Raw genomic sequence first — 56,832 nt, forward strand, 5'->3', positions numbered from 1 at the left:
GACATGACGAAACAAGGACATCCCGATAATGGCCCATAGCACCCGCTCCATGGGCATGCGCCGTCGGCGCAAGGAGACGGAGCCCGTCTCGGCCAAGCAAGCCTGCACCAGTTCAGGTGACAGCAGGTCAGACAGGGACTCAAACTTTCCGGGAGGACAGGCGTGAATGAAGTCGAGAGCTTGGTCGATACGCATAAAAAAATCCGAAACCCAACAAGGAGTTTCGGATTCTTACACAGCCTGAGGATCGGTCAATGGATCCTTAACTGATCGGCATTAAGCCGATGGCTCCCCTTTTTTGTCTTGCCGACGCCCGCATCAATCAGACTGGCGGGCCGCCTTTGGCCACTGCAACCTCGCCCTGAGCAGGGTTTCCTGCCACAGGGGCCAGGCCAGCAAGGCCTGCTGATAGGCGCCAGCCTGACCGGGCAGCGAAATGCCATAGCTTGCCAGTCGATAGGCCATCACCGCATAGAAGGCATCCAGAATGCTCGCCTCGTCGAAATAGAAGGGCCCCCGCGCCTGGGACCAGAGGGTCTGCAACCGGGCCAGCTCGTCAATGACCTCCACCGGCGGTTCACTCTGGGTGGGCGCCCCCAGGAAGAAGGGCAGCAGGGTGCGGATCTGGCGAAAACCGGCGTGCAGCTCGGCGCACAGGCTGCGGGCCAGGGCCCGTTCGGCCTTGTCCACCGGATAAAGGTGACGCTCCGGGCAGCACTCGTGGAGATATTCGGCGATGGCCAGAGAGTCGTGAATACGCAGCTCACCGTCGTCGAGCCAGGGCACCAGGCCGGCGGGGGCCGTGCGCTTGAGCCGTTGCAGCTCCTTGGCATCTTCCAGATCGAAGACCTGCTCCTGCCACTTGAGCCCGCTCATGGCCAGCACCAGCGCCGTTCTCATTGCCCAGGTGGAGCCCGTGCCCACCGTCAAAACCAGGGATCCCATCGATTGCCTCCTGCATGGGTTGTTTACTGGCCATCCCGCCGGCCCCGTGGCACGACATCCGATGACCACCTCACATTTGCGTACTGGCGGGTTTGACCCACTTGGGTAGCAGTGCTAGTTTGATTTTTCAAAACAATCAGTTAGCAACAATGTGAGCTATGGACAGCCAATTTACCATCGTCATCGCAGATGACCACCCCCTGTTTCGGGGCGCCCTCTATCAAGCGGTGCACATGGCCATCGACGACGCCAGATTGCTGGAGGCTGACTCCATCGACAGCCTGAGCCACCTGCTCGATGAACATCCCGACGTCGACCTGCTGCTGCTGGATCTCAAGATGCCGGGGGCCAACGGCTTCGAGGGGTTGGCCTATCTGCGCGGACATCACCCGGATCTCCCCATCGTCGTGGTCTCGGCCTCCGAGGATCCCGCCATCATCCAGCAGGTGCTGCGCCTGGGCGCGCTCGGCTTCATTCCCAAGTCCGTCCCCATGAAAGAGCTGGTCAGCGCCCTCAATACGGTGATCGGGGGGGACAACTGGGTGCCCGAGGGGATCTCCCTCCATCCCGAGCCCAGCGAAGGGCCCGATTTCGCCACCAAGCTGGCCAGCCTCACCCCCCAGCAATACAAGGTGCTCATCATGTTGCGGGATGGCAGCCTCAACAAACAGATCGCATGGGAGCTCAACGTCTCCGAGGCGACCATCAAGGCCCATATCACCGCGATTTTCCGCAAACTAGGGGTCAAGAACCGCACCCAGGCAGTCATCGCCCTCCAGCAGATGGATATCAAGGACAGTTGAGCCCCTTGCCATCATCAGAGCCCATATCACTCCGCCTTCCGCAAACTTGGGGTCAAAAACCCCACCCAGGCGGTCATCGCCCTCCAGCAGATGGATATCAAGGACAGTTGAGCCCCTTGCCACCATCAGAGCCCATATCACTCCGCCTTCCGCAAACTCGGGGTCAAGAACCGCACCCAGGCGGTCATCGCCCTGCAGCAAATGGGCATCAAGGACGACTGAGCTCGTCCCCGGCTGGCTCGTAACAAGCCAGCCACACCCGCCTCCCAGAAGACTCTCTTGCCCCCCGCGGCAGCCGGAAACGGCCTCCCTGCACCATTTGCGGCTCGACAATTAGCACGGTCGTACTTTATGCTGCCAGCCCAGAGAGAGGAGAGCCGGATGAGCAAGGGACGTCTGACCCGCGACACCATTTTGCAGACTGCATTCGAGCAGGCGAGCCAGCAGGGGCTGGAGAGCCTCACCATAGGCTCCCTCGCAACGGCCTGCGAGATGTCAAAAAGCGGTCTGTTCGCCCACTTCCAGTCCCGTGACAACCTGCAGATCGCCGTGCTCACCCATTCCGCCGAGGTATTTCGGGAGCGGGTGATCCAGCCGGTGCGCCAACAGGGGTACGCCACCCAGCAGGAGAAACTGCTCGCCCTGTTGCAGGCCTGGCTGGCCTGGAACCAGAGTTTTGCCGGCCGCTGCATGTTCCTCGATGCCTGGACCTCCGCCCAGGAGGGTGAGGTCCAGCAGGCGGCACGCGAGCTGGTCCGTTTCTGGCTCGACTACTTGGCACGCCAGGTAGTGCAGGGGCAGGCCAGAGGGGAGTGGCGCAGCGATCTCGATCCCTGGCGCGCCGTCTATCGCCTCTATGGCCTCTATCTCGGGGATCAGGTGTTCCATGCCCTGGCGCTCAGCGAGGATCCGGCCCGCCACTTCTGGCCCGAGGTGGAACAATTGCTGACCAGCTGGCGCTGACCCGACGGGCTCTTCCTTTTAAAAACTCGCAAAAAAGCACGACCGTTCGCACACAAAAGACACAGGATGACCATGAGCAGCAAGATCTACTTCAACACACGCCGCTTCAGCCCGAGCAAGTTGCTGCTGGGCCTCGGCACCCGCCTGCATCACGTGTTGGCGCCCACCCACGCCAAGCGCACCGCCAGCAAGCTGCTGCTCACCCCGCAGCGGGCGACCCGGGGCGTCGCAGCCCCGACTGGCCTGGTCGAGCAGGCCATCCACACCAGTGAAGGGACCCTGATGAGCTACCGGCTCGGGCAGGGGCCGGTCTGGCTGCTGATGCACGGCTGGTCAGGCAGTGCCAGCCAGTTCTATCCGCTGATGAGCCACATCGCCGCCCAGGGCTATACGGCGCTCGCCTACGATCACCCCGCCCACGGCCGGAGCGAAGGGAACAGGGGTCACCTGCCCCGCTTCGTGCGCGCTTTCGACGAGATCCTCGAGCGGGTCGGCCCCGTCCAGGGCGTCATCACCCACAGCATGGGGGGTGCTGTCACCCTCAGCAGCCGTCACCCGGCAATCGATGCGCTGCCGCTGCTGCTCATCTCCCCGGTACTCGACTACGTGCCCCAGCTCTACGGCATGGTGGCGCGCTCCGGCTACTCCATCCGGCTGTTCGATGCGGTGGTCAAGGAGATAGAACACGAATACCAGCACCCGCTCAGCACGGTTGACCCCCTTGGCCGGCTCGCCCGGCGCAGCGGCGCCGCCCTCATCGTTCACGATGAGGAAGACCGCTTCGCCCCCCACCGGGACTCCCTGCGCGCGGCCCAGGATGGCCGCACCCGGCTGGTGAGCACCCGGGGGCTCGGCCATGGCCGTATTCTGGCAAGCCCTCCAGCCTTCGCCGCCTTCGATCAACTGAGCCAGACGCCCTTGGCAAACTGAAAATGAAACGGGCCGCAAAAATTGAGCGTGCGGCCCATTTTTATCCGGTATACAACGTCTTATAGTTGAATTGCGCGGTGGCAACCCGCCCTGGCGATCACGATAAGGCACACCCTCATGGCCAGACCCAATACTGCTCTTCTGCTGACTGGTGGTGGTGCCCGCGCCGCCTATCAGGTCGGCGCACTCAAGGCGGTGGCCGAACTCTACCCCCGCAACATCGGCATCCCCTTCCCCATTTTGTGCGGCACCTCGGCGGGGGCTCTCAACATCACGGCGCTGGCGTGCTACGCCTCCTGTTTCCATCTGGGGGTGCGCAAGCTGGAGTGGGTCTGGCGACGATTCGAGACCCACCACATCTTCGACTTCCACCCTTGCCAACTGCTGTGGCGCACCCTCTATCAGGGCTCGGCCGGCCTCATCACCCCCCAGAGCAACCGAGCCTTTCACCTGTTTGACAACGCCCCCCTGCGCCGTCTGCTGGATCAGCTCATCGACTATCACCGCATCGATGACAACATCCTCTACGGCAGCCTGGAGGCCATCGCCATCACGGCCTCCGACTACGATGACGGCCTCTCCACCACCTTCTTCCAGGGGCGGGCCGAACATCAGCCCTGGGAGCGCGCCAGACGACGTGGCCTGCGTACCCTGCTCACCTCGGATCATCTGCTGGCCTCGTCGGCGCTGCCCTTTGTCTTTCCCGCCACCCCCATCGGCGATCGCGTCTACGGGGATGGCTCCATCCATCAGCTGAGCCCGCTCAGCCCCGCCATCCACCTGGGGGCGGAGCGGATCCTGCTGGTGACCCTGGACTCCCCTCACAGGGAGAACCCGACTCCCCGCCAGGGGCACCTGACCAGCTCCAACATCGCGAGCCATCTGCTCAACACCGTCTTCTCCGACACCCTCAATTCGGATCTGGAGCGGCTCGGGCGCATCAACCAGACCCTTTCCCTTATTCCGGCACGGGAGCGCAGTCGACTGAAACTGCGCCAGGTGGAGACCTGCGTGATCCGCCCCAGCCAGGATCTCGACCTCATCGCCCTCGAATACCTCCCACGGTTGCCGACCCAGCTGCGCCGTCTGCTGCGAGTGCTCGGGGTCAACGGCGAAGAGAGCAGCAGCCTGGCCAGCTTCCTGATGTTTGACCCCGGCTATTGCCAGCGGCTCATCAAGCTGGGATACCAGGACGCGCTGGATCACCGCCAGCGCATCGAGGCCTTCCTCGACCTGCCGGGCAGCGGGAGGCAACAGCAGTTTCGCGAAGAGGCCTGAGGGGCCTTATCCCATGGCAAGGAGATCCTAGCGTCCCTCCAGCAGGCGCTGCTCGGCCTGTTCCATGGCCACGGCCGTGCCGAAAAGCACCAGGGTATCTCCCGCCGCCAGCACCAGCTCGCGCCTGGGATCCAGGCTGCGCTCCCCGCGATGAATCGCCTTGATGCGCACCTCTCCCAGGGCGAGATCCCGTACCCTGTGTCCCACCGCCCAGGCCTGGTCGTGCAGCAGCACGGGATGCAGCCGCTCGAGCTGTTGATCCGTCTCCAAATTGCCCGCACTCTTGCCGCCCCAGTAGAAACCGTGCAGAAAGCGATACTGGCTGCTGCGCTCGTGCTCCATGCGCCGGATCACCCGGCCGATGGGAATGTCGCAGTTGAGCAGCAGGTGGGAGACCAGCATCAGGGCTCCCTCCTGGGATTCGGGGATCACCTCGAAGGCGCCGGCCTGCTTGTAGTGTTCAAGGAAACTGTCATCCCGGGTACGCACCAGCACCTTGATCTCCCCCGCCAGCTCCCGGATCAGCGTCAGCATGGCATCGACCCGCTTTTGATCGTCGAAGGTGATGATCACCAGCCGCGCCCGCAACAGACCGGCCGCCAGCAGGATGTCGCGCCGGCTGGCATCGCCGAACGCCACCTGCTCCCCCGCGAGCTTCGCCTCGCTCACACGCTCGGGATCGAGATCCAGGGCCAGGAAGGGGATCTCTTCGAGCTTGAGAAAGCGGGCACAGGTTTGGCCGGTGCGTCCGAACCCGGCGATGATGACGTGCTGGTGTTTGCTCAGGCCCGACTGGGCCACCTCGGCGCGAGAGAGCAGGGCACTGTCGGTGAGGGAGTGGGCAAGCCCCAGCGCCCGCAACACCAGCCAGGGGGTGAGGGCGATGGAGATGACACCGATGCCGATGAGCAGAGAGACCAGCTGGTGATCCAGCAAGCCGTGATGACTCGCCAGCGCCAGCAGCACAAAACCGAACTCCCCGACCTGGCTCAACATGATGCCAGCGGCCATGGCGTCGCGCTTGCGCTCCCCCATCAGACGGCCCGCCAGCAATATGAGCAGCGACTTGCACAGGATGAGCCCCGTCACACAGGCCAGCACCTGCCACCAGGCGTCCGCCACCAGCGCCCAGTCCATGGTCATGCCGATGGTAATGAAGAAGAGCCCCATCAACACGTCGCGAAACGGCTTGATGTCCACTTCGAGCTGATGACGATAGTGGGACTCCCCCAGCATCATGCCCGCCAGGAAGGCACCGAGCGCCATGGAGAGCCCCATCCACTGGGTCAGGGAGGCCGCCAGCAATGCCACCAGCAGGGCACTCAGTACGAAGAGTTCGTCTGAACGTGCGCGCGCCACCTCGAAAAACAGCATGGGCAGCAGCCACTTCCCCACCGCCAGCAGCACGGAGAGCGCAAACAACCCCTTGAGGGAGGCCCAGGCGACCTCCGCCAGCAGGGCGCTACCCTGCACCTCGGGCTGGGCCAGGATGGGGATCATCACCAGCAGGGGCACCACGGCCAGATCCTGGAACAGCAGCACGCTCACCCCGAGCTGGGCTCGCCGGGTATGGAGCTGCTTGAGCTCGCCGAGCTGCTTGATCACCACGGCGGTGGAGGAGAGCGCCAGGGTGCCTGACACCACCAGCGCCTGGGCCAGGCTCAGCCCCCACCACCAGCCGAGCCCGAAAAACAGCAGTGAGGTGAGCAGCACCTGCAGGCTGCCGACCCCCAGCACCAGCTTGCGCATGGCGAGCAGACGCGGCAGGGAGAACTCGAGCCCGAGGGAGAACATCAGGAACACGATGCCAAGCTCCCCTATGGTCTGCATCATGGCCTGACCCGTGACGATGGCCACGCCGTGGGGGCCGAGCAGCATGCCGGCAAACAGATAGGCAAGGATCACCGGCTGGCCGAGGCGCCGGAAAATGGCCACCAGCACAACGGCGAAGATCAGCAGGATCAACACATCGGCGTACACCCATCCCTCTCCTTCATCTGCCCGGCGCCCTCTTCCCTGACACAGCAAGCACAGCGCCCGCTCCCCATATGGCACGCCACTCGCTCAGCGGCAGGAATTTCCCCTCCCGTTTCATCCCGTTAAGCCTAGCCAGCCCCCTTGTTTTTCATCGGACATATTTTAGGCACAGGGCTTGCAGGAGCCTGTGCAATGAATGGAGAGGTGTAAGGGCTGTAACGTGGAAAACACATCGTCATTGAACGGCTTCGGACATGGCATAGAGCAGTGGGTACAGCAGATGGAGCGGCTTGCGCCCTTGACCGGGCAGGACCGCTATCAGCAGATAGAGCAGTTGCTGGGGCAACGGGATCTTGACGCCCTGCTGGCAATCTTTGCCGAGCGGGTGGCAAACATTGTCCGGATCCACTCGCTCCAGTTCGACTGTGGCCAGCCCCATCCCCTCATCTCGCACCCGCCCCAGGCCAGGCTGACCCTGCATGCCTATCGCTTCGAGCTACGGGGACGACACGAGCAGTTGCTCGGCCAGTTGCACTACGAGCTGGAGCACCCTCTGAGCGACGGCCAGAGGCGGTTGCTTGAGCAATATCATCAGCTGTTCAGTCTCCCCCTGCCCCTCTATCTGCGGCTGGATCGGCTGGAACAGCAGGTGCGGCTCGACCACCTGACCGGGCTTGGCAATCGCGCCTACTTCGACGAGGCCATCGGCCGGGCGGTGGAGCAACACAGCCGGGAACCCCACGGCCTGGTGCTGGTGCTGCTGGATCTCGACAGATTCAAGCAGGTCAATGACACCTGGGGCCACCCGGTGGGCGACCTGGTGCTAAGCCGCTTCGCCCAGTTGCTGCAGGGGTGCATTCGCGGGACGGATCAGGCGTTTCGCCTCGGCGGGGACGAGTTTGCCCTGCTGCTGCAACCCGCGGACCCCGAGGCCTGGCGCCCGGTCTGGCTGCGGTTGCAACATGTGCTCCACAGCCACAAGGAGCTCAGCGCCTTCTCGGTGGGGTGCAGCCTGGGAGCCGCCAGCTGGCAGTCGGGCATGGATGTGCAGCGCCTCTACGAGACGGCCGATACTCATCTTTACGCCCGCAAGAAAGCCGGGGGCTCCGGCCTGCCCGAATAGGGCATCACCCTTCCCCTCCCGGCCCCCTGTCACTCTGCGATGTCAATCTGCATCCGGGGTGACGGGGGGCCGCCACTCCCACGCCACCCCCTCTTCTGGCGCCAGAAATCCGTCGCAGACAAAGAGCCCGGCCACCAGTGCCACCTGTTCACCGTAGTAGAGGATGGGAATGCGCCCCCGCTGCCAGGAGGGCACCCCGTACTCTTGCAGCAGCTTCTTGAGCCGCCGGCTGCCCACCCGCCCCACCGGTTTCAGCATGACGCCGGGGGCGACCTGAAAACGCACCGAGAGCGGCTCGTCCCCCCTCGGTGTCCGCAACCCTTCGCCATCCGTTCTCCAGAGCCTGAACTGCCCGAGCCCGTCCGGCAGGGTGAGCGTCTCTTCCATCCGGATGGGCAGCACCTCCTCGCGGGGGGCGAGATCCGGCGCCACCAGGTACAGGCGCCCCTGATAGCGGCGGCACGCCAACCCTTGCAGGCTCAGCCTGGGGTTGGCGTCATCGCGCGCCAGCGCCACCTCCTGCCACAGCAGGCCCAGCAGCTCGCGGGAGGGCATCTCTCCCCCCTGGCGGCGGATCCAGTGGCGCAGCAGGTTGTTGCGCCGCACGGGGGAGAGGGAGAGGAGTCCGTCAATGCGCAGCCCTTCTCCCTCACCCACCGCCTGCCAGTCCGCCTCGGCCAGCTCGCTGATGAGCGCCTCCTGCTCGGCGCACAGGGCCATGGTGCGCGCCGTCGTCCGGGCCATGGCGGGCCAGCGGTCCTTGAGCAGGGGGATGATCTGCTGGCGCAGGAAGTTGCGGTCATAGCTCGGGTCCTCGTTGCTCTCATCCTCAACCCAGCCATAAGGAAGTGACTGCGCGGCTTCCGCCAGCTCGGCCCGGCTCATGTCGAGCAAGGGGCGCAACAGATGGCCTGCGGCAAAAGGCTGGCTCGCCACCATGCCCGCCAGTCCGCGCAGACCGGCACCCCGCTTGAGCGCCAGCAGCAGGGTCTCCAGCTGATCATCCTGATGGTGAGCGGTGAGCAGCCACTCCCCTTCCCCCAGGTGGGCGGCGAGTCGCTCATAACGCGCCGCCCGCGCCTGGGCCTCCAGGCTCTCCCCGTTGCCCCGACAGAGCTGCACCCGCTCCACGATGAGGGGCACCGCCAGTTGCTGGCACACCCCTTCGCAGTGAGTCACCCAGTCGTCGGCATGTGGGCTCAGGCCGTGATGAACGTGCAGGGCGTTCAGGGCGAGGCCGTGGGCGCGGGCAAAACGGGCCGCCAGCACCAGCAAGACGGTGGAGTCGAGCCCGCCGCTGAAAGCCACCAGCAGACCGCAGGAACCTTCCGGCGCGGGCAGGGTCTGACAAAAACGAGAATAAATACGAGAAATCATAGGCTTCCCCAATACGACCAGGCCGATCTTAGCAGAGTCGGGCTTATCAAGCGCTAACCCGGCTGCTAGAGTGAATCGCTCCCTGCGTGGGCAAGGAAGCCATATAACCCGAATTGGAATAAAACCATAATGAACAACAAGAAACACATCCTGGCCACCCTCGTCGGGCTGGCCCTGCTGGCCGGTTGCAGTCAGGCACCGAACCAACCGGACAAACACTCCGGCCTTGCGCTGGCCAACATGGACACCAGCGTCAAGCCTGGTGACGACTTCTTCCGCTACGTGAACGGCCACTGGCTCGCCACGGCCAAGATCCCCGATGACAGGCCCGCCGACGGTGCCTTCTACCTGCTGCGGGACAAATCCCTGGCGGACGTGCGGGTGCTGGTGGAGGGGCTGGATGGCAAGGCCGCCGCCGGCACCCCTGCCCAGCAGATCCACGACCTCTACCAGAGCTATCTGGATCAGGCCGCCCGCAACGCCAAGGGCACCACGCCCCTGCTGCCGATGCTGAGCGAGATAGAGCAGATCAGCACGCCGCAGGATCTCGCCCGCACCTTCGCCCAGAGCGCCCGCACCGGTGGCGGCTCCCCCTTCGGTTTCTGGATAGACGCCGACGCCAAGGCTCCTGACAGCTATGCCGTCTACCTCTACCAGGCCGGCCTCGGCCTGCCGGATCGGGACTACTACCTCAAGCGCGACCCCAACAGCCAGGCACTGCTGCACAAGTACGAGCAGCACATCGCCGCCATGCTGGCCCGCTTCGGTGAGACGGATGCCCAGGCCAAGGCGAAACGCATCCTGGCCCTCGAGACCAGGCTCGCCCAGATCCAGTGGGACAACGTGGCCCTGCGGGACAGAGAGAAGAACTACAACAAGGGACCGGTGAGCGAGCTGGGGCGCCTCGCCCCCGCCATTGACTGGGACGCCTACCTGGCCCAGGCCGGCCTTGCGGGGCAACAGAGCCTGGTCATCGGCCAGCCCACCTACCTCTCGGCCCTGAACGAGGTGATGCAGCAGACCCCGGTCGCTGACTGGCAGGCCTACCTCAAGTGGCAGCTCATCACCGATTACGCCCCCTACCTCGACAGCCAGACCGATGCCCAGAATTTTGCCTTCTTCGGCACCGCTCTTAGCGGCACGCCCAAGCAGCGCGCCCCCTGGGAGCGGGCCCTCGGGGTGCTGGACAACAACCTGGGGGAGGCGGTGGGCAAGCTCTATGTCGAGCGCTACTTCCCGCCAGCGGCCAAGGCCCGTATGGAGCAGCTGGTGGAGAACCTGCGCACCGCCTACGGCCAGAGCATCCAAGAGCTGGACTGGATGTCCCCGGCCACCAAGACCCAGGCTCTCGAGAAGCTCGCCAAGTTCAGACCCAAGATCGGCTACCCGGACAAGTGGAAGGACTACAGCGCCATCACCATTCGCCCCGACGATCTGGTGGGCAACCTGCAGCGGGCCCGCGCCTTCGAATACGCCGACAGCCTGGCGCGCCTCGGCAAGCCGGTCGATCGGGACGAGTGGCACATGTCGCCCCAGACGGTGAACGCCTACTACAACCCGAGCAACAACGAGATCGTCTTCCCGGCCGCCATTTTGCAGCCCCCCTTCTTCGACATGACGGCGGACGATGCGGTCAACTACGGCGCCATCGGCGGGGTGATCGGCCACGAGATGGGCCACGGTTTTGATGATCAGGGGGCCAAATCCGACGGTGACGGCGTGATGCGCGACTGGTGGACGCCGGCGGATCTCAAGGAGTTTCGCTTTCGCACCAGCCGGCTGGTGGCCCAGTACAACCGCTTCGAGCCCATCAAGGGGCAGTACGTCAACGGCCAGTTCACCCTGGGGGAGAACATCGGCGATCTCGGCGGCCTCACCATCGCCCACAAGGCCTACCTGCTCTCCCTGGATGGCAAGGAGGCCCCGGTGCTGGACGGTTTTACCGGCGAGCAGCGCTTCTTCCTCGGCTGGGCCCAAGTGTGGAAGGGCATGTATCGCCCCGAGCTGATGCAGATGCTGCTCGCCTCGGATCCCCACTCGCCGCCGGAATACCGGGTCAACGGCGTGGTACCGAACATCCCCGCCTTCTACGAGGCGTTCAAGATCCAGCCCGGCGACAAGCTCTATCTGGACCCGGCCAAACGGGTCAAGATATGGTGATGACAACCCGGGCAGGGGGCGGCCGACCAGCGGCCCCCTGCCCGCTTCCGACGTGGCAGGGAAGCGTCCCCTGCCCGTCACAGACACACAAGCAGCAACAAGGGTCCTCTTCATGAAAGCCTTATTCCTTACTCTCGGCCTGCTCACCCTGCCCCTCGCCAGCCAGGCGGCGGACGGCTTCTTCAAACAGCTGACACTCCCCTCCGGCCAGGTGGTGACCGTCAGCGAAGGGCGCGGCGAGCCCGCCTCCACCGGCAGCTACGACGTGCGCCTCTACTCCGGTGCCAACCCGCAGTTTCCGCTGGATCAGTTCATCGACGGCAAGGTGCTGCCGCGCGATGGCAGCATCAAGGAGATCAAGTTGCTGGATCTCAACGGCGACAAGCAGCCTGAAGTCATCGTCGTGGTGGAGAGCGCCGGCAGCGGCAGCTACCTGAGCGCCGACGCCCTCACCATCAATCCCCAGGAGGGGCTGGAGAGCTTCAACCACGTGGAGGGACTGGCCCCCAGTGACGATGTGATTGAGGCCCTCAAGACCCCCCGCGACTGACAACCCTCACGCCCCGAATCACGGGGCGTTTTTTACCCCGCGCCTCCCGATGCGGTGCCCACGGCCCCCCACAGGGCGGATGGACGACTGTTTTTTTCTGTGCCTATAATCGCCGCACCCTGCCATAACGAAACACAAGGAGGTAAAAAATGGTTATCCAAGCGTGTCCGATGTTCTCGGCTCGCCTGTTCGGCACATTCAAGTGCTCTTGCCTGCATACCATCGCGCTGCGATAGCGGGTTCGAGCAAAGCCGACTCCCTTCCATACCGAGACCTTTCTCGACTCTGCCGTTGTCGCCAGCGCTCCTGATGACAGGGATTTCCCATCCCGCGATTTAAGAGAGCAAGAGCATGACAACCCTGATGAGTACCCATTCCCTGCAGATGAGTGCGGGGCACCTTCCCTTATTTGATCACCTCGAACTCGGCATTCGCGCAGGCGACCGACTCGGCCTGATTGGCGCCAACGGCTGCGGCAAGAGCACATTGCTCGCGCTGCTGGCGGGCGAGCGCACGCCCCAGGCCGGCCGGATCGTGCAGGCCGCCGCCTGCCGCTGCGAGTTCGTGGCCCAGCAACTGCCAGCCGAGCTTTCCACCCTCAGCACCCGCGCCGTGCTGCTGGATGCCCTGGGCAACGATCCCGCCGCCGAATGGCAGGTGGACAAGCTGCTGGCCGAACTGCAGCTGGAGGCCCAGGCCACGTTGCCGGTCAGTGCACTGAGCGGTGGCCAGCACAGCCGGCTGCAGATAGGCCGCGCCCTGCTGCGCCAACCCAACCTGCTGCTGCTCGATGAGCCCAGCAACCACCTGGACTTGCCCGCCTTGCTCTGGCTCGAGCAGTTTCTGCTGGGCTGGCGCGGCGCCTTCGTGCTGGTCTCCCACGACGGTCGCCTGCTGGACAGCGTCACGGATCAGACCCTGATCCTGCGAGACGGCCAGTTGCACCGCTTCGCCCTGCCCTGCAGCCAGGCCAGGGCGGCGCTGGCTGCCGAGGATGAGCAGGCCCGCCTGCGCCGGGCGGACGAGCAAAAGGAGATAGACCGCCTGAGCGCCAGCAGCAAGCGCCTCGCCATCTGGGGGCGGGAGCATGACAACGAGAAGCTGGTGCGCCAGGCCAAGTCCATGGAAAAACGCATCGCCCGCCTGCAGGAGGAGCAGAGCCAGGTGGCGGCGCTGGCCCCCTGGCGGCTCGAGCTGCGCGGAGTGAGCCTGCCCGCCGACACCCTGCTGCGGCTGGAGGCCCTCGACGTATCGCCGGCACCGGCACTGCCGCCGCTGCTGCGTGCCGAGGGGCTCTGGCTGCGGGCGGGAGACAGGGTCGCCCTGCTCGGTGCCAACGGCACCGGCAAGTCCTCCCTGCTGCGCCAGTGCTGGCGCGAACTGGCCGCGCAGAGCCTGCAGGCGGGCTGGTACTGCCACCCCGGCGCGAGCATCGCCTATTACGATCAGTCCCTGCAGCAGCTGGCTGACGACGCCACCCTGAGCGACGCGCTGTACCCCCTGGCCCCTCTGCCTGAGGTGACGCGGCGACAGGCGCTGATCCGGGCGGGCTTCCCCTATGTCCGCCACGGCCAGCAGGTGCACACCCTGAGCGGGGGCGAGCGGGCACGGTTGCTGTTCCTCGCCCTGTCCCTCGGCAGCCACCACATGATCTGGCTCGACGAACCCACCAATCACCTGGATCTGGCGGGCAAGGAGGAGCTGGCCGACGCCATTGCCGCCTTCCCGGGGGGTGTGCTGCTGGTCTCCCACGACCGGGAGCTGATCGAGCGCAGTTGCAACCGCTTCTGGCTGATAAAGGACGGGCGCATCCAGGAGGCCCACTGTGCCGAACGGGCCTATGCCGAGCTGCTGGGCGATGCCCCCTTGCTGCAGGCGGGCAGCCCGGCTCAATCAGGTGACCCGCAGACTGCGGCCGCCACGGGGGATGACGAAGAGGCGCTGCTGGCGCGCTGGTATGAGCTCGATGCCCTGCTCGCCGCCGATTTGGCCCGCAAGCCCAGGCACCAGACCCCGCGCCTGCAGCAGCAATGGCGTGACGAGCTGGCGCGCCTGGCCGAGCGGCTCGGGTTTGCCTGACGCCAGCCCGGATCATCCATCTCTTGTTACGCAACACACGCGGCCAGCCACGGCTGGCCGCAAGGAGTCATCATGACATCAGCACCACCCCACATCAGGCTGGATCCCGTCACCGACACCGATCTGCCCCATATCTTCCGCGGCCTCTCCGATCCCCGGATCGTCGCCTACTACGGCGTCAGCTACGACAGCCTGGCGGCATGCCGGGCACAGATGAATTGGTATGCCGAGCTGACCCGCACCGGCCGTGGCGCCTGGCATCTCATTCGCGACCGACTCTCGGGCGAGCCGCAGGGGGCCATCGGCTACAACGATGCCGACCCGACTCACCGGTGTGCCGAGCTGGGCTACTGGCTCTATCCCGAACACTGGGGCAAGGGGGTGATGAGCGCGGCGCTGCAACTCTGGCTCCCGCTCACTTACCGCACCACCGACCTGCACCGGCTGCTGGCAGTGGTGGAGGAGCCCAACCGCCCCTCCGCCTGCCTGCTGGAGCGGGCCGGTTTTCACTACGAGGGCACGGCGCGGGAGTGCGAGCGCAAGGGGGATGGCTTCATCTCCCTGCGCCACTACGCCATCTTGCGCAGCGACCTGCCCGCCAGCCTGTGACCCGCAACAACAAGCCCCGCGCTGCGGGGCTTTTTTTCGGGAGTTACTTGATGGCACAGACACCCTCATCGGACGCCGAGCGGCGGCGTCTGCGCCGCCACAGGGAGAAGCCGCCATACCCCAGGCTCAGCACAAGGGCATAGAGCACCTGGGTGGCGAGGGCCAGCAGCACCAGGGTGCAGAGCAGCACGCTGAGGCCCGCCAACCCCTTGCCGGTCCCCGACAGCAAGCGCCAGCCCGCCGCCATGCAGAGCAGATAGACCAGCACGAAGTTGCCGTTGGCGTAGCGGATCAGCGCATCAAGGGGCAGACGCAGCCAGAGGATCAGGGTGATGGAGACGAAACAGATGGCGAGCACCCAGGCAAGGGCATGCAGGGGAGCGCCCCGGGCCGAGAGGCGAGAGAGGGAGACCGGCAGTTTACCCTCCCGCGCCATGCTCCAGATAAGGCGCGCAAAACCTTGCAGGTAGATGTTGATGCTGGCGAAGCAGGAGAGATAGCCCAGCACCGCCACCAGCCACTTGGCGGTGGGGCCGAACAGCAGGGAGAGCAGGGCCGGAATGGCGATGGCATTGGTCGCCTCGTCCCCGTAGAGGTCATATTTGAGCACCACCAGCGAGTGCACCCAGTAGATGAGCCCCGCCAGCAGCACGCCCCCCAACAGGGCAAGGGGGTAGTCCCGCTCTGGCCGCTTGAACTCCTCCCCCATGTGAGCGAAGGCCTCGAGCCCCACGAAGCACCAGAACATCACCGCCAGCGCCGATCCCATGGCGGGCCACTCGCTCGCCGTTGGCAGAGGCTGGGCGGCATCGCGCCAGCTGAGATCCCCCTTGAACCAGATGAGCAGGGTGAGCCCCAGGATAGCCAGGGCAATGAGCAGTTGCAGATTGCCGGAGGAGCGCGCCCCCCGCAGCCCCAGCAGAAAGACCCCGAGCAGGGTGAGCAGCTGGATGCCCCAGAGGGTCCACTCCCCCATGTCGAACAGGGCGTGCCAGAAACCGGCGGCGATGGTGAGGGCGGCAGGCAGGCCCACCGGCAGCACCGCCAGAAACAGGAAAGCAGAGAAGCGCTCGGCGCCGTTGCCAAAGGCGAGGCCAATCAGATGGGGGGCGCCACCCGCGTGGGGATATCGCCGCCCAAGGCGGGCGAAGGTAAAGGCGATGGGCAGCACCAGAGCAATCAGCAGCAACCAGGCCCACAGCGACGCCCCTCCCGCCAGCGAGGCGGCGGTGGCTGGTACCACGAAGATCCCGGTACCGAGCAGGGAGGTGGCGAGCAGCCCCATCCCCTGCCAGAGCCCGAGATCCTTTTTCAACCCAGACATATCCTGTTGTCCCGTCTAGAAAAACATCCCGCCATGTTAGGCCGCCACCACCGCTTTGTTAAGCATTTGTGCCCATAAAAAAACCGCCCCGGGGGGCGGCTTTCTCACAGGGATGAACGCTGTCATCAGGCAATCAGCTTGTAGATGATGCCGGACATGGCGATGAGGCCGATGAGGGTGACGAAGCCGTTGCTGAGGTTGCCGGCATATTTGCGCATGGCCGGTACCTTGGCGATGGCGTACATCGGCATCAGGAAGAGCAGCATGGCGATGATGGGGCCGCCCAGATCTTCAATCATGCCGAGGATGCTCGGGTTGATGGTGGCCACGGCCCAGGTGGTCAGGATCATGAAGACCGCGGTCACCTTGTTCAGCTGCTTGACGTCGACGTTCTTGCCCTTCTCGCGCAGGGACTTGGCCATCAGGCCGTTCATGCCCTCTTGCGCACCCAGGTAGTGACCCAGGAAGGACTTGCTGATGGCAACCATGGCGATGAGCGGTGCCACGGTGGCGATCACCGGGTTGTCGAAGTGGTTGGCCAGGTAGGAGAGGATGGAGATGTTCTGCTCCTTGGCCGCCGCCAGGTCAGCCGGGGAGAGGCTCAGCACGCAGCTGAACACGAAGAACATTACCGTCATCACCATCATGACGTGGGCGCCCAGCAGGATGTTGCTGCACTTCTTCTCGGCGTTGGCGCCGTAGCGGCCTTTGTTGTCCACCGCGAAGGAGGAGATGATCGGGGAGTGGTTGAAGGAGAACACCATCACCGGGATGGCCAGCCACAGGGTCTTGATGAAGTCGCCATTGAAGGCCTCACCCAGCGCAGGGGCTTCGGTGATGATGGCACCGTTCCAGTGCGGGATCAGGTAGAGCGCCAGGCCCATCAGGGTGACCACGAACGGGAAGACCAGCACGCTCATCGCCTTGACGATGACCTGGCCGCCCAGGCGAACGATCGCCATCAGACCCAGGATCAGCACCAGGGAGAGGATGGCACGAGGAGGTGCCGTAATGCCCAGCTGGTGCACCATCAGGCTCTCGACGGTGTTGGTGATGGCCACGGAGTACATCAGCAGGATGGGGTAGATGGCGAAGAAGTAGAGCAGGGTGATGAACTTGCCTGCGGTCTTGCCGAAGTGCTCTTCTACCACCTCGGTGATGTCGCCGTCACGGGTGGAGCCGGACAGCACGAAGCGGGTCAGGCCACGGTGGGCGAAGAAGGTCAGCGGCAGGGCCAGGATCAGCATGGCGACCAGCGGCCACAGGCCACCGACACCGGCATTGATCGGCAGGAAGAGGACACCGGCGCCGATGGCGGTACCGTACAGACCCAGCATCCAGACCACGTCGGCCTTGTTGATGCCACGGGAGGAGGCTTTGCTCAAGCTGCCTTCAACTGCAATGTTCATGTCAGACATAGGGGTGTTCCTGTCATCAAGGAAAGTGGGATCTTAACTTGTCAGTGGGCCTGGGCCCGGTTCCTTTCCCTGGAACTCCAGCTATTCGTCCTGTTTGTTCCTCCGCCCCGGCCATCCGGCCGCCACTCCCTGTGGCAACCTGATTGCAACAAACACGGGCGGGGAGTCGTAATACAGAGGGGATCGTGCTCGCTCGTTAACAACGGGATAACGCTCACCTCATCCGATGAGATGACTCTAGTTAAAAGGCCCTATTAATCACAGCGTTTTTTTGAATTAATCAACCAAAGTTTGATTGGAATCGCCTTTCCGTCGCTTCAGATCACACTTGAATCGCCATATTGCGATTTTTTTTTAACATATAAACTTTTTGGTGTGATCCACCTCACCCTTGAAGCGCGCAACAATTTCGTCACAACCCCCTCGTTGCCCCCCGATTGTCTCCCGTCGCCCCATGGCGTACCCTTTGTGTCCGCCCCTTTTCTGCGTACCGACCATGACCCTCTCCCGCACCGATCTCGCCGAGCTGGCCGTGTTTGCCGCCGTCGCCCGTCACCGCAGTTTCAGCAAGGCTGCCCTCGAGCTCGGGGTCTCCGCCTCGGCCCTGAGTCATGCCCTCAAAGGGCTGGAGAGTCGCCTGGCCGTCAGACTGCTCAATCGCAGCACCCGGGCCGTGGTGCCGACCGAGGCGGGCGAACGGCTGCTGGCCCAGGTGCTGCCAACCCTGGGGCAACTGGAGGCGGCGCTGGCGGAGCTGACGCGCCACGCGGGCGAACCCGTGGGCAGGCTCAGGCTCTGTGCCCCCCGAGCCGCCATCCAGGAGGTGCTGGCCCCGGTGCTCATCGACTATCTGGTACGCTACCCGCGCATGCAGGTGGAGGTGGAGGAGCTGGAGCTGATGCCCCGCCTCATCGAGGATGGCTACGACGCCGCCCTCTTCTATGGCGACCTGCTGCCCCAGGAGATGATCTCGGTTCCCCTGGGCCCGCAGCAGCGCTATCTGGTGGTGGGCTCCCCCGACTATCTGGCGCGGCGTGGCACCCCTCGCCACCCCTCGGATCTGCGCCAGCACGACTGCATCGGTTATCGGCTCACGCCCCATCACCACTATCGCTGGGCCTTTGCCGCCGAGGGGGAGCTGCTTGAGATCGAAGTGACGGGCCCGCTCACCACCAGCACGCCCGCGCTCTACCTGGGGGCGGCCGAGGCGGGGCTCGGGCTCGCCTACTGCCATGAGGGGGAGGTGTTCGACGCCCTGGCATCGGGGCGGCTGGTGAGCGTGCTGGATGACTGGAGCCCCAGCTTTGCCGGGTTCAACCTCTTCTATCCGGGCAGGCACCAGCTGGGGCAAGGGCTGCGAGCCCTGATCGACATGCTGAAGGAGTATCACAGGATCCGTTGATTGATGAAATCTATTCAGCAATCCATCAAATGAAAGCCTGATTATCAATTAAACTATAAGAAAATAGACTGTCTGCTCGATTCCGGCCCTTTTCCCGAGTACAGATATGTCCGCCTACTTCCGTCTGCGTCAACGGGCCATGGCCCGCCGTTTCTGGGGCTATGCCCTCCCCTCCGTCATGGCCATGCTGGTCTCCGGCGCCTACTACCTGGTGGACGGCATCTTCGTCGGCCACTACGTGGGGGCCGCCGGCCTTGCCGGCATCAACCTGGTCTATCCGGTCATCATGGTGCTCATCGGCCTTGCCGCCATGATCGCCATGGGGGCCGCCACCGCCATCTCCTTCCAGCAGGGCGCCAGGAACCTCGCTCTGGCCCGCCAGGCTCTAGTCAGCGCCCTCTGGCTGCTGCTGATCCTGGGCACGGTAGCGCCGCTGCTGCTGCACCACTGGCACACCGATATCCTGCAGGCCCTGGGAATGGCCCCCGGCACCGACACCTGGCAGCAGGCCAGCGACTACCTCACCTGGATTGGCGGTGGCACCCTGCTGCTCGCCAGCAACCTGGCGGTGCCCTACCTGCTTCGCAACGACGGCCGCCCTCGCCTCGCCATGGTACTGGTGAGCGGCGGCGCCCTCCTCAACATCCTGCTCAACTACATCATGGTGGGCCGGCTCGGGCTCGGCCTCACCGGCACGGCCCAGGCCACCCTCCTCTCGGAGGCCATGGTCAGCCTGCTCGGCCTGGGGTACTTCTTCACCCGCCACGCCCGGTTGCGGCTGACCTGGCGCCAGCTGGTGCCACGCTTCCCGGCCATGCCCGGCCTGCTCTTCACCGGGCAGCCGAGCCTCATCGCCCAGTTCAATCTGGGGCTGCTGTTGCTGCTGCACAACAGCCAGCTGATGGTGCACGGCACGGTCAAGGATCTGGCGGGCTTCACCGTGGCGGGATACACGGAGGCGGTCTTCATCGTCATCCTGCAGGGACTGGCGTTTGGCATCCAGCCCCTGGTGAGCCAGGCAGCCGGGGCCGGGCGCCATCGCGACCTACAGTTCCTGATGGCGATGGGGCTCAAGATCACCCTGGTCTATGGCCTGGGGGTCTGGCTGATTGTCCAGCTGCTGCCGCAGCCGGTCGCCATGCTCTACACCGGTGATCAGGACGCAGAGCTACTCGCCGCCGCCATCAGCAGCCTGACCCTCAACCTCGCTGCCCTGCCCCTGGAGGGGATCGTCATGTTCGGCATCGTGCTGTTGCAGGCCATGGCCCGCACCCGCCAGGCCCTCGTCATCTCCGTGGCCAAGACGGTGCTGCTACTGCCCCTCATCTTCCTGCTGCCCCTCTGGTGGGGGCGCGACGGGGTCTTGATGGCACAGCCCGCCACCGTGCTGCTGCTGACGCCCCCCCTGTGCTGGCTGCTGTGGCGGGAGTGGCGGGCCCTGAGCCCTGCCGGAGGGCGTGCTTCCGTCCGTATGCAACGGGCGCTGACCGCCCCCTGAGGCCCGCCCCGGCGTCCCCCCACAAACGTCGCCCATAAAAAAAGTCCCCGCATGCGGGGACTTTTTATTGGAAGCGGCAGATCAGCAGTAGCCGTAACCCAGCAGACGCTGATAGCGCTGCTCCAGCAGTTGCTCGCTGTCGAGGGGGCGCAGGGCATCCAGATCCTGCTTGATGCGCGCTTTCAGGTGCTTGGCCATCTTCTCCACGTCGCGGTGGGCACCGCCGAGGGGCTCCTCGACGATGTTGTCGATGAGCTTCAGCTCCTTCAGGCGCTGGGCGGTGATGCCCATGGCATCCGCCGCCACCGAGGCCTTCTCGGCGCTCTTCCACAGGATGGAGGCGCACCCTTCCGGGGAGATGACGGAGTAGGTGGAGTACTGCAGCATGTTGACCCGATCACCCACGCCGATGGCGAGAGCGCCGCCGGAGCCGCCTTCACCGATCACGGTGCAGACCACCGGCACGGTCAGGCCGGCCATGACTTTCAGGTTGCGGGCGATGGCTTCGGACTGGCCACGCTCCTCGGCACCGACGCCAGGGTAGGCACCCGGGGTGTCGATGAAGGTGATGATCGGCATCTTGAAGCGCTCGGCCATCTCCATCAGGCGCAGGGCCTTGCGGTATCCTTCCGGGCGCGGCATGCCGAAGTTGCGCTTGATCTTCTCCTTGGTCTCGCGACCCTTCTGGTGACCGATGATCATCACGGGCTCGCCGTCGAGACGGGCGATGCCGCCGACAATGGCCTTGTCATCGGCATAGGCGCGATCTCCGGCCAGCTCGTCGAAATCGGTGAAGATCTGCTCGATGTAGTCGAGGGTGTAGGGGCGCTGGGGATGACGTGCCATCTGGGATACCTGCCAGGCACCCAGATCGCCGAAGATCTTCTTGGTCAGCTCTTCGTTTTTCTTCTCCAGCCGGCGAATGTCTTCGCTGAGATCCACGGCACTGTTGTGCTCGCTCACATGGCGCAGTTCATCGATCTGTGCCTGCAACTCGGCGATCGGCTGTTCAAAATCCAGAAAAAGACTCATAGGGACAATAGATCCTCTAATCAAAAACCAATTCAACCCGCTCTCGTCCAAGCAGGACTCGCAAGTCATCTATCAGTTGATCGGTGGGCGTCACCCGCCACTCGGTACCGAGCGTCAATCGCACCCGGGAACCGGGGCGACGATAGTTTACCTGAACCGGACAGACTCCGGCACGGGCGGGCTCCAAAATCTCGCACAAACGCGGGAAAAAGCGCTCGTCAATGCGTTGTTCATCGAGGGAGATGCGGATTGCCCTGGCAAAACGCTCCCTCGCATCGTTGATATCCAGCAACTCGCGGGCCGACATTTTAAGGCCACCGGAGAAGTCATCAAAGCTGACCTGTCCAGAAACCACTAAAATACGGTCTTTTTGCATCAATTCTTCGTATTTTTCCAGCGCTTCACTGAAAAGGGTCACATCCAGACGGCCGGATCTGTCGTCCAGGGTGAAGATCCCCATCTTGTTGCCGCGCTTGGTCACCATGCTGCGCGCCGCGATCACCAACCCCGCCGCCGTGGTCACCGTATCCCGGGAGGTGGGATGCAGATCGCACAGTCGGCCCGAGGTGTAGCGCCGCAGCTCGCTGCTGTACTGGTTGATGGGGTGACCGGTGAGGTAGAGCCCGAGGGTCTCCCGCTCCCCTTCCAGCCACACCTTGTCGGGCCAGTGCGGCACGTTGGCGAACGCCTTCTTGACGTCGTCTATCTCCTCCGTGAGCACGCCGAACATGTCGACCTGCCCCACCGCCTGGGCCTTGGCGTGCTGCTCGGCGGCGCGCATCGCCTCCTCCAGGGTCGCCATCAGGGCGGCGCGGTGGGGGCCGAGCCTGTCCATGGCGCCGGAGAGGATGAGCTTCTCCATCACCCGCTTGTTGAGCTTCTTGATGTCGACCCGGTTGCAGAAATCGAACAGGTCGCGGAACGGACCGTCCCGATCCCGCGCGTCCAGAATCGCCTCGATGGGCCCTTCCCCTACTCCCTTCACCGCGCCGATACCGTAGACGATGTGGCCGTCCTCGTTGACACTGAAGCGGTAGCGACCGGTGTTGACGTCCGGCGGGATCACGGTCAGCCCCATGCGCTGACACTCGTCCACCAGGGTCACTATCTTGTCGGTGTTGTCCATGTCCGCGGTCATCACCGCCGCCATGAACTCCGCCGGGAAGTGGGTCTTGAGCCAGAGGGTCTGGTAGGAGACCAGCGCATAGGCAGCGGAGTGGGACTTGTTGAAGCCGTAGCCCGCAAACTTCTCCACCAGATCGAAGATCTTCATCGCCAGTTCGCCGTCGACGCCGTTCTTGACCGCCCCCTCCTCGAAGCCCGCCCGCTGCTTGGCCATCTCTTCGGGTTTTTTCTTGCCCATGGCCCGACGCAGCATGTCCGCGCCACCCAGGGTATACCCCGCCAGGGTCTGGGCGATCTGCATCACCTGCTCCTGGTAGAGGATGATGCCGTAGGTGGGCTCGAGTATGGGTTTGAGGCTCTCGTGCTGCCACTTCTCGTCCGGGTAGGAGATGGCCTCCTTGCCGTGCTTGCGCTCGATGAAGTTGTCCACCATGCCCGACTGAAGCGGGCCCGGACGGAACAGGGCCACCAGCGCGATCATGTCTTCGAAGCAGTCGGGCTGCAGCCGCTTGATGAGGTCCTTCATGCCGCGGGATTCGAGCTGGAACACCGCCGTGGTCTCGAAACGCTGCAAGAGGGCGAACGACTTCTTGTCGTCGATGGGGATGGCGGCGATGTCCACCGGCGGCTTGCCCTCTTTGGCAAGGCGCGGGTTTATCATGCCAAGGGCCCAGTCGATGATGGTGAGCGTGCGCAGACCCAGGAAGTCGAACTTCACCAGCCCGGCATACTCCACGTCGTTCTTGTCGAACTGGGTGACCGGGTGATGCCCCTCGTCGTCGCAATAGAGCGGCGCAAAGTCGGTGATCTTGGTAGGCGCGATCACCACGCCACCGGCGTGCTTGCCGGCGTTGCGCACCACCCCTTCCAGGCGGCGCGCCATGTCGATGAGGTCCTTGACCTCCTCGTCCTGCTCGTAGAGCTCCGGCAACTTGGGCTCGGCTTCGAACGCCTTGGCCAGGGTCATGCCGGGGTCGGGCGGGATCAGCTTGGAGATGCGATCGACAAAGCCGTAGGCGTGGCCCAGCACCCGGCCTACGTCCCGTACCACCGCCTTGGCCGCCATGCTGCCGAAGGTGATGATCTGGGATACCGCCTCCCGACCGTACATCTCGGAGACGTGATCGATCACCTCGTCGCGCCTGTCCATGCAGAAGTCGACGTCGAAGTCGGGCATGGAGACCCGCTCGGGGTTCAAGAAACGTTCGAACAGCAGGTCAAATTCCAGCGGATCGAGATCGGTGATCTTGAGGGCGTAGGCCACAAGCGACCCCGCCCCCGAGCCCCGGCCCGGACCGACGGGAATGCCGTTGTCCTTGGACCACTGGATAAACTCCATCACGATGAGGAAGTAACCCGGGAAGCCCATCTGGTTGATCACTTTGAGCTCGATGTCGAGACGCTCGTCATACTCGGGACGACGCTCGGCCCGCACCGCCGGATCCGGGAACAGGAAGGCCAGCCGCTCCTCCAGCCCTTCCTTCGACTTCATGACCAGGAAGTCTTCGGTGGTCATGTCGCCGGTGGGGAAATTGGGCAGGAAATACTCGCCAAGGCGCACCGTCACGTTGCAGCGCTTGGCGATCTCCACCGTGTTTTCCAGGGCTTCCGGGATGTCGGCAAACAGCTCCGCCATCTCCTCCTGACTGCGCAGGTACTGCTGGGGGCTGTAGCGGCGCGGTCGGCGCTTGTCCATCAGGGTATAGCCGTCGTGGATGGCGACCCGGATCTCGTGGGCATCGAAGTCATCGGCGGTGAGGAACACCACCTCGTTGGTGGCAACCACCGGCAGTTCGAACTCGGTGGCAATGGCCACCGCCATGTGGAGGTAGACCTCCTCGTCCGGGCGGCCGGTACGCAGCAGCTCCAGGTAGTAGGCATCCGGGAAGTGGGTCTGGTAGAAGGCGAGGCAATGCTCCACCATCTGGCGGTTGCCCTTGAGCAGGAACTTGCCCACATCCCCCTCGCGCCCGCCGGAGAGGACGATCACCCCCTTGGCATGTTCGCCAAGCCAGGCCTTGTCGATGACGGGGCGCCCCTGCACATGGCCGCGCTGATAGCCGCGGGAGATGAGCAGGGTGATGTTCTGGTAGCCGTCGTTGTCCATGGCGAGCAGGGTGAGGCGAAACTGCTCGTCCCCAAGCTCGTCGCTCTGCACCCAGAAATCCGCCCCGACCAGGGGCTTGATCCCCTTGCCGTGGGCAGAGCCGTAGAAGCGCACCAGGCCGCACATGTTCATCTGGTCCGTCAGGGCCAGGGCCGGCATGTTGTTGGCGGCGGCTGCGGAGACGATGGGACCGATCTTCTGCAGGCCGTCGACCATGGAGAAGTCGGAATGCACCCTCAGGTGGATGAAACGGGGATCAGCCATGGTCACGCCCTCTCATTGCGCAAGCAGAAATCGTTCAGACAGATCGGCATCGGTTATTCGATCCCCAGGGCGCGGCGCACCGGCTTGAAGCTCTGACGGTATTCGGGCAGCGGGCCCCGTTCGGCCAGAATGGCGAGGTGCTCCGCCGTCGGGTAGCCCTTGTGGCGGGCGAAACCGTACTCGGGATGGCGGCTGTCCAGCTCGGTCATCTCGGCGTCCCGGGTCACCTTGGCGAGGATGGAGGCGGCGCTGATGGCGGCCACCAGGCTGTCCCCCTTGACCACGGCGCGGACCTCCATCGGCAATCTGGGGCAGCGGTTGCCGTCGATGAAGACCAGCTCGGGCGTCACCTTGAGCCCCGCCACGGCGCGCTGCATCGCCAGCATGGTGGCGTGCAGGATGTTGAGCTCGTCGATTTCCGCCGGGCTGGCGCGGCCGATGGCATAGGCCAGCGCCTTCTCTTTGATCTCGCCAAACAGGGCGAGCCGCTTCTTCTCGGAGAGTTTCTTGGAATCGGCGAGGCCAAGGATGGGATTGGCAGGATCCAGGATCACCGCGGCGGTGACCACGTCACCCACCAGGGGGCCGCGACCCACCTCGTCCACCCCGGCAATCAGCTTGTCTTCGGGAATATCGATCGTCATCTCATAGCCTTGAATCAAAACCGGCCCCGCAGGGCCAGTATCAGCACAACATCACGCCTGACACACAGGCAGAGCCCACTAACGCTCCAGCAGCGCGGCAACCGCTTCCGCTGCCTGCACATCCGCATTGCAGCGGATCTTCTCGTGCAACCGGGTGAAGGTGGTGATGAGCTCGCTGTTGTCATGGTCCAGCAGCTTGCTCACCTCTTCCACCAGGTTGGCCGGGGTGCACTCGTGCTGGATGAGCTCGGGCACCAGCATCTTGTCCGCCAGCAGGTTCGGCAGGGAGACATAATCCGTCTTCACCAGCCACTGGGCCAGCAAGTAGCTGAAGGGTTTGAGCTTGTAACCGACCACCATGGGCTTTTTCACCAGCATGGCCTCGAGGGCCGCGGTGCCGGAGGCGAGCATCACCACATCGGCGGCAATCATGGCCTCGCGGCCCTGGCCGTCCAGCAGCACCATGTCGAGCTCCGGGGCCACCTCGGCCTTGATGGCGAGGAACTGCTCGCGCCGTTTCTGGTTGACCAGAGGCACGATGAAACCGAGATCCGGGTTGTGCACCGTCAGGTGCTTGCACGCCTCGAGGAAGACCGGCGCCATGAAGCCCACTTCCGCCGTGCGACTCCCCGGCAGTACCGCCAGCCAGCGACGGGCGGGATCGATGCCGAGGGCCTCGCGCACCGCCCCTTGATCCGGGACCAGCGGAATGTCGTCCGCCATGGTGTGGCCGACGAAGCGACAGGGGGCATCGAAACGGTCGTAGAAGGCTTTCTCGAACGGCAGGAAGGCGAGCACCATGTCGGTGGCCGCCTTGATCTTGTGAATGCGGCCCTGACGCCAGGCCCAGACGGAGGGACTGACATAGTGGACCGTCTTGATACCGGCGCGGCGCAGTTTCAGCTCCACCCCGATATTGAAATCCGGTGCATCCACACCGACGAAAATGTCGGGGGGATTGGCGATGAAGTGGCGCAGCAGTTCGCGGCGCACCTGGAGGATGCGGGGCAGACGGCCCAGCACCTCGGTGATGCCCATGACGGAGAGCTCCTCCATCTCGAACAGCGCCTTCACGCCGAGAGCCTGCATCCGCGGCCCGGCGATCCCTTCGAACTGCGCATCCGGGTAGCGGGCTTGCAGTTCGCGCACCAGCCCTGCGGCCAGGATGTCGCCGGAGGTCTCTCCGGCGACGATGCCGATGCGAATGGGATCAGGCACGGATGATCCCGCGCTCGTTGTCCTTGAGGAAATCCACATAGAGCTGGATGGCAGGTTCGCTCTGGGCCATCTCGCTCAGCACGGGCATCACCTCTTCAATGGTCTTGCCGGAGCGGAAGATCTCCTTGTAGGCGCGCTTGACGGCAGAGATCGCCTCGGCGCTGAAGCCACGACGACGCAGGCCTTCGGAGTTGACCCCGAACGGCTTGGCGTAGTTGCCGGCAGCCATCACGTAGGGCGGCACGTCCTTGTTCAGGGCAGCGCAGCCGCCGACGAAGGCGTGGGAGCCGACGCGGCCGAACTGGTGAATGGCAGACAGACCGCCGAAGATCACGAAGTCACCGATGTGCACATGGCCCGCCAGGGTGGCGTTGTTGGCGAAGATGCAGTTGTCACCGATGATGCAGTCGTGGGCAACGTGAACGTTGACCATGAACAGGTTGCCGCTACCCACCTTGGTCAGGCTCTGGTCCTGGGTGGTGCCGCGGTGCACGGTGCAGTTCTCGCGAAACACGTTGTTGTCGCCGATCTCGAGGAAGGTGCGCTCGCCGGCGTACTTCTTGTCCTGGCAATCCTCACCGATGGAGGTGTGCTGGAAGATCTTGTTGCCGCGACCGATCTTGGTCGGGCCCTTGATCACCACGTGGGAGCTCACCCAGGTGTTGTCACCGATTTCCACCTCGGCACCGATGACGGTGAAGGGGCCGATTTCAACCCCTTTGCCGATGACGGCAGACTCATGGACGATGGCGGTGTCGTGGATGATGGCAGTCTGATCGATCACGGTTATACCTCGCGCTTGGCGCACATCAGTTCGGCAGTACAGACCACTTCACCGTCGACGGTGGCGACACCGGTGAACTTGGCGATGCCGCGACGCTCCTTCAGGAACTCCACATCCAGCACCAGCTGATCGCCGGGGCCCACCGGGCGCTTGAAGCGGGCATTGTCGATGGAGGCAAAGTAATAGAGCTCGTTGGGGGACGGCTTGCCCACCATGGTGAAGGCCAGGATACCGGTGGCCTGGGCCATGGCTTCCAGGATCAGCACGCCGGGGAAGACCGGCTTGGCCGGGAAGTGGCCCTGGAAGATCGGCTCGTTGAACGAGACGTTCTTGATGGCGCGCAGGGTCTTGCGCTCATCGCTGATCTCGTAGTTTTCCACCTTGTCCACCATCAGGAACGGATAACGGTGGGGCAGCAGATCCATGATTTCCTGGATGCCCAGGCTCTTCTTTTCAGTAGTCAAAACAGTACCCTATACCAATCGTGATTATTCTTGATCCAGCTTTTTCTCAAGCTTGCTCAACCGCTTGTGCATCTCTTCGATACGCATCACCCGGGCGGCGGTCTTGCGCCACTCTTTATTGGTTTGCAGGGGGATGCCGGAAGAGTAGATACCGGGCTCGGTGATGGGACGCATCACCATGGCCATGCCGGTGACGGTGGCCTGGTCGCAGATCTCCATGTGCCCGTTAAAGACGGAGGCACCACCAATGATACAGTATTTGCCGACCTTGAGACTACCGGCCATCACGGTGGAGCCCGCCACGGCAGTGCCGTAGCCGATCTCGACGTTGTGGGCGATCTGGCACTGGTTGTCGATGATGACGTTGTCAGCGATGCGGGTATCTTCCAGCGCACCGCGGTCGATGGTGGTGCAGGCACCGATCTCGACCCGGTTGCCGATGGTCACGCCGCCGAGCTGGGGGATCTTGATCCACTCGCCGCGCTCGTTGGCATAACCGAAACCGTCTGCCCCGATCACGGTGCCGGCCTGTACCAGACAGTCCGTGCCCAGGGTCACGTTGTGATAGAGGGTGACGTTGGCCCACAACCGGGAGCGCGCTCCCAGTCGGGTATCCTTGCCAACGAAACAGCCCGGGCCGATGCGCACATCGTCACCCAGCACGACGCCGGATTCGATCACCGCATTGGCACCGATGGCCACTCTCTCGCCCAGTTGCACGTCCGCCGCGATGACGGCGCTCGGATGGATATCCATGGCCGGCTGCGGGGTGGTGTCCAGCAGTTGGGCAACCCGGGCAAAGCCCACATAGGGGTCTTTGAGCACCAGGGCGTTGGTGGGGCAAAACGGCAGGTCTGCCTCGGTGATGAGCACGGCAGTGGCCTTGCTCTGCTCCAGAAAATGCCGGTACTTCTTGTTGGACAGGAAGGCTATCTCCCCCTCCCCGGCTTTTTCCAGTGTCGCGACCTTGCGAATTTCCCGGGTCCCATCCCCATGGACCTCGGCCCCCAGTTGCTGGGCCAGCTGTGCGAGAGTGAATGCCATCAATTAGTTGCTCTTGCTAACCTGAGAAATAACCTGGCCGGAGATGTCCAGCTTGCTGGCTGCATACGGGGCGGCGTTGCGCTCCAGCACCAGATCGTAGCCATTGCTCTTGGCGATGGCGTCGATGGCAGCCTGCACCTTGGTCAGGATCTTGTTGCGCTCTTCGGACTGACGGCGACCGTTGTCCTGTTCAAACGCCTGACGCTTCTGGTTGAATTCCATTTGCAGCTTGGCCAGCTTCTCCTGGCTCTGCTTCTTCTGTTCGGCGCTCATGAAGGCTTCGTCCTTCTTGAACTTCTCGACCAGTGCCTGACCGTCGGACTCCAGCTTCTGCAGTTCACGCATGCGCGGCTCGAACTCGCCCTTCAGCTTCTTGGCAACGGCTTCACGCTGGGGCAGCTTTTGGAAGACTTCGCCCATGTCGACCACGGCAATCTTGGTCTCAGCGAAGGCAGAACCCATGCCGGCAGCCATCAGTGCAAAGCTCAAACCAGCTACTTTCAACGCTTTATTCACACTTACTCCTTGGTCCCTCGGTCGAGGGCTACCTGATTTACCTGATTGTGCAAGCGATCCACGAGATCGTCTTGTTACCTGGTGAGGCACGCAAACGCGCGACCCATCATGCTTCCCCCCGCCATGGCGGGGGGGCGTCCGCTCCCCTTAGAAGGTACGGCCGATGTTGAAGGAGAAGACTTGGGTGTCGTCCCCTTCGTATTTCTTGATTGGTCTTGCCAGCACGAACACCAGCGGGCCCATGGGAGAGAGCCACTGCAGCGACAGGCCGGTCGACATCCGGATGTTGCTCGGGTCGGAGTAGTCCATCAGATAGTTGCAACCACTGAAGCAACGGTTCTGATACTGGCTGTAGTCGAAGTGGGTATCCCACACGGAACCGGCGTCGATGAAGAAACTGGTCCGCAGCTGGGGCTGATAGGTCTCGGAGGCAAAGGGCGTCGGCACGATCATTTCCAGCGAGGCCACCGCCAGGGCGTTGCCCCCGACCGAGCTGTCAGTGCCCTGGATGACGTCGTTACCACTCAGGTTGTAGTAGTAGAGCGCCTTCGGACCGACTGTGTTGCTCTTGAAACCGCGCAGGGTATCGAAACCACCGGCGTAGTAGTTCTCGAAGAACGGCAGGACGTGCTCGTAATCGCCATTGGTGCCGTAGCCATCGCCGTAGGAGGCACGGGCCTTGGCCAGCATGACCCATTTGTGATCGGCATCAAACGGGAAGTAGTGGGCATCTTCTGCGTTGAGCTTGAAGTACTGCAGATCCATGCCGGGCACCGTCACCTTGGCGTTCACCCGCTGGCGGTCACCGGAGGTCGGGAACTGACCCTTGTTGAGGGTGGAGCGGGTCCAGCCGGCGGTGACGTCCACGGTGTTGAACACCATGCGGTTGTCGCCATCCAGATTGCCGTTGTAGACCTTCCAGAACTCGTCCACCTGTACATAGGGGTTGGGCTGGGACAGTTTGTTGTTTTCGTAGCCCAGGCTGAAGTCGAGACGGTTGTTCTCGTTGACCGGGAAGCCGCTGGAGAGACGGAAACCGACGGTGGTGTTCTCGTAGTCCACGATGTTGGCGTCGGCCGCACTGAACTTGTTGTAGTAGAGACGGCCGCCCAGGCTCACCCCGTCCACGGTGAAGTAGGGGTCGTTATAGCTCAGGTCGACGCTCTTGGAGTAGTCGTTGGTGCTGGCGTTGATGCCGATCTTCTTGCCGGTCCCCATGAAGTTGTCCTGCTGCAGACCCGCCTGCAGGCTCAGACCCGACTCGGTGCCGTAGCCGATACCGGCGTTGATGGACCCCGCCGGCTGCTCCTTGACCTTGAAGTCCAGATCGACCTGGTCATCGCTGCCCGGCACCCGCTTGGTGTCCACTTCCGCGGTCTCGAAGAAGCCGAGGCGGTTGAGACGGGTCTTGGACTGCTCGACGTTGTCGGAGGAGAGCCAGGTGCCCTCCATCTGGCGCATCTCGCGACGCAGCACTTCGTCCTTGGTGGTGACGTTGCCGCTGAAGTTGATGTTGCGCACATAGACCCGGGGACCCGGCTCAACGTTGACGATGAGCTCCACTTCCTTGGTCTGGTCGTTGATCTGGGGGAAGGTGACCACTTTCGGATAGGCGTAGCCGTAACGGCCGAGGAACTTGGAGAGCACCTCTTCGGTATGGGTCACCTGACTGGCGGAGTAGACGCTGCCCGCCTCGATGGGGATGAGGCCCTTCATCTCGCCGCCGCGGTCGATGAGGTCGCCCTTGAGCTGGATGCCGGAAACCTTGTACTGCTCCCCTTCCTTGACGTTGAGGGTGACATAGACCCCCTTCTTGTCCGGGGTCATGGAGACCTGGGTGGACTCCTGGGTGAAGCGGATGTAGCCGCGGTCCATGTAGTAGGAGCGCAGCACTTCGATGTCACCGGCCAGCTTCTGCTTCTGGTAGCGCTGATCGCCTGTGAAGTTCCACCAGGGCACGTCGTCCTTGAGGGAGAGCTGGGCCAGCAGCTTCTCTTCCGGGAAGACGTTGTTGCCGACGATGTTGATCTGCTGGATCTTGGCCGCTTCCCCTTCCACGAAGGTGAACTTGAGGTCGACTCGGTTGCGCGGCAGCGGGGTGACGATGGCCTTGACCTTGGCGGAGTACTTGCCCACGCCGTAGTAGAAATCTTCCAGCCCTTTCTCGAGGGAGCTCAGCACGGTGCGATCCAGCGGATCACCCACGCGGATCCCGGAGGATTCCAGGCTCTGGGTCAGTTGCTCTTCCTTGATGTCCTTGTTGCCGGAGAACTCGATGCTGGAGATGGTCGGGCGCTCCTTGACCACCACTTGCAGCACCTGACCCTCGCGATAGACCTTGACGTCCTCGAAGTTGCCGGAGGCATAGAGCTTCTTGATGGCGTTCGCCAGGGACACGGAGTCGACGGAATCACCGACACGCACCGGCAGATTCAACAGGGCGGCACCCAGGGTCACCCGCTGCAGGCCCTCGACCTGAATGTCTTGCACCACAAAAGAGGCCGGGGCAGCCTGAGCCAGGAAGCTGGCCCCCAGCAGGCAACTCAACACCAATGCTTTTTTAACAGCCATTTTGTTCTTATGTGTCCTTGTTGATGCTCTGGCCTCAGAGGCGAGCGAAATCATTAAACAGCGCAATGCCCATCAGTAACATCAGAATGGCGGCGCCTATCCTGAACCCAACTTCCTGAATTTTTTCCGATACCGGCTTGCCGGTGATCGCCTCGATGAGGAAATAGACCAGATGGCCACCATCGAGCACCGGCAGGGGGAACAGGTTGATGATCCCCAGGTTGACGCTGATGAGCGCCAGGAATCCGAGGAAATAGACCAACCCGTAATCGGCGCTGCTGCCGGCCCCCTTGGCGATGGAGATGGGGCCGCTCAGGTTGTCCAAAGAGACGATGCCACCGATCAGCTTGCCTATCATGTCGAAGGTCAGGGTGATCAGGCTCCAGGTCTTCTGGACCCCATGCCACAGGGCTTGCAAAGGCCCATACTGTAACAGAGTTCGATACTCATCCGGTAATGGAACCAGTTGCGGCGACAAGCCCACAAAACCGACCAGCTGGCCCTTCACTTTCTTCCCGTCCGGGGTCAGGGTCAGGGTCATCTCGCTGCCCCCGCGCTCCACCGTCACCTGCAGCGGCTGCGCCGGTGACTGCTGGACACGCTCGACAAACTGGGTCCATTCGGTGATGGCCTCTCCATCGACCCCCTTGATGCGATCCCCTATCTGAAGGCCGGCCTTCTCGCTGGCGCTCGATGGCACCACGGCCTCCACCACGGGCAGCACCTTGCCACCGAGGGGCACTATCCCGAGGCTCCCGATGGGTGACTCTTTGTCCGGATCGAATTTCCAACCTGCCAGCTGCAGGGTCTTGTCCACTGCATAGCTGGTGTTGGCCGCCTTGAGCTTGAGCTGGACCGAGTCATCGCCAAGGTGGCTGATGAGGGCGTAGGTGACGCTCTCCCAGTCACCGGTCTCCTCGCCGCCGACGCCGACGATCTCCATGCCTGGCAGGATGCCGGCCTCTGCCACGATGGAGGCGGGACGCACCTCGCCCACCACGGGTTTGACGCTCGGCACCCCTATCATGAACATCAGCCAGAAGGCGAACAGGGCGAACACGAAGTTCGCCATGGGGCCGGCCGCGACGATGGCCATCCGGGCCCAGACGCTCTTGTGGTTGAAGGCCTGCGCCTCCTCCCCCGGCTTGAGTTCGTCGACCCGGCCATCCAGCATCTTGACGTAACCGCCAAGGGGGATCAGGGCCAGCACGTATTCGGTGCCATCCTTGCCAAGGCGACGCCAGATGGCCTTGCCAAAGCCGATGGAGAAGCGCTCCACCTTGACGCCGCAACGACGAGCCACCCAGAAGTGGCCAAATTCATGCACCGCCACCAGCAGCCCGAGGGCCACGATGAAGGCGCCGATATTCCACAGAACCCCGCCCATCAGCCGCGTACCTCGCGGTCATGTCCAGTCCTGCGCTCGAGAGCATGGAGAGGGGCTGGCTGCCACCACAGTCCGTTCATACGGCAAGCTCCTTTATCAGTTGCTGGGCACGGGCTCGGGCCGTACCGTCCAGGGCGATGAGATCCGCCAGAGAGCCGGCAGCACTACTGCCCAGCTCGGCCATGACGGATTCGTTGACTCTGGCAATATCCATAAATCCGATCCGCTCTGCAAGAAAAGCCGCGACGGCCTCCTCGTTGGCGGCATTGAGGGAGGTGGTCGCCCCCTGCCCCTGCTGGCACGCGCTCATGGCCAGCGCCAGACAGGGATAGCGCTCATAGTCGGGCCGGATAAAGCTGAACTCTCCGACACTGAAGAAATCCAAAGGTTCCACACCGGACTCGATCCGTTCCGGATAGGCCAGAGCGTGGGCAATGGGGGTGCACATGTCCGGGTTGCCGAGCTGGGCCAGCACGGAGCCATCCTTGTACTGCACCATGGAGTGAATGACGGACTGGGGGTGGATCACCACCTGGATCTGCTCGGGGGCCGCATTGAACAGCCAGCGCGCCTCGATGTACTCCAACCCCTTGTTCATCATGGTGGCGGAGTCCACCGAGATCTTGGCCCCCATGGACCAGTTGGGATGGGCAATGGCTTGCGCCGGGGTGACATGGTGCAATTCACCCACATCGGCATAGCGGAAAGGTCCGCCGGAGCCGGTCAGCAGGATCTTGCTGATCCCCGCCCCGGCCAGATCGCAGAAACCGGGCTGGCGCTGCACGTCGACCGGCAGGCACTGGAAGATGGCGTTGTGTTCGCTGTCGATGGGCAGCAGCTCGGCGCCGTGCTCTCGCACCGCCTCCATGAAGAAGGCTCCGGACATCACCAGCGCCTCCTTGTTGGCCAGCAGAATGCGCTTGCCGGCGCGCACGGCAGCCATGGTGGGTGCCAGACCCGCCGCACCGACAATGGCCGCCATCACGCTGTGGGCATCGGGGTGAGCAGCCACGTCGCACAGGGCTGCCTGACCGGACAACACCCGAGTGGTGCTGCCGTGAGCCTTGAGCCGACCCGCCAGCTCGCTGGCGGCGCCTTCGTCCACCATGACGGCGAACCGGGGGGAGAATTCGAGACAGTCGCGCAGCATGGCGTCCACGCTGCGTGCAGCGGTCAGCGCCAGCACCTGCCAGCGCCCGGGGTTGTGGCGCAGTACCTTGAGGGTGCTCTGACCGATGGAGCCTGACGCTCCCAGGATCACCAGGTTTTGCATCAAGACTCCTGATTGGGTAACAGACTGATGGAGCGGGACGCTCCCGGGATCATCAGTGCGCGAAACATCAAAACTCCGGACCGAGCAACAGGTAGCTGAGCAGGAAGACGGGCAGCGCCGCCGTCAGGCTGTCGATGCGATCGAGAATGCCCCCATGGCCCGGCAACAGGGTGCCGGAATCCTTGATGCCGGCTTCCCGCTTGAACATGCTCTCGGCCAGATCGCCGAGCACGGAGGCCAGCACCGCCAGCAGAGAACAGAGCAGCACGGTGCCCATCTTGGCAGGCACGAAGCCCATGAACCAGGTCACGCCGATGGCCAGCAGGCTGGCGGTAAACAGCCCACCCAGCATGCCTTCGATGGTTTTACCCGGGCTCACGGCCGGTGCCAGCTTGTGTTTGCCGAACGCCTTGCCGAAAAAATACGCGCCAGAATCTGCCGCCCAGACCAGTCCCATCACGAACAGCAGGATCCAGGCTCCCATCATGGGGTCGTGGTAGAAGTTGTAACCGCGAATGGCCACCAGGGACCAGAAGAAGGGAACCAGGGTCACCAGACCGAACAGGGATTTGAGCCAGATGGATTCACGCCACAGCCTGGCGCTTTGCGGGTAGCGCAGCACCAGCACCAGCCCCAGCAGCCACCAGCTGACAGCGGTCCAGAGCACGCCCATCACCAGCGGATGCAGTTGGGGGATCCAGAGTTGCTCCACGGGCACCCAAAACAGGCTGGCCCCCAGCAGCAGACAGAACACCAGCGGCAACCACTGTTGCGGCTGGGCAGTGACGAAGGCACTCCACTCACGGCTGGCCAGCAGAAAGACCAGGGCGGCGAGCAGGGCAAAGAATTTCAACGGCAGAAAAAACAGCGCCCCCAACACTAGGGGTACTAACAGTAATGCGGTAATAATTCGTTGTTTTAGCAAAAGAAACCTCTCTCTTGGGAGCGGGGTTTAGCCGGTCTGTTGCGCGGCGATCAATTCCCGGATCTGTTCACCCGTACACCCGAAGCGACGCTCGCGAGCAACGAAGGAGGCAACTGCCCCACTGAACTCGGCCTCGTCAAAATCGGGCCACAGGACCGGGGTAAAATAGAGTTCGGCATAGGCGAGCTGCCACAGGACAAAGTTGCTGATGCGATGATCCCCGCCAGTGCGGATCAACAGATCCACGGGGGGCAGATCAGCCATGCAGACATGACGACCCAATGCCGCCTCATCGACCGCCTCGGCATCCAGTTCACCCGCCGCCACGGCCCGTGCCAGGGTCCGGGCCGCCTGGGCGATGTCCCACTGACCGCCATAGTTGGCGGCGATATTGAGGGTCAATCCCTGATTGTTGGCGGTCAGGGCCTCGGCCTTGGCGATCTTGGCCTGCAGCCGCTCGCTGAAGCGGGCAGTGTCGCCAATCACCCGAAGGCGAATGCCGTTGCTGTGCAACTTGCTCACCTCGCGACCCAGCACCGTCATGAACAACTCCATCAGGGCGTTGACTTCCCCTTCCGGACGGCGCCAGTTCTCGCTGGAAAACGCAAACAGGGTCAGCGCCTCCATCTTGGCACGGGCGGCAAAGGCCACGGCCTCACGCACGGATTTCACGCCCGCCTTGTGCCCGGAAACCCGCATCTTGCCGCGGTTCTGGGCCCAGCGACCATTGCCATCCATGATGATGGCGACGTGACGGGGCAAGGACGAGCTGGCGCTATCGCCTAGCGCTGCCAAAAGCGACATTCATTTCTCCCACAAAGACAAAAGCGCCGTGCAGGGGCACTACACGGCGCTCGTAATATACCTGTCGGAGGCTTAGATTTCCATTAGCTCCTTTTCCTTCACAACCAGGGCGTCATCCACCAGCTTGATGAAGGTATCGGTCAGCTTCTGGATCTCTTCCTGGGCGCGACGGTCGTCGTCTTCGGAGATCTCTTTCTCTTTCAGCAGGGCTTTCAGGTCGGCGTTGGCATCGCGACGGATGTTGCGAATGGCAACCCGGGCACCTTCGGCTTCGGCACGGACGATCTTGGTCAGATCACGGCGACGCTCTTCGGTCAGCGGCGGCAGCGGCACGCGCAGAGTCTGGCCGTTGCTGGACGGGTTCAGGCCCAGATCGGAGGTCAGGATGGCTTTTTCCACCGCCTGGATCATGGAGCGATCGAAGATGGAGATGGAGAGAGTACGGGCATCTTCTGCCACCACGTTGGCCAACTGCTTCAGAGGAGTGGCAGCACCGTAATACTCCACCTGGATGCCGTCGAGCAGGCTCGGGTGAGCACGGCCGGTACGGATCTTGGACATCTGGGTCTTCAGCGACTCTACGCTTTTGCCCATGCGGTCCTTGGCGTCGTTTTTAATCTCGTTGATCACAGTGGTTTTCCTTTTGGCGAACGAGCCGACGGGCGGCTCGTATCTATCTTGTTGACTGGCGTAATGGACAAGCGAGCCTAGGGCTCACACTTGCCTTACTTGCTGGCCTGGTGGATCAGGGTACCTTCCGGCTCACCCATGATCACGCGGCGCAGCGCGCCCGGTTTGTTCATGTTGAACACCCGGATCGGCAGATCGTGGTCGCGGGCCAGGGTAAAAGCAGCAAGATCCATCACTTTGAGTTCTTTTTCAAGAACTTCATCATAACTCAGTTCCTGATAGAGCACGGCATCCGGGTTCTTGACCGGGTCATCGGTGAACACGCCATCGACCTTGGTGGCTTTCAGCACGACGTCGGCTTCGATCTCGATACCGCGCAGGCAGGCTGCCGAGTCGGTGGTAAAGAAGGGGTTGCCGGTACCGGCAGAGAAGATCACCACCTTGCCGGCGCGCAGCTGGCTGATGGCTTCGGCCCAGCTGTAGGAGTCGCAGACCCCTTGCAGGGAGATGGCCGACATCAGGCGGGCATTCACATAAGCACGATGCAGGGCATCACGCATGGCCAGGCCGTTCATGACGGTCGCCAGCATGCCCATGTGGTCACCCACCACGCGATTCATGCCTGCCTTGGCAAGGCCGGCACCACGGAACAGGTTGCCGCCACCGATGACCAGACCGACCTGAACACCCAGCTCAACCAGCTCTTTGATCTCTTGGGCCATCCGTTCCAGCACCGCCGGATCAATGCCGAAACCCTCGGATCCTTGCAGGGCTTCACCACTCAACTTCAGAAGAACACGTCTGTATGCAGGCTTGGGATTGGTACTCATGTCACTGATTCCTGGTCATATAAAGACCGCGACATAAGTCGCGGTCTGGGGAAACGGAAAAACCGGTTCGATTAGGCCTTCTGAGCGGCCGCGATCTGGGCTGCTACTTCAGCAGCGAAGTCGGTCTCTTGCTTCTCGATGCCTTCGCCCACTTCGAAACGGGTGAAGGAAACAACGTCAGCGCCTTCTTTCTTCAGCAGCTCGGCAACGGTCATGGAAGGATCTTTCACGAACGGTTGACCAGTCAGGGAAACCTCACCGGTGAACTTCTTCATGCGGCCTTCAACCATCTTCTCGGCGATCTCTTTCGGCTTGCCGGAGTTGATGGCGATGTCGATCTGGATTTCGCGCTCTTTGGCAACGACTTCGGCAGACACGTCTTCCGGTTTGACGAATTGCGGGCTGTTGGCAGCAACGTGCATGGCCAGATCTTTGGCCAGCTCGTCGGTACCGCCAACCAGCTTGGTGATAACACCGATGCGGGAGCCGTGAACGTAGGTGCCCAGGTTGTCACCTTCAACCAGCATCACGCGACGCAGGTTCATGTTCTCACCGATCTTGGCGATCAGGTTGGTGATGGTCAGCTCGACGGACTCGCCGTTGCCGAAGTCGGCGGCTTTCAGCGCGTCAACGTCAGCGATTTTCTGGGTGGCAGCGATCTCGACGATCTTCTGACCCATGGCCAGGAAACCGGCATCCTTGGAAACGAAGTCAGTCTCGCAGTTCAGCTCGATCATGACGGCAACGTTGCCTTCGGTACGGGCGAAGATCACACCTTCAGCGGCGATACGGCCAGCTTTCTTGGCGGCCTTGGCCTGACCGGATTTACGCATGTTCTCGATAGCCAGCTCGATATCACCGTTGGCTTCTTCCAGCGCTTTTTTGCAATCCATCATGCCAGCGGCGGTGCGCTCGCGCAGTTCTTTTACCAGGGCGGCAGAAATGTTTGCCATGTCCAGTATCCTCGGTCTTGAATTGACAAGAAACAGGGGCCACAAGGGCCCCTGCTAACCAATTACATCAGCTTGGTTAATAAGGGCTTTTCAGTCCTTATCAATTACTCAGCTTCAACGAAGCCATCTTGTTCGGCTTGAACAACGATGTCCTGCTCGCGGGCTTCCAGAACGGTGTCAGCAGCAGCGTTCAGGTACAGCTGTACGGCACGGATAGCGTCGTCGTTACCCGGGATGACATAGTCAACGCCGTCCGGGTTGGAGTTGGTATCAACGATGGAAACTACCGGGATACCCAGGTTGTTGGCTTCTTTGATAGCGATGTGCTCGTGGTCGGCATCGACAACGAACAGAACGTCAGGCAGGCCGCCCATGTTCTTGATACCACCCAGGCTCTTCTCCAGCTTTTCCATTTCGCGAGTACGCATCAGCGCCTCTTTCTTGGTCAGCTTGTCGAAGGTACCGTCTTCGCTCTGGGTTTCCAGATCTTTCAGGCGCTTGATGGACTGACGAACGGTTTTCCAGTTGGTCAGCATGCCGCCCAGCCAGCGGTGGTTAACATAGAACTGGTCGCAACGCTCAGCGGCTTCTTTGACGGCTTCAGACGCGGCACGCTTGGTACCTACGAACAGTACCTTGCCTTTCTTGGCAGCTACGGAGCTGATGAAGTTCATGGCATCGTCAAACATCGGAACGGTTTTTTCCAGGTTGATGATGTGAACTTTGCTGCGGGCGCCGAAGATGTAGGACTTCATTTTCGGGTTCCAGTAACGAGTCTGGTGACCGAAGTGAACGCCGGCTTGCAGCATGTCGCGCATAGAAACTTTAGCCATTTTATACCTCTGTATTGGGGTTAGGCCTCCACACATCCCATATAACCGACCCGTTAAGGCACCCCGGCATATGTGTCGATGTGTGTGTGTTGTTGAGTAAGGGTGATGGTATGAGGACACGAGTTCCCCATTCCGGCGCGCTTTATACCATAACTTTGGTCATGACACCACCAGCCCGGGTGCTAAAAATGGATCCCGGACCATGGTGCGACCGCCTGATGACGTTGCGATGACGATCACACTGGAAGTAAACGGGGGTTGGGGATAAAATTTCGCCCTGATTGCAAACGCATCTATTTTTCATTACCTGGTTGTTGGGCATCGGCAGGATGCGCAATCAGGCCCCAAGAGAGATCCCATGTCCATTAAAATCAAGACACCGGAAGAGATTGAAAAAATGCGTGTCGCCGGCCAGCTGGCCGCCGACGTGCTGGTCATGATCGCCCCCCACGTCAAGGCGGGCGTCACCACAGACGAACTGAATACCCTCTGCCACGACTACATCGTCGACGTGCAGCAGGCCATCCCCGCGCCGCTCAATTACCACGGCTTCCCCAAGTCCATCTGCACCTCGGTGAACGATGTCATCTGCCATGGCATCCCGAACCACAAGAAGCTGCGGGAAGGGGACATCATCAATCTGGACATCACCGTCATCAAGGATGGTTATCACGGCGATACCTCCGCCATGTTCATCGTGGGCCAGACCACCCCCCTGCGCCGCCAGCTCTGCAAGGTGGCCCAGGATAGCCTCTATGCCGCCATCAAGCGGGTGCGCCCGGGCATGTGCATCACCGAGATCGGCGCCGTCATCCAGCCCATCGTCGAGCAGGCCGGCTTCTCCGTGGTACGCGACTACTGCGGCCATGGCATCGGTGCCGAGTTCCACGAAGAGCCGCAGATCCTGCACTACCGCAACGGCGGCAAGCTGGAGCTGAAAGCGGGCATGTGCTTCACCATCGAGCCCATGGTCAACAGCAAGAAGTACCACTGCAAGGTCAATCCGAAGGATGGCTGGACCGTGACCACCAAGGACGGCGGCGACTCCGCCCAATGGGAGCACACCCTGCTGGTGACCGAGGATGGCTGCGAGGTCCTGACCCTGCGCCCCGACGACACTATCGAGCGTTTTATCCACCACGTTTGACATTCAACCCCGGCCGCGCGCCGGGGTTGCTCTTTACCCGGCCCGACCGAGAGTGTGACATGCCATGGATGCCAGCCTGCTTTCTCCCCATCTGCTCCCAGACGATCAGCTCACCCGTGACAACTGCAAGGAGTATCTGAGCCGCTTTCTCGCCTGGCTGCATGAGCGCTTCGACGCCGGTGACAACATCATCGAACTGGTGGCCACCCGCTCCGAATACATGGACGCGCTGCTGACCAGGCTCTGGCACAAGTTCGGCTTCGACAGGACCGAGCTCACCCTGATCGCGGTAGGCGGCTATGGCCGCGGCGAACTCCATCCCCACTCCGATATCGACCTGCTGATCCTCTACGAAGGAGATGAACTGGACGAGGTGCTGGGGCTTCGCATCGGCGAGTTCATCACCCTCTTGTGGGATCTCAAGCTGGAGGTGGGCCAGGCGGTGCGCAACGTGGCCGAGTGCATCGAGCAGGGTCGCAACGACATCACGGTTGCCACCAACCTCATCGAGGCCCGTTACATCACGGGTCGCCTGGTGGGATTCGAGCAGTTGCAGGCGGCCACCCAGCCCCAGCACTTCTGGCCGAGCGAAGCCTTCTTTCGTGCCAAACGCGAAGAGCAGGCCCTGCGCCACCAGCAGTTTCTCGGCACCGCCTACAAGCTGGAGCCGGATCTCAAGAACAATCCCGGGGGCCTTCGCGACATCCAAACCCTGGCCTGGGTCGCCCGCCGCCACTTCGGCGCCACCACCCTGTTCGAGATGACCAGCCACGGTTTTCTCAACCGGGCCGAGTACCGGGAGCTGCTCGACTGTCAGAACTTCCTGTGGAAGGTGCGCTTCGCCCTGCACATGGCCATCAACAAGGGGGATAACCGTCTCTTGTTCGACCGCCAGCGCACCGTGGCCCAGATGCTGGGGTTCGAGGGGGAAGGCAACGGCCCGGTCGAGCAGATGATGAAGCGCTTCTACCAGACGGTTCGGCGGGTGGCCGAGCTCAACGAGATGCTGCTGCAACTCTTTGACGAGGCCATTCTCGGCAACACCGCCATGGACGTGCGCCGCATCAGCGACGAATTCCAGCTACGCGGCCGCCTCATCGATGCGGTGGACTCCGAGCTGTTCGGCCGGGATCCTGCCGCCATCCTGCGACTCTTCTACCAGATAGCCCAGCACCCGGAGATTGCCGGCATCCACTCCGCCACCTTGCGCCAGTTGCGCGAGGCCAGACGCACCCTCAACTGCTGGCTGCAAGATCTACCCGAGTGCCGCCGTCTCTTCATGGCGCTCCTGCGCCACCCCAACGGCATCGGCCAGCCGCTCACCCTGATGCACAAGTACGGGATCCTCGCGGCCTACCTGCCCCAGTGGAACCTCATCGTCGGCCAGATGCAGTTCGACATGTTCCACGCCTACACGGTGGACGAACATACCCACAGGCTGCTGCAGAACATCCATCGCTTCCCGAATCCGGCCAGCCGCCAGACTCACCCGCTCTGCCACGAGGTGTTCACCCAGTTGCGCAAGCCCGAGCTGCTCAGCATCGCCGCCCTCTTCCACGACATCGCCAAGGGCAGGCGTGGCGATCATTCCGAACTCGGGGCCGTGGATGCGCTGGAGTTCTGCCAGTTGCACGGGCTGGATCGCTACGAGAGCCGACTGGTCGCCTGGCTGGTGCGCCACCATCTGCTGATGTCGGTCACCGCCCAGCGCCGCGACATCTACGACCCGGACGTGGTCACCGACTTCGCCCAGAAGGTGCGGGATGAATTGCACCTCGACCTGCTCTATTGCCTGACCGTGGCCGACATCTGTGCCACCAACGACAGTCTGTGGAACGACTGGAAGGGCACACTGCTGCGCGAACTCTACTTCGCCACCCAAAAGGCCCTGCGCCAGGGGTTGGAAAACCCGCCGGACATGCGCCTCAAGATCCGTGAAAACCAGCGCCAGGCCAGGCAGATCCTGACCCAGCGCGAGGTGCCACAGGAGGCGGTCACCGCCCTCTGGAACGACTTCAAGGCCGATTACTTCCTGCGCCACAGCCCGGAGCAGATCGCCTGGCACTGCCGCAAGATCATCGCCCACGGTGACAACCCGGCCCCCCTGGTGCTCATCGGCAAGCATCCCATACGGGGCGGTAGCGAGGTGTTCATCTATTGCCGCGATACCCCCAACCTCTTTGCCACCGTGGCTTCGGCACTGGATCAGAAGAACCTCAGCATCCACGACGCCCAGATCATGAATTCGCGCAACGACTACGTGCTCGACACCTTCATCGTACTGGAACCGAACGGCGAGCCCATCAGCCCCAACCGTACCGCCACCATCAAGAAGGCGCTGGAGAAAGCCCTTCAGGAGCCGGGCAAGCTGGTGCTGCGCAGCAAGCCCCTGTCCAGACGCCACCGCCAGTTCAGCGTGCCGACCAGGGTGGTCTTCCTGCCCCACAAGGGGGAAAACCGCCACACCCTGCTGGAGCTGACGGCCCTGGACACTCCGGGCCTATTGGCCCGTATCGGTGCCGTGTTCCAGCAGTGCGGCCTCTCCCTCCATGCCGCCAAGATCACCACCATCGGTGAGCGGGTGGAGGACTTCTTCAGCCTCACCACCCTGGCCGGAGAGCCGCTGAACCCGGAGGAGCAGCAAGCCCTCGAGGAGAGGCTGGTCAATCAGCTCAACCCCCAGGAACCGCTTGGCGAGAGCGCCTGACACGCTCGGATGAAGCCTCGAAAGAGGCTTTTTGACGTATTGATTCCTCAATCAGAACAAATGGTTGGACCACTCAAGTACAATAAATCGCCCTAATTCTGAAGAAATCGGCGAGAGCCCTTAAAAACGATTGGAAAAGTGTGATACAACAAACAGAATTTTATAAAGGAAACCTGTCATGACCCAGTTGCAACAGACCATCGAAGCGGCCTTCGAGCGCCGTGACTCCATCACCCCCGGCTCCGTCGATGCCGCCACCAAGGCCGCCATTCTGGAAGCCATCGACCTGCTGGACTCCGGCAAAGCCCGGGTTGCCGAGAAGATTGCCGGCGAGTGGGTCGTCCACCAGTGGCTGAAGAAGGCCGTGCTGCTCTCCTTCCGCATCAACGACAACGGCATCATCAAGGGCGACGATGCCCAGTACTACGACAAGGTTCCCCTGAAGTTCTCCAACTACACCGAAGAGCAGTTCAAGGCTGCCGGTGTACGCGTCGTGCCGCCCGCGACCGCGCGCAAAGGCTCCTTCATCGCCCCGAACACCGTGCTGATGCCCTCCTACGTCAACATCGGCGCCTTCGTCGATGAAGGCACCATGGTCGACACCTGGGCCACCGTGGGCTCCTGCGCCCAGATCGGCAAGAATGTGCACCTCTCCGGCGGCGTCGGCATCGGCGGCGTACTGGAGCCACTGCAGGCCAACCCGACCATCATCGAAGACAACTGCTTCATCGGTGCCCGTTCCGAGGTGGTGGAAGGGGTGATCGTCGAGGAGGGCTCCGTCATCTCCATGGGGGTCTTCATCGGCCAGTCCACCCGCATCTATGACCGCGAAACCGGTGAAATCCACTACGGCCGCGTCCCGGCCGGCTCCGTGGTCGTTTCCGGCTCCCTGCCCTCCAAGTGCGGCAAGTACAGCCTCTACGCCGCCGTCATCGTCAAGAAGGTGGATGCCAAGACCCGCGCCAAGGTCGGCATCAACGCCCTGCTGCGCTCCATCGACGAGTAATCCACGCCGATGTCATCAAGGGCACCTCTGGTGCCCTTTTTCATGCCCGCTCTCATGGGTGGACGCCAACTCCCCTGCCCCACCAGCACTGCACCCCCCATGAGACGATACCGCTTATGGCAGTGCTGGCAAGGCGTTCACCCCTCCCCTTGGCTCATTGATTAAAGAAGACCTTTTTGACACCAATTTGAATTTGGCGCGCCTGTCACAGGCAAGGCGTCCGGACTCGGGTAAGATAGAGGGGTCAGGATCGTTTCAAACCAAGGAAGCCCGATGTACGAGAATCTCAAGAGCCTGGGGATCCAGGAACCCACCTCGGTGGACAGCTACACCCTGCGCCAGGAAGCCAACCACGACATCCTCAAGATCTATTTCAAGAAGCAGAAGGGTGAATTCTTCGCCAAGAGCGTCAAATTCAAATACCCCCGCCAGCGCAAGACCATGCTGGTCGACTCGGGGACCCATGAGTACAAAGATGTCACCGAGATCAACGCCAACCTCAAATACGTGGTGGATGAGCTGGACAATCTGACCCAGGGCGGCCAGCCTTCCGCCGATCCGGACATCAAGCAGAAAATACTGCGCGACTTGCGTCATCTGGAAAAAGTGGTGCAGAACAAGATCAGCGAGATAGAACGGGATCTCGAAAAGCTTTAAGCCGGTCTGATGCAGCAAAGGCGCCCAGGGGCGCCTTTTTCATTGGGTCACACCATGCTGGCGCCGCCAGGAAAGCCCCCGCACATGTCCCGCCACCAAACGCAACCCAGCAAAAAGGGAGGCTTGCGCCTCCCTTTTCGGAACTCGGATATTGGAGCGACAATCAGTTGCTCTTCATCCAGATGTCCATTTCAGTTTTCAGGTTGTCGGACTTGGTGCCGAAGATGGCTTGTACACCGGAACCCGCCACCACCACACCGGCGGCACCCAGCTTCTTCAGACCAGCCTGGTCAACCTTGGCCACATCCTTCACACCGACACGCAGACGGGTGATGCAGGCGTCCAGAGAGGCGATGTTCTCTTTGCCACCGAAGGCGGAGACCAGTGCAGCAGACATCTCGTCCTTGCTTTGACCGGCAGAGGACTCTTGGGCAGCTTCGTCTTCACGACCCGGGGTTTTCAGGTTCATGGCACGGATGACCACGGTGAAGACCACGTAGTAGATGACCGCGTAGACCAGACCCAGACCCACCAGCAGCAGCATGTTGTCGGCACGCGGAGATTGCACCACGAAGTCGATGAAGCCGTTGGAGAAGGTGTGACCGTGAACGACACCCAGCATGTTGGTCAGGACATAGGCCAGACCTGCCAGCAGAGCGTGGATGGCGTACAGTACCGGGGCCACGAACAGGAAGGAGAATTCGATAGGCTCGGTGATACCGGTCAGGAAGGAGGTCAGGGCAGCAGAAGCCATGATACCTACGATCTTGGCGCGGTTTTCCGGCTTGGCGGAGTGCGCAATGGCAAACGCGGCAGCAGGCAGACCAAACATCTTGAACAGGTAGCCACCCGCCAGTTGACCGAAGCCGTTACCGGCAGCACGGGAAGCGTCATCAGCAGTCAGGAAGCAGGTCATGATGCCGTGTACGGTTTCACCGGCGGCGTTGACGCAGGTACCAGCCTGATAGAAGAACGGCACGTTCCAGATGTGGTGCAGACCGAACGGGATCAGGGAGCGCTCAACCACGCCGTAGATGCCGAAGGCCAGGACCGGGTTCTGGTTGGCAGCCCAGTCGGAGAAGGCACCGATGGCACCACCAATAGGCGGCCAGATGAAGGAGAGCACGACACCCAGACCGATGGAAACAAAACCGGTGATGATGGGCACGGCGCGCTTGCCAGCGAAGAAGCCGAGGTACTCTGGCAGCTGGATCTTGTAGAAGCGGTTGAACGCCCAGGCAGCCACGCCACCGGCGAGGATACCACCCAGCACACCGGTATCGATCTTCTCGACACCCATCACAGGCGCCATCACAGTCAGGGTGGCGGTCATGATGCCGTAGCCGACGATGGCGGACAGGCCGGAAACACCGTCGTTATTGGTGAAGCCAAGGGCGACGCCCACGGCGAACAGCAGAGCCATCTGGCCGAATACGGAACCACCGGCCTGCTCCATCAGTTGGGAGACGATTTCCGGCAACCAGCTGAAGTGGGCAGCACCCACCCCCAGCAGAATACCTGCAACGGGCAAGACCGATACGGGCAGCATCAGCGCCTTACCGACCTTTTGCAGATTAGAGAAAGCATTTTTTAACATGTGTGCGCTCCTGAATGGAATGTCTTACCGTAGACGCTTCAGTCCAATTTATAGACGATCATCAACATCATCTCTCATCGGCATGAATTCGACGCGGGTTTGTTTATTTTGACCAGCTGAATATAACCCAGCAGATCGCAAATATCTTCCATCAGGGGTAAGCGAATAAAAAATTTGGAGGGGAGATCACAAGATAATTTCGGCGGGAATTTTCGGCTAATTACGGATATATTTCGGCATCTTCATGCTAAACCATAAATATGAAAAGTGCTGTTTCGCATTGTATTTTAGCCAATCAAACCAATACCCAACGAAACACACTGTAACTTAATGTAACCATTTGCTGTTTTTTCTATTTTAGTCTACCGATTAAAAAGGCCTCCAACAAGGGAGGCCTCAAATAAATATTATATTTTAAAGACCGGGCAATATTCAGCCCTTTTGGGAACGCTTCACCGCATCAATAAAGATCGATTTCGCCTTGGTCGAACCGGCCCGCTCCGCCTCGCTGACCAGTTGCATCGCCTTGTCGATATCACCGGCTTTCACCGCTTTTTCGATCTGGGATTGATAGAAGGCCTCGGTTTCGCTCAGCATGGGGGCACTGCTCTTGACTGCGCCGGCGGTCGCCAGGGGCACGACAAGCTTGTTTGGTGCCGTGTTGACTACCGGGGTGTTGGCATCAATCACATCCTGATAGACAGGCTTGTAATAGTTGCTCTCGGTTTTGACACCACTCAAGTCCTCCACAGAGAGGCTGACCACGCCCCAGGGGGAGTGCGGAATGACGGGGTCTTTTTCACCATAATCAACCACCCCCAGCGACTTGGTCATCAGCTTGGAAGGGCTAAGGATGGTGGTTGTTTTGTCCAGACCGCTCTGGTCTGTGTAGATCACCATGTAACTTTCGTTATTGGGGTTACCAACATAGGAGCGATCCACGGTAAACACGGCTTCCATGCGATCCCCTTGCAGCATGCGTGCAGGCTCGTACTTGAACACGTCGCTGCCCAACTTGCGGGTCACATTGAATTTGGAATCCAGCATCAAGACGGTCGGGTTGAACAGCGATTTGTCGATCAAGCCATCAACCGTGATGCGCAGGTCACCGGAGTTGACCGGCAACCGGAAGGCGGCAAAGTGGCTTTTCCCTTCGCTGAAAGCGTAAACGGGGGAGCTGCCATCAATGGGGATAAGCTTAGTTGCGCCCGGTTGTATGTCCTGGAACGGCAGACTGGAGACATCGTGACAGCAGCTGCCAACCGTAGCCAATTGGCTCATCGCAACGTCGCGATTTCCCATGATGGACTTGAACTCCTGAGTCGGCGCTACCGTCGTTTCCAACGTGGCGCACCCACCCAGCACAACAGAACAGAATACAGTCAAGGCTAATCTGGAATATCTCATCGCGTGACCCTAAGAAACGTGTTGTAAAAAAAGAGCCCCCGTCATGCGGGGGCACTTGCAGTCATGACGTCAACAGATTACCACCAAGCTTCAGCTTGAACACCGAAGTTCCAGGAGTCGTCCTGCTTCACGCCATTGGCATCCGGGCGGAACTGGCCGTCAGAATCCAGGTAGGAAGCATATACGCGGATTTCCGGGCGGGCCCAGAAGCTGGAGCCAGCGGACCAGGCCTGAGCCAGGGTGTATTTCTTACCGATGGTGCTGGTTTCGGTGCCATTGTTCGGCTTGTAGCTGTCATGGTGATAGCCAAGCTCGGCGATGGTCTTCATGGTGTCATTCCACTTGTACATCGGGCGAACGACAACGGAGAAGGTGTCTTTGTCAGCGCTGTCATTGTCGATATCACTGGCAGTACCGTAAACCAGCTGATGACCGAACTCGACCTTATCGCCAACGGGCAGCACGCCCCAGTTGATGAAGCGCCAGCCATCGCCCTTGGCGGCAGATTGGCTCAGGCCGCTGCCAGAACCGCTACCGTAGTCAACAGCCTGAGCGGCATAACCGTCGGCGAAATACTGAACCACGGTCTTGTTGAAGCCACCCAGCATGGATTGGGTCAGCTCGGCGGTCAGCATGTGGCCGTTTTTCTCGTAATCTTTGCTGCCCAGAGCCGCTTTCTGCTCATCGGTCAGGTTACCGCGGGCGTAGTCATATCCCAGCTCCAGGGAGCCGTCTTTCCACAGCGGGATACCGGCATAACGCAGGTCCAGTACGTCCGTATCAACACGCTTGTCGACACCAACACCACCTACAAACTGATCGTAATCATCCCACGGGTCGTTACGCAGCCATGCAAAAGAGAGCTTGCCCGGACCAGCCTGGATATTTTCTACACCAGCACCGGCACCAGACACATCCCAGTAGTAGAAGTCGGAGATGTGGATGTCGTGACGTTGATAGTAACGCTTACCGGCCCACAGAGTGGCTTCCGGCGCGAAGCCCAGCACGCCTTTGGCCTGGACGTTGAATTGGCGCAGGGCAAAGTCGGCATCACTACCGCTAGTGCTTTCCCAGTCGCGACCTTGCTGACCAGAAACCATTGCAAACATGGAGTCTACGTAGAAAGACTTGCCGTCCTTGTTGTAAGCCTCTTGACCTAGCTGGACTTCGCCGTAGGTCTCGGCTTCATTGCCCAGACGACCGACTTTCGCCTTGGAATAGGTTTGCAGGCTGCCGTTATCGGAAGTACCGACACCGGAACGCATGTAGCCGTGGAAATCAACGGCGAAGGCGGCTTGGGAAGCCAGGGCTGCGGTTACTGCTGCAGCGATCGGGAGCCACTTTGCTTTCATTTTCATTTTCCTTATTCCCGCTGAGAGGAGTGTGATCCTGATATTCAAGTTCTTATCACCGGAAAAACGTTTTGGTGATAACCGAGGTCGATTATAGGTACCCAAATTCCCTGCAAACATGAGCTGATTCACAAAACGATGACAAATCGCACGCCACCGACAGCCACAGCCACAAAATGTCAATGAATTTTCATTTTTTGGCACCAACCACCCAAGATAAGCACAAAAAAGAAAAACAATAACTAAAGAAAGCGCTTTCAAATATTAATTTGCAACGAGAGTTAAGTGATAAATCCATGTCGCAGTAGCAAAAACATGACTGAAATCGCTTTCAATGCGGAACTTTTAATTTTTCAATTTGTCGTGGTTGATGATGAATATGGCCAATCGCTTATCATCATTGGCGAGAAAAATAACCGGACGAAAGAGAGGATATATTTGGGGGCTGAGGCGTGACGCCCCAAAAATAACCCCCCCCCCGACAGCACACTCACGGAGGTGAATTTATTCTCGGGGAGAAGGGTCTGGCTACAGTCTATTTTCCCAGGTTTTCAACCAGGCCAGCGCCGCCACTTCAGGCTCATCTTCTACCGTCGCATCGATTTCCAGGTGCACAACCAGTGGCTCGGCAGCCAGCTCCTGCAACAGGGCATCCAGCGATCGCCCCGCTCCGCAGAAGTGTTCATAGCTGCTGTCTCCCATGGCGATGAGGGCATAGCGCCATCCCTTCATATAAGGAGCACGATCGGCCAGAGCACTGGCAAAGGACTGCAAATTGGGCGGTATATCCCCCTGCCCCGTGGTGGCGGTCACGATGAGCAGAACGCGGGAGGCATCGATGTCGGTCAGCGCCGCGTCATCGAAGATCTGGCAGACATGGCCATCGGCTTGCAGGTGGTCACAGAGGGTCTCGGCCACCAGCATGGCAGAGCCGTAGACGGTGCCGACCAGGATGTCGATCTCGGCCATCAGCGACTCCTCAGGGACAGACATTGGGCCCGGCAAGACCGGGATGGGTAGGAAGAGCCCCCCTGAACAGGCGGGGGGCACGCGATTGCGCAGGCGATATCTCGTTGAGCCATAAGTCATTCCTCTGACGTACCTGGGCTACAGCATGCCACAGCCCGGTCAGAGGCAACAGATGGAAAGAGGCTCAGGCGCCGTAGTCTTGCTCGCTGGCAGGCCAGCCCAGACGGGCGAACAGACCCAGCACCTCGGGGCCCAGGGGCGCCTGGATCCGCATCGGCACCTTGAGCACCGGATGCTCGAAGCTCAGACGGTGCGCGATCAGCAGCAGGCGGTCGCACCCGTAGTGCTCGCGAAAGAAGCGGTTGTGTCGGCCATCCCCGTGGGTGGTATCACCGACGATGGGGTGGAACAGGTGATCCAGATGGCGGCGCAGCTGGTGCTTGCGCCCCGTCTTGGGAAAGAGGCGGACCAGGCTGTAGCGACTGGTGGGATGCTTCTTGGAGACGGCGAAGGGCAACTCGACCTGATGCAGACGACGAAACGCGGTCACCGCCTCCTGGGCGGGGCGATCCGGGTCGCTGAAGGCATCGGCAATCTTGTCCAGCTGCTCCTTGAGCGGATAGTCGATGAGCCCCTCTTCGGGGGCCCATCCCCGCACCAGTGCCAGGTACTCCTTGTGGATCTGACGGGCAGCAAAGGCCTCGGTCAGGGTACGGGCCACGGCAGGATCGAGAGCAAACAGCAGCACACCCGAAGTGGGCCTGTCCAGTCGGTGCACGGGGTAGACATGACGACCCCCGATCAGATCCCGGGTCATCTGCATGGCGAAACGGGTTTCGGCCTTGTCGAGCCAACTGCGGTGCACCAGGAGACCGGACGGTTTGTTCACCGCCACCAGCCAGTCATCCTGATAGAGCAGAGTTGGCTGCAAGGCATCCGCTGTCCGGGTCTGCTCGTCCATCATTGTTCGACCACTTTGCCGGAGAGCAGCAGATCGAAACGGGCGATCAGACGAAGCAGGGCCTCGACCTCCGCCAGCTCCTCTTTATAGACCTCACTTGCCATGGGATAGAGGGAGACGCTGGTCGGCAGCGGAGCCTGCAGCAGCACCAGTTGCTCCATACGCGGGATCAGCACGAACTGCAGCCATTGATCGAAACTCAGGGTATCGACACAAAACGGCAGCTCGCTTGCCAGCGCCTCGCTCCCCGGATGGTCGGCTTGCCAGCGTTCCAGACGTTGCAACTCGGCAGTCAGCTCTCCCAGCAGACCGGCAACCAGCAGATATTGATTCATCTCGCTCACTTCCTCATCGCGGGCCCGGTCTGCGACGGGGCCCCACTCAATACGGCCATCAAAAAGGGGCGCTACTATACACCGACCCCGCAATGGCTGCCATGTTACCGTCACCTTCATACCCTGCATCACCGCCTCTGGCTATCTGGTGCAGCCCCCTTATAATCGCCCGCATTATCTTCAAGCGGGATCTCTTCATGTCTTCCATCAACACCCTGACCGAGTTTCTGACCCAGGCCGATACCCAGTTCCAGCTGTTCGATCTGGGCCGCCAGGTGCGCCCGCTCCCCAGCGACCTCTTCGTGCGCATCGAGCAGCAGCAGGAGCCCTACCCCTGGCCGTTACAGCAGCACGCCTGGCTCGGCGTGCACTTCTTCCAGCCAACCGAATCCAGGCACTACCTCTGGTTCCTCAAGTTCGCCCTCGATGAACGCGGCCTGCTCATCTCCAGCGGCCCCAAGCATTTCATGGATCAGGTGGTAGAGACTCTGGGCTACAAGCTCACCGGTGAACTGGACGAAGAGAAGGCCCAGCGTCTGGCGGACAACCCCTACACCTTCCGTCCGGCCGAGGCCAAGATGGCCAGTGTGCACGCCAAGCTGGCCCGCCAGCTGGAACAAGCCCCTTCCGCTTACTACGAGGCCCTCTGCCACTATCTGGCGGCGCCGGGGGAAGAGGGGTGGCAGGCACTGGGACTGCAAGGGTTTGCAGATCTCGCGGAGCGGCTGCAGGTTGAACGCAACCTGGCACTGGTCTGCAAGGCCTTGCCCATGCTGCCGCAGGCCCCTCTTTACGCCCTGTGCCAGAGCCTGGAGAACGCCCCCCTGCCCCCTGCCCTGCAAGGCGCATTGCTGGAGCGCATCGGCAAGGAGCAGGAGTGCGCCGAGCCTGACCCCGAAACCCTGGCCTATCTGTGCCGGGCACTGGCCTCCTGCCCGGGCAACGGACTGCGCACCAACAAGCTGTTGACCCTGCTGCAAACCCGGCCAAGTCCCTCCCTGCTCCTCGCCATCGCTGGCCGCCTCTGGCCCGATCTGAAACACCCCGAACTGCTCGGCCTGTTTCTGGAGCAGCTCGCCCTGCAACCCACCCAGTTCTTCAACCAGGTATTTGCCGAGCTCGTCACGCTACCGGCCTTGCGCAATGATATGCTGGCAAAACTGCGTGACCCCGAACGCAGCGAGGCCTTGGGTCTGGCCATCGGTCGCCTGTTCGCTGCCACCTAGGCCCGGCACGACGGCCCTGTTGCCTGGGGTGAACAGGGCCCCACACATATCACAGAAGGAACCCGCTGATGGGAGAAATGCTTGGGATCTTGCTGCTCGGCCTCGTTGGCTGGGCCTTCTGGCAACAGCGCCGCCAGGCGGAGCTGGCCTGGCAATACATGCGCCGCTACTGCCAGCACCACGACCTGCAACTGCTGTCGCTGGCGCGGACACACCGCGCCCTGGGGCACAAGCCCCTGCGCCTGCTCACCTACTACCAGTTCGAGTTCTCCAGCGACGGAGAGAGCCATTATCAGGGACAGCTCTGCATGCAGGGGCTGCATGTCGCCGGTGTCGAGCTGCCACCCCATCGTCTCCCCTCCTAGATTTGAGAGCACGGGGGCTGGCTATACTCTTCCACAGCCCCCTTCCAAGGAGTACCGACATGGAATTGCTCACCCATGACATGGCCGCCCTGTTTGCCCAGCTGGGGCTGGCCAGTGACGACATCAGCCAGCAGCGTTTTATCCGCAACCATCCCATCGATCGCCATACCCAGTTGCCCGACGCGCCGTTCTGGACGCCTTCCCAGGCAGGCTTTCTGCGCGATGCCCTCAGCCACGACGCCGACTGGGCGGAAGCCATCGACCAGCTGGATGTGATGCTGCGCCAGGGGACCTGATCCCCGCACTCCCGGCGGCCAGCGTTGGGTAGACGCGGAGCCGCCAATCCCCTCCCTCTCGCCACCCACGCCCTTCGCTCCGCTTTCCTGATGGACAGGCTTTGATTAAGCTCTGTGCCACTATCCACCCGCAGCAAGACGGCCGTGCAGGAGCCAAGATGTCAGCCCAAGAGATCATCCAGATAGCCAACGAACTCAGTGCCAGGGGGATCACCCCTTCTACCGCCATGGTCAAGGCCCGCCTCAGCCATCCCGTGCCCATGGCCGAGCTGCTCAAGGTGTTGAGCCAGTGGAAGCAACAACCCCAGCCCGCGTCGACAGCGCCCGCCCCCGCCAGTACCCCCGAGGCGCCCCCCTTGGCCACGGAAAGCGTCACTCTTCAGCAACTGAGCGAACAGCTCGCCCGGCTGGAGCAGAAGGTCGATCGCCTCACCGATCTGCTGCTCAACCAGAAGCCGGATTGACCCATCGCCATGTATATCCTCGAACTCACCTTTGAGTGCTACCGCGATACCTCCCTCGGGGAGGCCGAACGGGCCATCGTCCACTACCTCGACATGCTGCGCTATCAGGGTCAGATCCTGGGGCGGGAGTTTCCCACCAGCATGCACGAAGGCTATTTCGTCAGCCGGGTGGTCTGCCCGGAGCAGGACAGCCTGCACCCTGACAACCAGAGCGAGCTGGTCGCCCTTGCCGAGCAAGGTCTGCACCAGGCGGGCCTGCTCGCCCCCAAACTCCACCTGCAAGGGGCGGATCTGCTCTCGGACAGTACGGACCCGTGCGCAGAGCAGGGAGAGCGCCCCAGCTGGATGCTGCTCTACACCAGCTTCCTGCACAGTTGCTCTCCCCTGCGCTGCGGCGACCACTTCGCTCCTATCCCGCTCTATCGGCTGCCCGCCGTCGCCAACGGTGACCACAAGCAGATCATCAAGTGGCAGGAAGATTGGGAAGCCTGCGATCAGTTGCAGATGAACGGCTCCATCGCCGAACACGCCGCCCTGCACGAAATCGGCGAGGTGGGCAGCCGCCTTCATCGCCGGGGCAGCGATCTCGCCAGACGGCTGGAGCTCCTGAGCGGCATTCCCACCTATTACTATCTCTACCGGGTAGGCGGCCTGAGCGCCGCCGAAGAGCGGGCTCGCCCCTGCCCTGGCTGTGGTGGCCCATGGGCGCTGGCCGCCCCCCTGCACGAGATCTTCGACTTCAGGTGCGAGCCTTGCAGGCTGGTGTCCAACCTCTCCTGGGACTTCAAGGAGTAGGAGCCTACCGCGCACAATGGCGCCATAAAAAGAGAGGGCCTTGCCAGGTGGCAAGGCCCTCTCTTTTGGGGCATCACTGGGGCAAGGTTTCCAGTCGCGCCAGAAAGGCCGGCAACGAGGGAGCCAGCGTCAGGCGCCGCCCGGAGTCCAGCCACTCCAGCCACACCTGGCCGCTCGCGTTATCGAGGGACACCAGCGTCATCTCGTTGCGGGTCGTGGCAATGAAGAGTGAAGGGGATCGCTTCAACTTGCGCAGCATCAGCAGGTGGCCGATGAGGTTCTCCTTGAGCAGATCCAGATCGGCATCGTTCCACGGCAGGATGAGTTCGATGCGCAACCCCTTGAAAGAGCAGGACAGAGGGCGGCTGAACCAGTGGCCAAACAGGGCGATGGCGCTGGGATGCAGCGTCAGCTCCAGGGCGTTCGCCATGGCCGTGAAGTCGGCTGCCTGCTCCCGCTGGAACGGACGCCAGGCTACCCGACCCTCCCTGGGTTCATCCAGCTCGCAAGGAGAGCGCCAGTCGGCCTCCCAGTCACACAGGGGCAGCCCCCGCCTTCCTTCGCCATCGCGCTGCCAGCGTAAAAAGAACTGCTCCAGGGCAGACAGGACTTGATCCGACATCGATATTCCCCACAATAGCGGCCTCTGATGGCCGCAAGTACCTGATCGAAAAATCGGGCCATTGCACCATCAAACCCTTTATCAGACAAGCGTGAGCAAACCAGCATGAGCAAACAAGAGAGATACGCCGGCGCCAGTGCGCTGCAAGGCCTGAGCCTGGGGCAGCAGTCAGCCTACATCAGCCAGTACACCCCGAGTCTGCTGCAGCCCGTGCCACGCAGCCTGAACCGCGACGATCTTGGCCTGAGAGGTGAACTGCCCTTCCAGGGGAGCGACGTCTGGACCCTGTATGAACTCTCCTGGCTCAATGCCAAAGGCAAGCCCGTGGTTGCCATCGGGGAGGTCTTTGTGCCGGCCACCAGCCCGAATCTCATCGAGTCCAAGTCGTTCAAGCTTTACCTGAACTCCTTCAACCAGACCCGTTGCGACTCCCTGGAGGCGGTGCAAGCGCTGCTGGTTCAGGACCTGAGTGGCTGCGCTGGTGCCCCGGTGAGCGTCACCCTCTTCACCCTCGACCAGGCCACCCACCAGATAGCCCAGCTGCCCGGTGAGTGCATCGACAACCTGGATATCGAGGTGGATGGCTACGAGTTTGACGAGACCCTGCTGCAAGGGGCCGCCGGTCGCGAGATCGTGGAGGAGACCCTGCACAGCCACCTGCTCAAGTCCAACTGCCTAGTGACCAGCCAGCCGGACTGGGGATCCGTGGTGATCCACTATCGCGGCCCGCGCCTCGACCGGGAGAAGCTGTTGCGCTACCTCATCTCGTTCCGCCAGCACAACGAGTTCCACGAGCAGTGCATCGAGCGCATCTTTACCGATCTCAAACACTTCTGCGCCCCGGAACAACTGACCGTCCATGCCCGTTACACCCGCCGCGGCGGCCTGGACATCAACCCTTTCCGCAGCGACTGGGAGCCGGTTCCGGCGAACCTGCGCCTCATTCGCCAGTAATCACCGGCGCCGCCATCCTGCGGGCTGCGGCCCGCTGCGCATCACCTCAGTAAACTCTGGACGGGCGGGGGTGGGCTTGGATAACATGCCTGCACCTCCGTGCCGTTCTTAATCCAATGAATCAACTGTTTT

The 56,832-nt window shown here is 61.9% G+C and carries 53 protein-coding genes and 2 pseudogenes (1 of these 55 only partly in view); 25 read left to right on the forward strand and 30 right to left on the reverse strand.

The window, feature by feature from the left end; genetic code table 11:
• Window positions 1-195, reverse strand: a 195-nt coding sequence (locus AB5Y50_RS07500; RefSeq protein WP_368162519.1) for a transposase domain-containing protein, incomplete at its 3' end; no start/stop codon positions are given.
• Between the two features lie 123 nt (window positions 196-318).
• Window positions 319-945, reverse strand: coding sequence for a glutathione S-transferase (locus tag AB5Y50_RS07505; protein ID WP_010673436.1), 627 nt, complete (start codon window positions 943-945; stop codon window positions 319-321).
• Window positions 946-1,103: 158 nt separating this feature from the next.
• Between AB5Y50_RS07505 and AB5Y50_RS07510 the strand changes: the two genes are divergently transcribed.
• The 6 genes and pseudogenes from AB5Y50_RS07510 (at window position 1,104) to AB5Y50_RS07535 (ending at window position 4,919) form a co-directional block, all read left to right on the forward strand.
• Window positions 1,104-1,748: a response regulator transcription factor gene (locus tag AB5Y50_RS07510; RefSeq protein ID WP_010673435.1), complete on the forward strand. Its 645-nt coding sequence runs from the start codon at window positions 1,104-1,106 to the stop codon at window positions 1,746-1,748.
• A 30-nt stretch (window positions 1,749-1,778) separates the two neighbouring features.
• Window positions 1,779-1,859: pseudogene (locus AB5Y50_RS07515) on the forward strand (DNA-binding response regulator); the annotation flags it as partial.
• A 30-nt stretch (window positions 1,860-1,889) separates the two neighbouring features.
• Window positions 1,890-1,970: pseudogene (locus AB5Y50_RS07520) on the forward strand (DNA-binding response regulator); the annotation flags it as partial.
• A gap of 159 nt (window positions 1,971-2,129) precedes the next feature.
• Entirely contained in the window at window positions 2,130-2,711 is a 582-nt protein-coding gene (locus tag AB5Y50_RS07525; RefSeq protein ID WP_010673434.1) for a TetR/AcrR family transcriptional regulator, read from the forward strand.
• Window positions 2,712-2,783: 72 nt separating this feature from the next.
• Window positions 2,784-3,641 (forward strand): alpha/beta hydrolase, encoded by an 858-nt coding sequence (locus tag AB5Y50_RS07530; protein WP_010673433.1) that lies wholly within the window; start codon window positions 2,784-2,786, stop codon window positions 3,639-3,641.
• A gap of 117 nt (window positions 3,642-3,758) precedes the next feature.
• Window positions 3,759-4,919, forward strand: a complete 1,161-nt coding sequence (locus AB5Y50_RS07535) for a patatin-like phospholipase family protein (RefSeq protein ID WP_010673432.1) — start codon at window positions 3,759-3,761, stop codon at window positions 4,917-4,919.
• A gap of 27 nt (window positions 4,920-4,946) precedes the next feature.
• Here AB5Y50_RS07535 and AB5Y50_RS07540 read toward each other — a convergent pair whose 3' ends face one another.
• A complete protein-coding gene (locus tag AB5Y50_RS07540; RefSeq protein WP_010673431.1) occupies window positions 4,947-6,899 on the reverse strand; it encodes a monovalent cation:proton antiporter family protein in 1,953 nt (650 codons plus the stop codon).
• 193 nt (window positions 6,900-7,092) lie between these two features.
• On the opposite strand from AB5Y50_RS07540, the gene AB5Y50_RS07545 reads away from it, so the two are divergent.
• Window positions 7,093-8,019, forward strand: a complete 927-nt coding sequence (locus AB5Y50_RS07545; protein WP_039039444.1) for a GGDEF domain-containing protein — start codon at window positions 7,093-7,095, stop codon at window positions 8,017-8,019.
• A gap of 42 nt (window positions 8,020-8,061) precedes the next feature.
• Here the strand turns inward: AB5Y50_RS07545 and tilS are convergent, their stop codons facing one another.
• A complete protein-coding gene (tilS, locus tag AB5Y50_RS07550) occupies window positions 8,062-9,396 on the reverse strand; it encodes a tRNA lysidine(34) synthetase TilS (protein WP_010673429.1) in 1,335 nt (444 codons plus the stop codon).
• A 129-nt stretch (window positions 9,397-9,525) separates the two neighbouring features.
• Here tilS and AB5Y50_RS07555 point away from each other — a divergent pair, with 129 nt between their 5' ends.
• From AB5Y50_RS07555 to AB5Y50_RS07570, 4 genes are all read left to right on the forward strand, one after another.
• A complete protein-coding gene (locus AB5Y50_RS07555) occupies window positions 9,526-11,556 on the forward strand; it encodes a M13 family metallopeptidase (protein ID WP_010673428.1) in 2,031 nt (676 codons plus the stop codon).
• A 112-nt stretch (window positions 11,557-11,668) separates the two neighbouring features.
• Window positions 11,669-12,106 carry a PliI family lysozyme inhibitor of I-type lysozyme gene (locus AB5Y50_RS07560; RefSeq protein ID WP_010673427.1) on the forward strand — a complete coding sequence of 146 codons (438 nt, stop codon included), beginning with the start codon at window positions 11,669-11,671 and terminating at the stop codon, window positions 12,104-12,106.
• A gap of 351 nt (window positions 12,107-12,457) precedes the next feature.
• On the forward strand, window positions 12,458-14,185 hold the full coding sequence (locus AB5Y50_RS07565) for an ABC-F family ATP-binding cassette domain-containing protein (RefSeq protein WP_010673426.1): 1,728 nt from the start codon (window positions 12,458-12,460) through the stop codon (window positions 14,183-14,185).
• 72 nt (window positions 14,186-14,257) lie between these two features.
• Window positions 14,258-14,794, forward strand: a complete 537-nt coding sequence (locus tag AB5Y50_RS07570) for a GNAT family N-acetyltransferase (RefSeq protein WP_010673425.1) — start codon at window positions 14,258-14,260, stop codon at window positions 14,792-14,794.
• Between the two features lie 43 nt (window positions 14,795-14,837).
• Here AB5Y50_RS07570 and yjeH read toward each other — a convergent pair whose 3' ends face one another.
• Together yjeH and AB5Y50_RS07580 are read right to left on the reverse strand one after the other, a co-directional pair.
• Window positions 14,838-16,118 carry an L-methionine/branched-chain amino acid transporter gene (yjeH, locus tag AB5Y50_RS07575; RefSeq protein WP_029313946.1) on the reverse strand — a complete coding sequence of 427 codons (1,281 nt, stop codon included), beginning with the start codon at window positions 16,116-16,118 and terminating at the stop codon, window positions 14,838-14,840.
• A gap of 125 nt (window positions 16,119-16,243) precedes the next feature.
• Window positions 16,244-17,536, reverse strand: a complete 1,293-nt coding sequence (locus AB5Y50_RS07580) for an HAAAP family serine/threonine permease (RefSeq protein ID WP_029313944.1) — start codon at window positions 17,534-17,536, stop codon at window positions 16,244-16,246.
• 496 nt (window positions 17,537-18,032) lie between these two features.
• Here AB5Y50_RS07580 and AB5Y50_RS07585 point away from each other — a divergent pair, with 496 nt between their 5' ends.
• Both AB5Y50_RS07585 and AB5Y50_RS07590 read left to right on the forward strand, forming a co-directional pair.
• Window positions 18,033-18,938 (forward strand): LysR family transcriptional regulator, encoded by a 906-nt coding sequence (locus AB5Y50_RS07585; protein ID WP_039039436.1) that lies wholly within the window; start codon window positions 18,033-18,035, stop codon window positions 18,936-18,938.
• 106 nt (window positions 18,939-19,044) lie between these two features.
• On the forward strand, window positions 19,045-20,436 hold the full coding sequence (locus tag AB5Y50_RS07590) for an MATE family efflux transporter (protein ID WP_368162579.1): 1,392 nt from the start codon (window positions 19,045-19,047) through the stop codon (window positions 20,434-20,436).
• An 81-nt stretch (window positions 20,437-20,517) separates the two neighbouring features.
• Here AB5Y50_RS07590 and accA read toward each other — a convergent pair whose 3' ends face one another.
• From accA to rpsB, 17 genes are all read right to left on the reverse strand, one after another.
• Window positions 20,518-21,468: an acetyl-CoA carboxylase carboxyl transferase subunit alpha gene (gene accA / locus AB5Y50_RS07595; protein ID WP_010673419.1), complete on the reverse strand. Its 951-nt coding sequence runs from the start codon at window positions 21,466-21,468 to the stop codon at window positions 20,518-20,520.
• Window positions 21,469-21,484: 16 nt separating this feature from the next.
• Window positions 21,485-24,964 carry a DNA polymerase III subunit alpha gene (gene dnaE / locus AB5Y50_RS07600; RefSeq protein WP_042015569.1) on the reverse strand — a complete coding sequence of 1,160 codons (3,480 nt, stop codon included), beginning with the start codon at window positions 24,962-24,964 and terminating at the stop codon, window positions 21,485-21,487.
• Window positions 24,965-25,017: 53 nt separating this feature from the next.
• Window positions 25,018-25,608, reverse strand: a complete 591-nt coding sequence (gene rnhB / locus AB5Y50_RS07605; protein ID WP_010673417.1) for a ribonuclease HII — start codon at window positions 25,606-25,608, stop codon at window positions 25,018-25,020.
• Window positions 25,609-25,686: 78 nt separating this feature from the next.
• Complete coding sequence (gene lpxB / locus AB5Y50_RS07610) at window positions 25,687-26,826, reverse strand: lipid-A-disaccharide synthase (protein ID WP_010673416.1); 1,140 nt, start codon at window positions 26,824-26,826, stop codon at window positions 25,687-25,689.
• The gene (gene lpxA / locus AB5Y50_RS07615; protein WP_080988583.1) at window positions 26,819-27,610 is read right to left on the reverse strand and encodes an acyl-ACP--UDP-N-acetylglucosamine O-acyltransferase; all 792 of its coding nucleotides are present in this window, start codon (window positions 27,608-27,610) and stop codon (window positions 26,819-26,821) included. Before lpxA ends, lpxB begins: the two co-directional genes overlap by 8 nt.
• Before the next feature lie 2 nt (window positions 27,611-27,612).
• Window positions 27,613-28,074 carry a 3-hydroxyacyl-ACP dehydratase FabZ gene (fabZ, locus tag AB5Y50_RS07620; RefSeq protein ID WP_010673414.1) on the reverse strand — a complete coding sequence of 154 codons (462 nt, stop codon included), beginning with the start codon at window positions 28,072-28,074 and terminating at the stop codon, window positions 27,613-27,615.
• Between the two features lie 24 nt (window positions 28,075-28,098).
• A complete protein-coding gene (gene lpxD, locus AB5Y50_RS07625) occupies window positions 28,099-29,118 on the reverse strand; it encodes a UDP-3-O-(3-hydroxymyristoyl)glucosamine N-acyltransferase (protein WP_039039449.1) in 1,020 nt (339 codons plus the stop codon).
• Window positions 29,119-29,121: 3 nt separating this feature from the next.
• Window positions 29,122-29,634 (reverse strand): OmpH family outer membrane protein, encoded by a 513-nt coding sequence (locus AB5Y50_RS07630; RefSeq protein ID WP_029313943.1) that lies wholly within the window; start codon window positions 29,632-29,634, stop codon window positions 29,122-29,124.
• Between the two features lie 147 nt (window positions 29,635-29,781).
• Complete coding sequence (bamA, locus tag AB5Y50_RS07635; protein ID WP_043152310.1) at window positions 29,782-32,205, reverse strand: outer membrane protein assembly factor BamA; 2,424 nt, start codon at window positions 32,203-32,205, stop codon at window positions 29,782-29,784.
• Window positions 32,206-32,239: 34 nt separating this feature from the next.
• The gene (rseP, locus tag AB5Y50_RS07640; RefSeq protein ID WP_043152308.1) at window positions 32,240-33,592 is read right to left on the reverse strand and encodes a sigma E protease regulator RseP; all 1,353 of its coding nucleotides are present in this window, start codon (window positions 33,590-33,592) and stop codon (window positions 32,240-32,242) included.
• A 76-nt stretch (window positions 33,593-33,668) separates the two neighbouring features.
• Window positions 33,669-34,865: a 1-deoxy-D-xylulose-5-phosphate reductoisomerase gene (gene ispC / locus AB5Y50_RS07645; RefSeq protein WP_010673409.1), complete on the reverse strand. Its 1,197-nt coding sequence runs from the start codon at window positions 34,863-34,865 to the stop codon at window positions 33,669-33,671.
• A gap of 67 nt (window positions 34,866-34,932) precedes the next feature.
• Window positions 34,933-35,790, reverse strand: a complete 858-nt coding sequence (locus AB5Y50_RS07650) for a phosphatidate cytidylyltransferase (protein WP_029313939.1) — start codon at window positions 35,788-35,790, stop codon at window positions 34,933-34,935.
• Between the two features lie 27 nt (window positions 35,791-35,817).
• On the reverse strand, window positions 35,818-36,594 hold the full coding sequence (gene uppS / locus AB5Y50_RS07655) for a polyprenyl diphosphate synthase (RefSeq protein ID WP_039039427.1): 777 nt from the start codon (window positions 36,592-36,594) through the stop codon (window positions 35,818-35,820).
• Between the two features lie 72 nt (window positions 36,595-36,666).
• Window positions 36,667-37,224 (reverse strand): ribosome recycling factor, encoded by a 558-nt coding sequence (frr, locus tag AB5Y50_RS07660; RefSeq protein WP_010673406.1) that lies wholly within the window; start codon window positions 37,222-37,224, stop codon window positions 36,667-36,669.
• Window positions 37,225-37,319: 95 nt separating this feature from the next.
• Window positions 37,320-38,054 carry a UMP kinase gene (pyrH, locus tag AB5Y50_RS07665; protein WP_010673405.1) on the reverse strand — a complete coding sequence of 245 codons (735 nt, stop codon included), beginning with the start codon at window positions 38,052-38,054 and terminating at the stop codon, window positions 37,320-37,322.
• Window positions 38,055-38,125: 71 nt separating this feature from the next.
• Window positions 38,126-39,007: a translation elongation factor Ts gene (tsf, locus tag AB5Y50_RS07670; protein WP_010673404.1), complete on the reverse strand. Its 882-nt coding sequence runs from the start codon at window positions 39,005-39,007 to the stop codon at window positions 38,126-38,128.
• Between the two features lie 104 nt (window positions 39,008-39,111).
• Entirely contained in the window at window positions 39,112-39,840 is a 729-nt protein-coding gene (gene rpsB / locus AB5Y50_RS07675) for a 30S ribosomal protein S2 (RefSeq protein WP_010673403.1), read from the reverse strand.
• 358 nt (window positions 39,841-40,198) lie between these two features.
• On the opposite strand from rpsB, the gene map reads away from it, so the two are divergent.
• The 4 genes from map to AB5Y50_RS07695 all read left to right on the forward strand — a co-directional run bounded on the left by map (window position 40,199) and on the right by AB5Y50_RS07695 (window position 45,357).
• A complete protein-coding gene (gene map / locus AB5Y50_RS07680) occupies window positions 40,199-40,987 on the forward strand; it encodes a type I methionyl aminopeptidase (protein WP_043152303.1) in 789 nt (262 codons plus the stop codon).
• A gap of 64 nt (window positions 40,988-41,051) precedes the next feature.
• The gene (gene glnD, locus AB5Y50_RS07685) at window positions 41,052-43,694 is read left to right on the forward strand and encodes a bifunctional uridylyltransferase/uridylyl-removing protein GlnD (protein WP_043152301.1); all 2,643 of its coding nucleotides are present in this window, start codon (window positions 41,052-41,054) and stop codon (window positions 43,692-43,694) included.
• 178 nt (window positions 43,695-43,872) lie between these two features.
• On the forward strand, window positions 43,873-44,700 hold the full coding sequence (dapD, locus tag AB5Y50_RS07690; protein WP_010673400.1) for a 2,3,4,5-tetrahydropyridine-2,6-dicarboxylate N-succinyltransferase: 828 nt from the start codon (window positions 43,873-43,875) through the stop codon (window positions 44,698-44,700).
• A 273-nt stretch (window positions 44,701-44,973) separates the two neighbouring features.
• A complete protein-coding gene (locus AB5Y50_RS07695) occupies window positions 44,974-45,357 on the forward strand; it encodes a DUF3461 family protein (protein ID WP_039039426.1) in 384 nt (127 codons plus the stop codon).
• A gap of 163 nt (window positions 45,358-45,520) precedes the next feature.
• Here AB5Y50_RS07695 and ptsG read toward each other — a convergent pair whose 3' ends face one another.
• From ptsG to AB5Y50_RS07710, 3 genes are all read right to left on the reverse strand, one after another.
• Window positions 45,521-46,954: a PTS glucose transporter subunit IIBC gene (gene ptsG, locus AB5Y50_RS07700; protein WP_010673398.1), complete on the reverse strand. Its 1,434-nt coding sequence runs from the start codon at window positions 46,952-46,954 to the stop codon at window positions 45,521-45,523.
• Window positions 46,955-47,386: 432 nt separating this feature from the next.
• Entirely contained in the window at window positions 47,387-48,256 is an 870-nt protein-coding gene (locus AB5Y50_RS07705) for a MalM family protein (protein WP_223937916.1), read from the reverse strand.
• Window positions 48,257-48,438: 182 nt separating this feature from the next.
• Entirely contained in the window at window positions 48,439-49,713 is a 1,275-nt protein-coding gene (locus AB5Y50_RS07710; protein ID WP_043152296.1) for a maltoporin, read from the reverse strand.
• Between the two features lie 315 nt (window positions 49,714-50,028).
• Here AB5Y50_RS07710 and AB5Y50_RS07715 point away from each other — a divergent pair, with 315 nt between their 5' ends.
• Entirely contained in the window at window positions 50,029-50,169 is a 141-nt protein-coding gene (locus AB5Y50_RS07715; RefSeq protein ID WP_155488369.1) for a hypothetical protein, read from the forward strand.
• 72 nt (window positions 50,170-50,241) lie between these two features.
• On the opposite strand, the gene AB5Y50_RS07720 is transcribed toward AB5Y50_RS07715, so the two are convergent.
• The 3 genes from AB5Y50_RS07720 to AB5Y50_RS07730 all read right to left on the reverse strand — a co-directional run bounded on the left by AB5Y50_RS07720 (window position 50,242) and on the right by AB5Y50_RS07730 (window position 51,978).
• Complete coding sequence (locus AB5Y50_RS07720) at window positions 50,242-50,682, reverse strand: flavodoxin (RefSeq protein ID WP_043152293.1); 441 nt, start codon at window positions 50,680-50,682, stop codon at window positions 50,242-50,244.
• Window positions 50,683-50,866: 184 nt separating this feature from the next.
• Entirely contained in the window at window positions 50,867-51,646 is a 780-nt protein-coding gene (gene truC, locus AB5Y50_RS07725) for a tRNA pseudouridine(65) synthase TruC (protein ID WP_043152290.1), read from the reverse strand.
• Entirely contained in the window at window positions 51,643-51,978 is a 336-nt protein-coding gene (locus AB5Y50_RS07730) for a YqcC family protein (RefSeq protein ID WP_010673392.1), read from the reverse strand. Before AB5Y50_RS07730 ends, truC begins: the two co-directional genes overlap by 4 nt.
• A gap of 197 nt (window positions 51,979-52,175) precedes the next feature.
• On the opposite strand from AB5Y50_RS07730, the gene AB5Y50_RS07735 reads away from it, so the two are divergent.
• The 5 genes from AB5Y50_RS07735 to AB5Y50_RS07755 all read left to right on the forward strand — a co-directional run bounded on the left by AB5Y50_RS07735 (window position 52,176) and on the right by AB5Y50_RS07755 (window position 55,124).
• Window positions 52,176-53,204 carry a DUF3549 family protein gene (locus tag AB5Y50_RS07735; RefSeq protein WP_039039422.1) on the forward strand — a complete coding sequence of 343 codons (1,029 nt, stop codon included), beginning with the start codon at window positions 52,176-52,178 and terminating at the stop codon, window positions 53,202-53,204.
• Between the two features lie 68 nt (window positions 53,205-53,272).
• Complete coding sequence (locus tag AB5Y50_RS07740) at window positions 53,273-53,569, forward strand: DUF3301 domain-containing protein (protein ID WP_039039421.1); 297 nt, start codon at window positions 53,273-53,275, stop codon at window positions 53,567-53,569.
• Window positions 53,570-53,628: 59 nt separating this feature from the next.
• Window positions 53,629-53,865 carry a DUF2789 domain-containing protein gene (locus AB5Y50_RS07745; RefSeq protein WP_042877865.1) on the forward strand — a complete coding sequence of 79 codons (237 nt, stop codon included), beginning with the start codon at window positions 53,629-53,631 and terminating at the stop codon, window positions 53,863-53,865.
• Window positions 53,866-54,023: 158 nt separating this feature from the next.
• The gene (locus AB5Y50_RS07750) at window positions 54,024-54,329 is read left to right on the forward strand and encodes a DNA-binding protein (RefSeq protein ID WP_045523590.1); all 306 of its coding nucleotides are present in this window, start codon (window positions 54,024-54,026) and stop codon (window positions 54,327-54,329) included.
• Between the two features lie 9 nt (window positions 54,330-54,338).
• The gene (locus AB5Y50_RS07755) at window positions 54,339-55,124 is read left to right on the forward strand and encodes a Zn-ribbon-containing protein (RefSeq protein WP_045523591.1); all 786 of its coding nucleotides are present in this window, start codon (window positions 54,339-54,341) and stop codon (window positions 55,122-55,124) included.
• 73 nt (window positions 55,125-55,197) lie between these two features.
• Here the strand turns inward: AB5Y50_RS07755 and syd are convergent, their stop codons facing one another.
• Entirely contained in the window at window positions 55,198-55,746 is a 549-nt protein-coding gene (syd, locus tag AB5Y50_RS07760) for a SecY-interacting protein (RefSeq protein WP_368162588.1), read from the reverse strand.
• Window positions 55,747-55,851: 105 nt separating this feature from the next.
• Here syd and queF point away from each other — a divergent pair, with 105 nt between their 5' ends.
• Together queF and AB5Y50_RS07770 are read left to right on the forward strand one after the other, a co-directional pair.
• A complete protein-coding gene (gene queF / locus AB5Y50_RS07765) occupies window positions 55,852-56,700 on the forward strand; it encodes an NADPH-dependent 7-cyano-7-deazaguanine reductase QueF (protein WP_043152474.1) in 849 nt (282 codons plus the stop codon).
• 116 nt (window positions 56,701-56,816) lie between these two features.
• On the forward strand, window positions 56,817-56,832 hold the 5' end (the start) of the coding sequence (locus AB5Y50_RS07770; RefSeq protein ID WP_368162590.1) for a hypothetical protein. It continues 2,255 nt past the right edge of the window; the window shows 16 of its 2,271 coding nt (coding positions 1-16); it begins with the start codon at window positions 56,817-56,819; the stop codon falls past the right edge of the window.

Source organism: Aeromonas sp. s6 (assembly GCF_040907815.1).
Lineage (GTDB): Bacteria > Pseudomonadota > Gammaproteobacteria > Enterobacterales > Aeromonadaceae > Aeromonas > Aeromonas caviae.

Excerpts from the sequence above, each read along its gene's own strand:
- ptsG (WP_010673398.1), bottom strand. The coding sequence starts at position 46,954 with ATGTTAAAAAATGCTTTCTCTAATCTGCAAAAGGTCGGTAAGGCGCTG.
- rseP (WP_043152308.1), bottom strand. The coding sequence starts at position 33,592 with ATGGGCGGGGTTCTGTGGAATATCGGCGCCTTCATCGTGGCCCTCGGG.
- AB5Y50_RS07705 (WP_223937916.1), bottom strand. The coding sequence starts at position 48,256 with ATGGGAAATCGCGACGTTGCGATGAGCCAATTGGCTACGGTTGGCAGC.
- yjeH (WP_029313946.1), bottom strand. The coding sequence starts at position 16,118 with ATGTCTGGGTTGAAAAAGGATCTCGGGCTCTGGCAGGGGATGGGGCTG.
- uppS (WP_039039427.1), bottom strand. The coding sequence starts at position 36,594 with ATGTCGCTTTTGGCAGCGCTAGGCGATAGCGCCAGCTCGTCCTTGCCC.
- truC (WP_043152290.1), bottom strand. The coding sequence starts at position 51,646 with ATGATGGACGAGCAGACCCGGACAGCGGATGCCTTGCAGCCAACTCTG.
- AB5Y50_RS07745 (WP_042877865.1), top strand. The coding sequence starts at position 53,629 with ATGGAATTGCTCACCCATGACATGGCCGCCCTGTTTGCCCAGCTGGGG.
- AB5Y50_RS07565 (WP_010673426.1), top strand. The coding sequence starts at position 12,458 with ATGACAACCCTGATGAGTACCCATTCCCTGCAGATGAGTGCGGGGCAC.
- AB5Y50_RS07570 (WP_010673425.1), top strand. The coding sequence starts at position 14,258 with ATGACATCAGCACCACCCCACATCAGGCTGGATCCCGTCACCGACACC.
- AB5Y50_RS07510 (WP_010673435.1), top strand. The coding sequence starts at position 1,104 with ATGGACAGCCAATTTACCATCGTCATCGCAGATGACCACCCCCTGTTT.
- AB5Y50_RS07535 (WP_010673432.1), top strand. The coding sequence starts at position 3,759 with ATGGCCAGACCCAATACTGCTCTTCTGCTGACTGGTGGTGGTGCCCGC.
- rpsB (WP_010673403.1), bottom strand. The coding sequence starts at position 39,840 with ATGGCTAAAGTTTCTATGCGCGACATGCTGCAAGCCGGCGTTCACTTC.
- ispC (WP_010673409.1), bottom strand. The coding sequence starts at position 34,865 with ATGCAAAACCTGGTGATCCTGGGAGCGTCAGGCTCCATCGGTCAGAGC.
- AB5Y50_RS07750 (WP_045523590.1), top strand. The coding sequence starts at position 54,024 with ATGTCAGCCCAAGAGATCATCCAGATAGCCAACGAACTCAGTGCCAGG.
- pyrH (WP_010673405.1), bottom strand. The coding sequence starts at position 38,054 with ATGAGTACCAATCCCAAGCCTGCATACAGACGTGTTCTTCTGAAGTTG.
- AB5Y50_RS07755 (WP_045523591.1), top strand. The coding sequence starts at position 54,339 with ATGTATATCCTCGAACTCACCTTTGAGTGCTACCGCGATACCTCCCTC.
- AB5Y50_RS07545 (WP_039039444.1), top strand. The coding sequence starts at position 7,093 with ATGGAGAGGTGTAAGGGCTGTAACGTGGAAAACACATCGTCATTGAAC.
- map (WP_043152303.1), top strand. The coding sequence starts at position 40,199 with ATGTCCATTAAAATCAAGACACCGGAAGAGATTGAAAAAATGCGTGTC.
- AB5Y50_RS07560 (WP_010673427.1), top strand. The coding sequence starts at position 11,669 with ATGAAAGCCTTATTCCTTACTCTCGGCCTGCTCACCCTGCCCCTCGCC.
- dnaE (WP_042015569.1), bottom strand. The coding sequence starts at position 24,964 with ATGGCTGATCCCCGTTTCATCCACCTGAGGGTGCATTCCGACTTCTCC.
- AB5Y50_RS07695 (WP_039039426.1), top strand. The coding sequence starts at position 44,974 with ATGTACGAGAATCTCAAGAGCCTGGGGATCCAGGAACCCACCTCGGTG.
- AB5Y50_RS07735 (WP_039039422.1), top strand. The coding sequence starts at position 52,176 with ATGTCTTCCATCAACACCCTGACCGAGTTTCTGACCCAGGCCGATACC.
- AB5Y50_RS07580 (WP_029313944.1), bottom strand. The coding sequence starts at position 17,536 with ATGTCTGACATGAACATTGCAGTTGAAGGCAGCTTGAGCAAAGCCTCC.
- tilS (WP_010673429.1), bottom strand. The coding sequence starts at position 9,396 with ATGATTTCTCGTATTTATTCTCGTTTTTGTCAGACCCTGCCCGCGCCG.
- AB5Y50_RS07730 (WP_010673392.1), bottom strand. The coding sequence starts at position 51,978 with ATGAATCAATATCTGCTGGTTGCCGGTCTGCTGGGAGAGCTGACTGCC.
- queF (WP_043152474.1), top strand. The coding sequence starts at position 55,852 with ATGAGCAAACAAGAGAGATACGCCGGCGCCAGTGCGCTGCAAGGCCTG.
- AB5Y50_RS07530 (WP_010673433.1), top strand. The coding sequence starts at position 2,784 with ATGAGCAGCAAGATCTACTTCAACACACGCCGCTTCAGCCCGAGCAAG.
- syd (WP_368162588.1), bottom strand. The coding sequence starts at position 55,746 with ATGTCGGATCAAGTCCTGTCTGCCCTGGAGCAGTTCTTTTTACGCTGG.
- AB5Y50_RS07710 (WP_043152296.1), bottom strand. The coding sequence starts at position 49,713 with ATGAAAGCAAAGTGGCTCCCGATCGCTGCAGCAGTAACCGCAGCCCTG.
- rnhB (WP_010673417.1), bottom strand. The coding sequence starts at position 25,608 with ATGACGATCGATATTCCCGAAGACAAGCTGATTGCCGGGGTGGACGAG.
- AB5Y50_RS07715 (WP_155488369.1), top strand. The coding sequence starts at position 50,029 with ATGACTGAAATCGCTTTCAATGCGGAACTTTTAATTTTTCAATTTGTC.
- AB5Y50_RS07525 (WP_010673434.1), top strand. The coding sequence starts at position 2,130 with ATGAGCAAGGGACGTCTGACCCGCGACACCATTTTGCAGACTGCATTC.
- AB5Y50_RS07720 (WP_043152293.1), bottom strand. The coding sequence starts at position 50,682 with ATGGCCGAGATCGACATCCTGGTCGGCACCGTCTACGGCTCTGCCATG.
- bamA (WP_043152310.1), bottom strand. The coding sequence starts at position 32,205 with ATGGCTGTTAAAAAAGCATTGGTGTTGAGTTGCCTGCTGGGGGCCAGC.
- accA (WP_010673419.1), bottom strand. The coding sequence starts at position 21,468 with ATGAGTCTTTTTCTGGATTTTGAACAGCCGATCGCCGAGTTGCAGGCA.
- glnD (WP_043152301.1), top strand. The coding sequence starts at position 41,052 with ATGGATGCCAGCCTGCTTTCTCCCCATCTGCTCCCAGACGATCAGCTC.
- AB5Y50_RS07555 (WP_010673428.1), top strand. The coding sequence starts at position 9,526 with ATGAACAACAAGAAACACATCCTGGCCACCCTCGTCGGGCTGGCCCTG.
- tsf (WP_010673404.1), bottom strand. The coding sequence starts at position 39,007 with ATGGCAAACATTTCTGCCGCCCTGGTAAAAGAACTGCGCGAGCGCACC.
- lpxD (WP_039039449.1), bottom strand. The coding sequence starts at position 29,118 with ATGGCATTCACTCTCGCACAGCTGGCCCAGCAACTGGGGGCCGAGGTC.
- AB5Y50_RS07505 (WP_010673436.1), bottom strand. The coding sequence starts at position 945 with ATGGGATCCCTGGTTTTGACGGTGGGCACGGGCTCCACCTGGGCAATG.
- AB5Y50_RS07585 (WP_039039436.1), top strand. The coding sequence starts at position 18,033 with ATGACCCTCTCCCGCACCGATCTCGCCGAGCTGGCCGTGTTTGCCGCC.
- dapD (WP_010673400.1), top strand. The coding sequence starts at position 43,873 with ATGACCCAGTTGCAACAGACCATCGAAGCGGCCTTCGAGCGCCGTGAC.
- AB5Y50_RS07590 (WP_368162579.1), top strand. The coding sequence starts at position 19,045 with ATGTCCGCCTACTTCCGTCTGCGTCAACGGGCCATGGCCCGCCGTTTC.
- AB5Y50_RS07740 (WP_039039421.1), top strand. The coding sequence starts at position 53,273 with ATGGGAGAAATGCTTGGGATCTTGCTGCTCGGCCTCGTTGGCTGGGCC.